Origin of the sequence: Phytohabitans kaempferiae (genome assembly GCF_042433955.1) — a bacterium.
In the GTDB taxonomy this organism is placed as follows: Bacteria; Actinomycetota; Actinomycetes; order Mycobacteriales; family Micromonosporaceae; genus Phytohabitans; species Phytohabitans kaempferiae.
In genome coordinates this window covers 1-56,901 of record NZ_JBHLUH010000050.1, presented here as the reverse complement: position 1 = coordinate 56,901, position 56,901 = coordinate 1, and the positions used below count along the sequence as shown (strand labels likewise).

Annotated in this window: 45 protein-coding genes and 2 pseudogenes (1 of these 47 only partly in view); 26 read left to right on the top strand and 21 right to left on the bottom strand. The window is 72.4% G+C overall.

Annotation, left to right across the window (positions count from 1 at the left end; genetic code table 11):
• From ACFFIA_RS24005 to ACFFIA_RS23990, 4 genes are all read left to right on the top strand, one after another.
• Positions 1–792, top strand: the 3' portion of a protein-coding gene (locus tag ACFFIA_RS24005; RefSeq protein WP_377253975.1) for a sensor histidine kinase. It extends 432 nt beyond the left edge of the window; only the last 792 of its 1,224 coding nucleotides appear in the window; its start codon lies beyond the left edge, outside the window; its stop codon occupies positions 790–792.
• Positions 789–1,457, top strand: coding sequence for a response regulator (locus ACFFIA_RS24000; protein ID WP_377253974.1), 669 nt, complete (start codon positions 789–791; stop codon positions 1,455–1,457). The genes ACFFIA_RS24005 and ACFFIA_RS24000 overlap by 4 nt, the downstream gene beginning before the upstream one ends.
• Positions 1,458–1,531: 74 nt before the next feature.
• Complete coding sequence (locus tag ACFFIA_RS23995; RefSeq protein WP_377253972.1) at positions 1,532–2,287, top strand: alpha/beta hydrolase; 756 nt, start codon at positions 1,532–1,534, stop codon at positions 2,285–2,287.
• Positions 2,284–3,423: an acyltransferase family protein gene (locus ACFFIA_RS23990; protein ID WP_377253970.1), complete on the top strand. Its 1,140-nt coding sequence runs from the start codon at positions 2,284–2,286 to the stop codon at positions 3,421–3,423. Before ACFFIA_RS23995 ends, ACFFIA_RS23990 begins: the two co-directional genes overlap by 4 nt.
• 230 nt (positions 3,424–3,653) lie before the next feature.
• Here ACFFIA_RS23990 and ACFFIA_RS23985 read toward each other — a convergent pair whose 3' ends face one another.
• The 3 genes from ACFFIA_RS23985 to ACFFIA_RS23975 are packed head-to-tail and all read right to left on the bottom strand — an operon-like array spanning position 3,654 to position 6,684.
• Positions 3,654–4,604 carry a VWA domain-containing protein gene (locus ACFFIA_RS23985; RefSeq protein ID WP_377253968.1) on the bottom strand — a complete coding sequence of 317 codons (951 nt, stop codon included), beginning with the start codon at positions 4,602–4,604 and terminating at the stop codon, positions 3,654–3,656.
• Complete coding sequence (locus tag ACFFIA_RS23980; protein WP_377253967.1) at positions 4,601–5,521, bottom strand: DUF58 domain-containing protein; 921 nt, start codon at positions 5,519–5,521, stop codon at positions 4,601–4,603. The genes ACFFIA_RS23985 and ACFFIA_RS23980 overlap by 4 nt, the downstream gene beginning before the upstream one ends.
• An 8-nt stretch (positions 5,522–5,529) precedes the next feature.
• Positions 5,530–6,684 (bottom strand): AAA family ATPase, encoded by a 1,155-nt coding sequence (locus ACFFIA_RS23975; protein ID WP_377253966.1) that lies wholly within the window; start codon positions 6,682–6,684, stop codon positions 5,530–5,532.
• Between the two features lie 461 nt (positions 6,685–7,145).
• Here ACFFIA_RS23975 and ACFFIA_RS23970 point away from each other — a divergent pair, with 461 nt between their 5' ends.
• Both ACFFIA_RS23970 and ACFFIA_RS23965 read left to right on the top strand, forming a co-directional pair.
• Positions 7,146–7,658, top strand: coding sequence for a PH domain-containing protein (locus tag ACFFIA_RS23970; protein WP_377253964.1), 513 nt, complete (start codon positions 7,146–7,148; stop codon positions 7,656–7,658).
• Positions 7,659–7,725: 67 nt separating this feature from the next.
• Positions 7,726–9,099 carry a PH domain-containing protein gene (locus ACFFIA_RS23965; protein ID WP_377253962.1) on the top strand — a complete coding sequence of 458 codons (1,374 nt, stop codon included), beginning with the start codon at positions 7,726–7,728 and terminating at the stop codon, positions 9,097–9,099.
• Here ACFFIA_RS23965 and ACFFIA_RS23960 read toward each other — a convergent pair.
• Complete coding sequence (locus tag ACFFIA_RS23960) at positions 9,023–10,069, bottom strand: phosphatase PAP2 family protein (RefSeq protein ID WP_377253960.1); 1,047 nt, start codon at positions 10,067–10,069, stop codon at positions 9,023–9,025. The two genes, ACFFIA_RS23965 and ACFFIA_RS23960, sit on opposite strands and share 77 nt — an antisense overlap.
• Positions 10,070–10,186: 117 nt before the next feature.
• Between ACFFIA_RS23960 and ACFFIA_RS23955 the strand changes: the two genes are divergently transcribed.
• Positions 10,187–10,588 (top strand): thioesterase family protein, encoded by a 402-nt coding sequence (locus tag ACFFIA_RS23955; protein ID WP_377253959.1) that lies wholly within the window; start codon positions 10,187–10,189, stop codon positions 10,586–10,588.
• Between the two features lie 30 nt (positions 10,589–10,618).
• Positions 10,619–11,449 (top strand): MBL fold metallo-hydrolase, encoded by an 831-nt coding sequence (locus ACFFIA_RS23950; protein WP_377253957.1) that lies wholly within the window; start codon positions 10,619–10,621, stop codon positions 11,447–11,449.
• 728 nt (positions 11,450–12,177) lie between these two features.
• Here ACFFIA_RS23950 and ACFFIA_RS23945 read toward each other — a convergent pair.
• On the bottom strand, positions 12,178–12,552 hold the full coding sequence (locus tag ACFFIA_RS23945) for a nuclear transport factor 2 family protein (RefSeq protein WP_377253955.1): 375 nt from the start codon (positions 12,550–12,552) through the stop codon (positions 12,178–12,180).
• A gap of 46 nt (positions 12,553–12,598) precedes the next feature.
• Between ACFFIA_RS23945 and ACFFIA_RS23940 the strand changes: the two genes are divergently transcribed.
• Together ACFFIA_RS23940 and ACFFIA_RS23935 are read left to right on the top strand one after the other, a co-directional pair.
• Positions 12,599–13,003 (top strand): DUF1801 domain-containing protein, encoded by a 405-nt coding sequence (locus tag ACFFIA_RS23940; protein WP_377253953.1) that lies wholly within the window; start codon positions 12,599–12,601, stop codon positions 13,001–13,003.
• 257 nt (positions 13,004–13,260) lie between these two features.
• Positions 13,261–14,358 carry a lytic polysaccharide monooxygenase auxiliary activity family 9 protein gene (locus ACFFIA_RS23935; protein WP_377253951.1) on the top strand — a complete coding sequence of 366 codons (1,098 nt, stop codon included), beginning with the start codon at positions 13,261–13,263 and terminating at the stop codon, positions 14,356–14,358.
• On the opposite strand, the gene ACFFIA_RS23930 is transcribed toward ACFFIA_RS23935, so the two are convergent.
• Positions 14,339–15,385 (bottom strand): FAD-dependent oxidoreductase, encoded by a 1,047-nt coding sequence (locus ACFFIA_RS23930; RefSeq protein WP_377253949.1) that lies wholly within the window; start codon positions 15,383–15,385, stop codon positions 14,339–14,341. The genes ACFFIA_RS23935 and ACFFIA_RS23930 overlap by 20 nt on opposite strands.
• Before the next feature lie 87 nt (positions 15,386–15,472).
• Here ACFFIA_RS23930 and ACFFIA_RS23925 point away from each other — a divergent pair, with 87 nt between their 5' ends.
• Positions 15,473–16,426, top strand: a complete 954-nt coding sequence (locus ACFFIA_RS23925; RefSeq protein ID WP_377253947.1) for an SCO2521 family protein — start codon at positions 15,473–15,475, stop codon at positions 16,424–16,426.
• Between the two features lie 52 nt (positions 16,427–16,478).
• Here the strand turns inward: ACFFIA_RS23925 and ACFFIA_RS23920 are convergent, their stop codons facing one another.
• The 5 genes from ACFFIA_RS23920 to asnB all read right to left on the bottom strand — a co-directional run bounded on the left by ACFFIA_RS23920 (position 16,479) and on the right by asnB (position 23,198).
• On the bottom strand, positions 16,479–17,432 hold the full coding sequence (locus ACFFIA_RS23920) for an SCO2522 family protein (RefSeq protein WP_377253945.1): 954 nt from the start codon (positions 17,430–17,432) through the stop codon (positions 16,479–16,481).
• A complete protein-coding gene (locus ACFFIA_RS23915) occupies positions 17,432–18,307 on the bottom strand; it encodes an SCO2523 family variant P-loop protein (protein WP_377253943.1) in 876 nt (291 codons plus the stop codon). The genes ACFFIA_RS23920 and ACFFIA_RS23915 overlap by 1 nt, the downstream gene beginning before the upstream one ends.
• A 45-nt stretch (positions 18,308–18,352) precedes the next feature.
• A complete protein-coding gene (locus ACFFIA_RS23910; RefSeq protein ID WP_377253941.1) occupies positions 18,353–20,206 on the bottom strand; it encodes an SCO2524 family protein in 1,854 nt (617 codons plus the stop codon).
• The gene (locus tag ACFFIA_RS23905) at positions 20,175–21,119 is read right to left on the bottom strand and encodes an SCO2525 family SAM-dependent methyltransferase (RefSeq protein ID WP_377253939.1); all 945 of its coding nucleotides are present in this window, start codon (positions 21,117–21,119) and stop codon (positions 20,175–20,177) included. Before ACFFIA_RS23905 ends, ACFFIA_RS23910 begins: the two co-directional genes overlap by 32 nt.
• A 111-nt stretch (positions 21,120–21,230) precedes the next feature.
• Complete coding sequence (gene asnB, locus ACFFIA_RS23900; protein WP_377253937.1) at positions 21,231–23,198, bottom strand: asparagine synthase (glutamine-hydrolyzing); 1,968 nt, start codon at positions 23,196–23,198, stop codon at positions 21,231–21,233.
• Positions 23,199–23,262: 64 nt separating this feature from the next.
• On the opposite strand from asnB, the gene ACFFIA_RS23895 reads away from it, so the two are divergent.
• On the top strand, positions 23,263–24,708 hold the full coding sequence (locus ACFFIA_RS23895) for an aminopeptidase P family protein (protein ID WP_377253935.1): 1,446 nt from the start codon (positions 23,263–23,265) through the stop codon (positions 24,706–24,708).
• Positions 24,709–24,748: 40 nt separating this feature from the next.
• Here the strand turns inward: ACFFIA_RS23895 and pulA are convergent.
• Positions 24,749–28,435: pseudogene (gene pulA / locus ACFFIA_RS23890) on the bottom strand (pullulanase-type alpha-1,6-glucosidase); the annotation flags it as partial.
• Positions 28,436–28,886: 451 nt separating this feature from the next.
• On the opposite strand from pulA, the gene ACFFIA_RS23885 reads away from it, so the two are divergent.
• Positions 28,887–29,873, top strand: a complete 987-nt coding sequence (locus ACFFIA_RS23885; RefSeq protein ID WP_377253933.1) for a serine/threonine dehydratase — start codon at positions 28,887–28,889, stop codon at positions 29,871–29,873.
• A 303-nt stretch (positions 29,874–30,176) separates the two neighbouring features.
• Positions 30,177–32,993 (top strand): aconitate hydratase, encoded by a 2,817-nt coding sequence (locus ACFFIA_RS23880; protein WP_377253931.1) that lies wholly within the window; start codon positions 30,177–30,179, stop codon positions 32,991–32,993.
• Between the two features lie 153 nt (positions 32,994–33,146).
• On the opposite strand, the gene ACFFIA_RS23875 is transcribed toward ACFFIA_RS23880, so the two are convergent.
• The 3 genes from ACFFIA_RS23875 to ACFFIA_RS23865 all read right to left on the bottom strand — a co-directional run bounded on the left by ACFFIA_RS23875 (position 33,147) and on the right by ACFFIA_RS23865 (position 35,072).
• Positions 33,147–33,392, bottom strand: coding sequence for a DUF2630 family protein (locus ACFFIA_RS23875; protein ID WP_377253929.1), 246 nt, complete (start codon positions 33,390–33,392; stop codon positions 33,147–33,149).
• Between the two features lie 107 nt (positions 33,393–33,499).
• Complete coding sequence (locus ACFFIA_RS23870; protein ID WP_377253927.1) at positions 33,500–34,165, bottom strand: HAD family hydrolase; 666 nt, start codon at positions 34,163–34,165, stop codon at positions 33,500–33,502.
• Positions 34,166–34,232: 67 nt separating this feature from the next.
• Positions 34,233–35,072 carry a carbon-nitrogen hydrolase family protein gene (locus ACFFIA_RS23865; protein ID WP_377253925.1) on the bottom strand — a complete coding sequence of 280 codons (840 nt, stop codon included), beginning with the start codon at positions 35,070–35,072 and terminating at the stop codon, positions 34,233–34,235.
• Positions 35,073–35,131: 59 nt separating this feature from the next.
• Here ACFFIA_RS23865 and ACFFIA_RS23860 point away from each other — a divergent pair, with 59 nt between their 5' ends.
• The 6 genes and pseudogenes from ACFFIA_RS23860 (at position 35,132) to mug (ending at position 39,329) form a co-directional block, all read left to right on the top strand.
• A complete protein-coding gene (locus ACFFIA_RS23860; protein ID WP_377253923.1) occupies positions 35,132–35,704 on the top strand; it encodes a TetR/AcrR family transcriptional regulator in 573 nt (190 codons plus the stop codon).
• Between the two features lie 23 nt (positions 35,705–35,727).
• Positions 35,728–36,648, top strand: a complete 921-nt coding sequence (locus ACFFIA_RS23855; RefSeq protein ID WP_377253921.1) for a TIGR04222 domain-containing membrane protein — start codon at positions 35,728–35,730, stop codon at positions 36,646–36,648.
• Complete coding sequence (locus tag ACFFIA_RS23850) at positions 36,648–37,466, top strand: MbnB/TglH/ChrH family RiPP precursor modification enzyme (RefSeq protein ID WP_377254058.1); 819 nt, start codon at positions 36,648–36,650, stop codon at positions 37,464–37,466. Before ACFFIA_RS23855 ends, ACFFIA_RS23850 begins: the two co-directional genes overlap by 1 nt.
• Positions 37,463–37,861, top strand: a complete 399-nt coding sequence (locus ACFFIA_RS23845; RefSeq protein WP_377253919.1) for an SCO6045 C-terminal-like domain-containing protein — start codon at positions 37,463–37,465, stop codon at positions 37,859–37,861. The genes ACFFIA_RS23850 and ACFFIA_RS23845 overlap by 4 nt, the downstream gene beginning before the upstream one ends.
• A gap of 165 nt (positions 37,862–38,026) precedes the next feature.
• The gene (locus tag ACFFIA_RS23840) at positions 38,027–38,788 is read left to right on the top strand and encodes an SDR family oxidoreductase (protein WP_377253917.1); all 762 of its coding nucleotides are present in this window, start codon (positions 38,027–38,029) and stop codon (positions 38,786–38,788) included.
• Positions 38,785–39,329 (top strand): annotated as a pseudogene (gene mug / locus ACFFIA_RS23835) (G/U mismatch-specific DNA glycosylase). Before ACFFIA_RS23840 ends, mug begins: the two are co-directional and overlap by 4 nt.
• A gap of 79 nt (positions 39,330–39,408) precedes the next feature.
• Here the strand turns inward: mug and ACFFIA_RS23830 are convergent.
• The 3 genes from ACFFIA_RS23830 to ACFFIA_RS23820 form a co-directional block, all read right to left on the bottom strand.
• A complete protein-coding gene (locus ACFFIA_RS23830) occupies positions 39,409–41,382 on the bottom strand; it encodes an ABC transporter ATP-binding protein (RefSeq protein WP_377253915.1) in 1,974 nt (657 codons plus the stop codon).
• 68 nt (positions 41,383–41,450) lie between these two features.
• Positions 41,451–42,215 (bottom strand): enoyl-CoA hydratase/isomerase family protein, encoded by a 765-nt coding sequence (locus tag ACFFIA_RS23825; protein ID WP_377253913.1) that lies wholly within the window; start codon positions 42,213–42,215, stop codon positions 41,451–41,453.
• Positions 42,216–42,261: 46 nt separating this feature from the next.
• The gene (locus ACFFIA_RS23820; RefSeq protein ID WP_377253911.1) at positions 42,262–42,489 is read right to left on the bottom strand and encodes a helix-turn-helix domain-containing protein; all 228 of its coding nucleotides are present in this window, start codon (positions 42,487–42,489) and stop codon (positions 42,262–42,264) included.
• Positions 42,490–42,631: 142 nt separating this feature from the next.
• On the opposite strand from ACFFIA_RS23820, the gene ACFFIA_RS23815 reads away from it, so the two are divergent.
• On the top strand, positions 42,632–43,807 hold the full coding sequence (locus tag ACFFIA_RS23815; RefSeq protein WP_377253909.1) for a hypothetical protein: 1,176 nt from the start codon (positions 42,632–42,634) through the stop codon (positions 43,805–43,807).
• A 521-nt stretch (positions 43,808–44,328) separates the two neighbouring features.
• Here the strand turns inward: ACFFIA_RS23815 and ACFFIA_RS23810 are convergent.
• Positions 44,329–45,927: an ABC-F family ATP-binding cassette domain-containing protein gene (locus ACFFIA_RS23810; protein ID WP_377253907.1), complete on the bottom strand. Its 1,599-nt coding sequence runs from the start codon at positions 45,925–45,927 to the stop codon at positions 44,329–44,331.
• A 181-nt stretch (positions 45,928–46,108) separates the two neighbouring features.
• Between ACFFIA_RS23810 and ypfJ (ACFFIA_RS23805) the strand changes: the two genes are divergently transcribed.
• Both ypfJ (ACFFIA_RS23805) and ypfJ (ACFFIA_RS23800) read left to right on the top strand, forming a co-directional pair.
• Positions 46,109–47,020: a KPN_02809 family neutral zinc metallopeptidase gene (gene ypfJ / locus ACFFIA_RS23805; protein WP_377253905.1), complete on the top strand. Its 912-nt coding sequence runs from the start codon at positions 46,109–46,111 to the stop codon at positions 47,018–47,020.
• A gap of 36 nt (positions 47,021–47,056) precedes the next feature.
• A complete protein-coding gene (gene ypfJ / locus ACFFIA_RS23800; RefSeq protein WP_377253903.1) occupies positions 47,057–48,076 on the top strand; it encodes a KPN_02809 family neutral zinc metallopeptidase in 1,020 nt (339 codons plus the stop codon).
• A gap of 254 nt (positions 48,077–48,330) precedes the next feature.
• Here ypfJ (ACFFIA_RS23800) and ACFFIA_RS23795 read toward each other — a convergent pair whose 3' ends face one another.
• A complete protein-coding gene (locus ACFFIA_RS23795) occupies positions 48,331–48,987 on the bottom strand; it encodes an acVLRF1 family peptidyl-tRNA hydrolase (RefSeq protein ID WP_377253901.1) in 657 nt (218 codons plus the stop codon).
• A 28-nt stretch (positions 48,988–49,015) separates the two neighbouring features.
• Here ACFFIA_RS23795 and ACFFIA_RS23790 point away from each other — a divergent pair, with 28 nt between their 5' ends.
• Together ACFFIA_RS23790 and ACFFIA_RS23785 are read left to right on the top strand one after the other, a co-directional pair.
• Entirely contained in the window at positions 49,016–49,690 is a 675-nt protein-coding gene (locus tag ACFFIA_RS23790) for a DNA alkylation repair protein (protein ID WP_377253899.1), read from the top strand.
• A gap of 163 nt (positions 49,691–49,853) precedes the next feature.
• Positions 49,854–53,030 carry a penicillin acylase family protein gene (locus ACFFIA_RS23785; protein ID WP_377253897.1) on the top strand — a complete coding sequence of 1,059 codons (3,177 nt, stop codon included), beginning with the start codon at positions 49,854–49,856 and terminating at the stop codon, positions 53,028–53,030.
• 78 nt (positions 53,031–53,108) lie between these two features.
• On the opposite strand, the gene ACFFIA_RS23780 is transcribed toward ACFFIA_RS23785, so the two are convergent.
• Positions 53,109–53,735 (bottom strand): LysE family transporter, encoded by a 627-nt coding sequence (locus tag ACFFIA_RS23780; protein WP_377253895.1) that lies wholly within the window; start codon positions 53,733–53,735, stop codon positions 53,109–53,111.
• A 210-nt stretch (positions 53,736–53,945) separates the two neighbouring features.
• Between ACFFIA_RS23780 and ACFFIA_RS23775 the strand changes: the two genes are divergently transcribed.
• Positions 53,946–56,831 (top strand): AfsR/SARP family transcriptional regulator, encoded by a 2,886-nt coding sequence (locus ACFFIA_RS23775; RefSeq protein WP_377253893.1) that lies wholly within the window; start codon positions 53,946–53,948, stop codon positions 56,829–56,831.
• Positions 56,832–56,901 lie beyond the last annotated feature (70 nt).

Below are 56,901 nucleotides of genomic sequence, written 5' to 3'. Positions count from 1 at the left end.
CCGGTCTGGATCTTCGTACCGCCGTCCAATGTCGCCGGCATCACGCTGCTCTTCGTCGGCGTGACGCTGGTCGCCGACGTCATCGGCAGGTACGCCCGCAGCCGCAGCACGCTCAGCGCCCAGCTCGCCGAGCAGTCCGAGATGAGCGAGCTGGAGAAGGCCCGGCGTACGGTGCTGGAGGAACGGACCCGGATCGCGCGGGAGATGCATGACGTGGTCGCCCACCACATGTCAATGATCGCGGTGCGGGCGGAGACCGCACCGTACCGCCTTCCCGACCTGCCCGAGCCGGCCCGGGCCGAGTTCGGCGCGATCGCCGGGGCGGCCCGCACGGCGCTCACCGACATGCGGCGGCTGCTCGGCGTGCTGCGCAGTGAGGACAGCGCGCCGCTGACCGCGCCGCAGCCGGGGCTCGCCGACGTGCCCGAGCTGGTGACCGCCGCGCGGCGGGCCGGCGTGAGCGCCACGCTCGACGTGGCCGAGGGCGAGCCGCCACCGGAGGCGGTGGGGCTGGCCGCGTACCGGATCGTGCAGGAGGCCCTGGCCAACGCGAGCCGCCACGCGCCGGGCGCGGCCGTGCGCGTGGAGATCCGCCCGTGGACCGCCGACCTGAGCGTGCGTATCCACAATGGACCCCCGACCTCCGCGCCGCCCGCGGTGGCCGGCGCGGGGCACGGCATCGCCGGCATGCGGGAGCGGGCCACGCTGCTCGGCGGCGAGCTGACCGCCGGGCCGAGCGCCGACGGGGGTTTCACCGTGGCGGCGCGGCTGCCCTACAGAGGTGCCGCGTGATCCGCGTCCTCATCGCCGACGACCAGGCGATGGTGCGGCAGGGCTTCGGCGCGCTGCTCGCCGCCCAGCCCGACCTGCTGGTGGTCGGCGACGCGGAAAACGGCGCCGACGCGGTCACCGCCGCCCGCCGGCTCGACCCGGACGTCGTACTCATGGATGTCCGCATGCCTGTGCTCGACGGCCTGGAGGCGACCCGCCGGCTGGTGGGCGACCGCCCGGCGGGGAGCGAGCGGCCGCGGATCCTGATCCTCACCACCTTCGACCTGGACGACTACGTCTACGAGGCGCTCCGCGCGGGCGCCTCCGGCTTCCTGCTCAAGGACGCGCCCGCCGCCGACCTGGTGCACGCGGTGCGCGTGGTCGCCGGCGGCGAGGCGCTGCTGGCGCCCTCGGTGACCCGGCGGCTCATCGCCGAGTTCGCCGCCCGTCCCACGCGCGACCGCCCGCGGCCCACCGCGCTCGCCGCACTCACGCCCCGGGAGACCGAGGTGCTGCGCCTCATCGCGCGCGGGCGCTCCAACGGCGAGATCGCCGGCGAGCTCGTGGTCGCCGAGCAGACCGTGAAGACCCACGTGGGGCGGATCCTCGCCAAGCTCGACCTGCGCGACCGGGCGCAGGCGGTCGTGCTGGCGTACGAGACAGGTCTGGTCGCCGCCGGCGAGTAGCACCACGGTCCTAGAGGGAAGAGCCCACCGCGGACCGACGCGGACCGCGCGGCCCTCGACCCACGCTTCCGGGCATGAAGCGGATACGGTACGCGGCCACGACCGCTCTGCTCGGTGCCCTGCTCGCCACTCCGGCCCACCACGCCGGCGCCCCGGTCCCGGTGGCCACCACCGTCGACGTGCTCGGCCAACCGTCCACAGCGGACGGCATCGCCATCCTCGTGCCCGGCGTGGGCACCACCCCGGCGAACCTCGCGACCACGACCGGCGTCATGGCCCGCTCGCTGTACGGCTCCGCTGGCCGCCTCGCCCCGCCCGGAGACGTCGCGGTCGTGGCCTGGCTGGGCTACCGGCCGCCGGGCGGGCTGGGCCCCGACGCGGCGCGCGAGGATCGGGCGCGGGCTGGCGCGGCGGCGCTGAGCGGCTACGTCTCCAGGCTGGTCGCCGGCCGCCCGCACGTACGGGTCACGCTGATCGGCCACAGCTACGGCGCGATCGTCGTCGGCCTGGCGGCGGCCACGCTGCCCGCCCAGGTGACCGACCTCGTCGCGCTGGGCGCACCGGGCATGGGCGCCGACCGCGCCGCCGACCTGGGCACCACCGCCCGGGTATGGGCGGCCGAGTCGCCGCACGACTGGATCCGCCTCGTCCCCGAGGTCCGCCTCTTCGCCCTCGGTCTGGGCACACGCCCCGCGACGGACTCCTTCGGCGCCCGCGAACTGCCCACGGCGGGAGTCTCGCGGCACGACGGCTACCTGACCGACGGCTCAGCCACGCTCCCGGCGGTGGCGGGCATCGTGGCGGACGGCGCCGGGGCGGTGGCCCGGTGAGTGGCGAGCGGGACCGCGCGATCGACGCCGTCCGCGCGGTGGCGATCGCCGGCGTGGTGCTGGGCCACTGGCTGGTGACCGGCCTCGTCCTCGGCCCGGACGGCGGGCTCGTGCAGGCCAGCCCGTTGCGCGCGCTGCCGTCGTTCGCGCCGGTCACCTGGCTGCTCCAGACGCTCGGGCTGTTCTTCTTCGCCGGCGGGTACGCGGCCGCCCGCTCGTCCCGCCCCCTCCCCCGGCGCCTGACCCGCCTCGCCCTGCCGGTCGCCGGGCTCGGTGCACTGTGGAGTGCCGCGCTGCTCCTCGCCGCGGTGGCCGGCGTACCCGGCGTGACGCTCGACACGGTCGCCACGCTCGTCGTGAGTCCACTGTGGTTCCTGCTGCCGTTCGTCGGGCTGCTCGCGCTCACCGGCCCGCTGCGCCGTACCGTCGAGCGGGCCGGACCCGCCGCGGTCGTCCTGCCCGCCCTCGCGGTGGTCGCGCTCGCCGACGCCGGGCTCGGCGCGCTGCCGCTGACGGTGGTGGCGGCGTGGCTGGTGCCGTACACGCTCGGCGTGGCGCTCGCCACCGGCCGCCTGGCCAGCCGCGGCACGGGCCTCGCCCTGCTCGCCGGTGGCGTGGCGGCGCTGGCGATCCTGGTGCTGTGGCTGGGCTATCCGGCGAGCGCGGTCGGCGTACCCGGCGACGGCCGCTCCAACCTCTCGCCCCCGTCGCTCTTCACGGTGGCGCTCGCGGCGGCGCAGATCGGCGTGGCACTGCTCGTCCGGCCGTGGCTCAACCGCCGCGCCACACCGCCCGTCGTGGCCGCGCTCAACCGGGCCGCGATGCCCGTCTACCTGTGGCACCAGAGCGCGCTCATCGCGGCGACGACGGCGGTTGCGTGGCTCAGCGGCGGCGCCCCCGTACCCGGCCTGCACACCGCGCCGGACGGCCTCGCCTGGGTCGGCGCGCGGCTGGCCTGGTTGCCGTTGTTCGCCGCGCTTCTCGCCGCCGCGTGCCGCTGGGCGGGCGGCGGGCGAACGGTGCCCACGCGGTGTACGATGTTCGACGGTTCTGAGCCCCGACGACCTGTGGAGGTGATCGCTGTGCGAGATAGCGATCCCCCCAGGCATAGCCGGGCCACACGTCAGCTGAGCTGACCGGTCTCTCCCTTTCTTCCTCGCGTCCCGGGGTAGCGCCCGGGGCGCACCGCCGCGTGTACACCGCCACCGGAGAACCGCCATGAACCGTTACGCTGCCCCGCTGGGCTTCACGCTCGCCGCCGTGTGGGTCGTCGTCCTCTTCGTCCTCGTCTGACGCTGTCCCTCGCACGCCGCGGTGCTGGCCGGCGTGCGGGCGGCACCGACCGCGGCGGGCTGGACCTGCGGCGCTACGGCAGGCGTGAGGTCCACAGCAGACTCATGCCGCCCGCCGCCAGTGCGAACAGCAGCGCGATCCCGGCGTACCACTGGGTCACCTCGCGGGGCTCGACGCGGTGGCCGATCGAGCTGCCCATGTCCTCGTACACCTGCTTGAGTTCGCTGACCGACGCCGCCTCGTAGAAGAAGCCCTGCGTCGTCTCGGCGAGTTCGGCCAGCGCCAGGCGGTCGACCGGCACCGGCTGGAGCTGGCCGCCGATGTCGACCACGCCCGCGTCGGTGCCGAAGGCGATGGTGGAGACCGGCACGTTCGCGGCGGCGGCGGCCGACGCCGCCTCCTCGACCGAGCGACCCGACGTGCGGTAGCCGTCGGAGAGGAGCACGATGCGCGCCGGCGGGATGCCGGAGGCGCCGTCGGCGGGCACCGAGCGCACCGCCTCCAGGCAGGTGAAGACCGCCTCACCGGTCGCGGTCGCCTCGGCCAGGGTGAGCCCGTCGATCGCCTGCTGCACCGCGAGCCGGTCCTTGGTCGGCGGCACGAGCACGTTGGCCGACTTAGCGAACGAGACCAGCCCCAGGTTGTACGTCTCCGGCAGCTCGGTCACGAACTGCTTCGCCGCCTCCTGGGCCGCCTCGATGCGGCTGGGCGCCACGTCGTCCGCCTCCATCGAGAGGGACACGTCGATCGCGAGCATGATGGTGGCCCGTTCGAGCGGCTCCTCGCGGTCGACCGAGGGGCGGGCCATCGCGGTGGCCAGCGCCAGCAGCGCGAGCAGGAAGGTGCCGGCCGCGACGTGGCGGCGCCAGCCGAGGCCCTTCGGCGCGAGCGTGCGCAGCAGGTCGAGGTTGGCGAAGCGGACCGCGTAGTGCTTGCGGCGGAACTGCCGCCACACGTACACGGCCGCGATCGCGACGACCGGCAGCAGCGCGAGCAGCCACCACGGTTCGAGAAAACGGATCATCGCGTCGTCCCTCGGGTGCGTGCGTGCCGCTGAGCGGCGACGAAGCGGACCATGTCCAGCATCCAGTCGGAGTCGGTGCGCAGGCGCAGGTGGGCGGCGTTGGCGGCGCGCAGTGCCTGGGCGATGGCCGCGCGCTGGTGCCCGGCCGCCTCGGCGTACCGGCGGCGCAGTTTGGGGTCTGAGGTCTGCACCTCGTGCAGCGCGCCGGTCTCCGGGTCGACGAGCGTGAGCACGCCGACGTCGGGGATCTCCAGCTCGCGGGGATCGACCACCTCGATCGCCAGTACGTCGTGGCGCACGGCCAGCTTGCGCACCGGCCGTGCCCACTGCTCGGCCGGCGCCAGGAAGTCGGAGATCACCACGGCCACACCCCGGCGGCGCGGTGGGCGGTTGAGCATGTCGATCAGGGCGCCCAGGTCGGAGCGGCCGGGCATGATCTGGGTACGGGCGATGGCGCGCAGCAGCCCCTGTGCCTCCTTGCGCCCGGGGCGGGCGGGCATCCGCTGCATGCGCGTGCCGGTGCCGACCACGGCGCCGATCCGGTTGCCGCCGCGCACGGTGAGGTACGAGAGTGCGGTGGCGGCCGCCACGACCAGGTCGCTCTTGAGGTGGTTGGCGGTGCCGAAGGCGAGGCTGGCCGAGAGGTCGACGGCCATCCAGGTCTCCAGCTCGCGGTCGGCCACGGTCTGCCGTACGTGCGGGAACGTGGTGCGCGCGGTCACCGGCCAGTCCATGCGGCGCACGTCGTCACCGGGGCGGTACTCCCGGGACTCCCCCGCCTCGGTGCCCGGCCCGGGCAGCAGCCCCACGTAGTCGCCTTGCAGCAGGCCATCGAGCTTGCGCGTGACGAGGAGTTGCAGGCGGGAGAGGACGGCGTCCGCGCGAGCCGTCCGCTGACCGTCGAGGGGGCCGGTCATGGCAGAGGTCACGGCAGGTTGGGCCACGCACCAGCGGGCTGCGGGGCACCGAGCGGCGGGCTGGAGGCGGGCGCCGGGCCGGCGTTGGCGCTCTGCCTCGGGGCCACCGTGGGCAGCGGCACGGTCGCCATCACGCGCGCGACGATGTGGTCGGCCGGCACGTCGTCGGCGAGCGCGTCGTAGCTGAGCACCAGCCGGTGGCGCAGGATGTCGGGCGCCACGTCCTGCACGTCCTGCGGCAGCGCGTAGTCGCGGCCGCGCATCAGGGCGAGCGCCCGCGTGGCCCGCACGATGCCGAGCGAGGCGCGCGGGCTGGCACCGTACTGGATCAGCGGCACGATGTCGGGGATGCCGTGCTCGGCCGGCGTGCGGGTGGCGAGCACCAGCCGCACCGCGTAGTCGACCAGCGCGTTGTGCACGAACACCTGGTCGGCTTTGCGCTGGAGCCCCATCAGCTCGGACGGCGTGAAGACCGCGGTGGGCTCGGGCGCGCTGACGCCCATCCGGTACACGATCTCGCGCTCTTCGGCGTCGGTCGGGTAGCCGACGATGATCTTCATGAGGAACCGGTCGCGCTGCGCCTCGGGCAGCGGGTAGACGCCCTCCTGCTCGATCGGGTTCTGCGTGGCCATGACCAGGAAGGGGTGGGGCACCTCGTGGGTCTCGCCGCCGATCGAGACCTGCTGCTCCGACATGACCTCCAGCAGCGCCGACTGCACCTTGGCCGGCGCCCGGTTGATCTCGTCGGCGAGCAGGAAGTTGACGAACACCGGGCCGAGCTCGACGTCGAACTTCTCGCTCGACTGCCGGTAGATCCGCGTGCCGATGATGTCGGCGGGCACCAGGTCGGGCGTGAACTGCACGCGCGCGAACGTGCCGCCGGTGACCTTGGCGAGCGTCTCCACCGCGAGCGTCTTGGCCACGCCGGGCACGCCCTCCAGCAGGCAGTGGCCGCGCGCGAGCAGCGCCACGAACATCCGCTCGACCATCCGGTCCTGGCCGACGATCACCCGCTTGACCTCGAACAACGCGCGTTCGAGCAGCGTGGCGTCCTGTGCCGGGGTGCTGCCGGAGGCGGACGCGGGAGGCGCGTCAACCGGCGCGTCGGGACGTTCGGGCGTGGTCGCGTTGGCCACCGGTCCTCCACTGCGGTGCGGCGTCATCGGCATTGTGGCGAGGTGCTGCCGCACCAAGCCTTACACGCCCAGCTAACCAGCCGGGTATGGAGCGCCGGAAATCCGGTACGCGTCGCGCTGCGCGGCGCTCGGCGTTCACCGAACGTCCCGCCGGCGGTACGGCTTACGGGCAGACGCCCAAAGAGGCACGACCAACGGGTAGACATGAGGGGGTTTTTCGTGTGTACGATTTCAGCCGTCGCCGGGCGGCTTCCCCCGTGGCCGCCCGGCGCTTAATCTACCCATGCTCGTAGACTTCGCCTCGTGCAGAAGTGCTCGGCGCGGGGTTGTCCGGAGCCGTCCGCGTGGGCCCTCCGGTGGAATAATCCTAAGATCCACACGCCGGAGCGGCGCAAAGTCTGGCTGGCCTGCGACGCCCATCGCGAGCACCTGAGCGACTTCCTCGCGGCGCGTGGGTTCCTGCGCGAAGTTGACCGTAGCCTGGATCCGTGACCGAGCCTGCGTCCTCCCCCACCAGCGCGCTGGAGCCATGGCCGGAGACGGTCGAGTGGCGCCCTGTCTCCCGAGACCTGATCTGGGTCGAGCTGATCCACCTCGCATCGTTGATGATCTTCGTTCTGGTCGGCCTCGGCGTCTTCTGGGCGCTCACCAGCCACTGGCTCTTCGGTCTCGGCCTGGCCGCCGCCGTGGTCCTGGCCGTCTGGCGGGTCATCGTGATCTTCCGAGCGGTCCGAGCCTGGGGGTACGCCGAGCGCGACAACGACCTGCTCGTCCGCCACGGGCTGCTCGTGCGCCGGCTGTCGATCGTGCCGTACGCCCGGATGCAGTTCGTCGACGTGACCGCCGGGCCGCTGGAGCGGGCGTTCGGGCTGGCCACCGTGCAACTGCACACCGCCGCGGCGGCGACCGACGCGCGTGTGCCGGGGCTGCGGCCGGAGGAGGCCTCCCGCCTGCGTGACCGGCTGACCGCGCTCGGCGAAGACCGCGCGGAGGGCCTGTGAGCGCGCTTCGACCGCGCCGCGCACGCCCGCACGCGCACCCCGCGGTCGCGGACGAAGGGCAGGCACCGTGAGTGAGCGTCCGGCCGCCGAGACGGCGGTGGGAGGGCCGGTGGGAGGGCCGGGCGGCGCCGAGCCGAAGCAGCGGCTGCACCCCCTCACCCCGCTGCTCAAGGGCGCCCGCGCACTCGTGGTGATCATCGCGGCGCTCTCCTGGCAGACGCTCGGCAGCCTGGGGCTGGGCTGGTTCGCCGCCATCGTGGTGGCCGCCCTGATCGGCTACGTGGTCCTCTCGGCGGTCAGCTGGTACTTCACCGGCTACCAGGTGGTGGGGCGCGAGCTGCGGATACACGAAGGGCTGGTGTTCCGCCGCACGCGCGCGATCCCGCTGGAGCGGCTCCAGGCCGTCGAGGTCGTACGACCGCTGCTGGCCCAGCTCACCGGCCTCGCCGAGCTGCGCCTGGAGGTGGTCGGCGGGGGCAAGACCGAGGCGCCGCTGGCGTTCCTGACGGTCGCCGAGTCACGGGCGCTGCGCGAACGGCTGCTGGTACTGGCCGGCAAGGCGAGCGCCGCGGCGCACACCGAGCCGGTCGCGGGCGAGGCGCCGGCCCCGCACGTGCCGCACGAGCGGCCGATCCACGCGGTCACCAACCGCGACCTGCTGATCAGCCAGCTGCTCACACCGCAGACGCTGCTGCTCCCGTTCGGCGTGGCGTTCGTGGTGGTCCAGTTCGCGTTCGAGGCGACCTGGTCCTTCATCGCCATCGCGAGCACGCTGACCGCGATGGCCGGCGTGGTGCTCCAGCCCGTACGCCGGATCCTCGCCGACTGGAACTTCCGCCTCGCCCACCAGGACGACGCGCTGCGCCTGCGCGGCGGCCTGCTGGAGACCCGCAGCCAGACCGTCCCGCTCAACCGGCTCCAGGCGGTGGGCGCCACCTGGCCGCTGCTGTGGCGGGGCAAGCGGTGGCTGCGGCTGCGCGCGCACGTGGCCGGGATCGCCGCGCCCAACGCCGGTGACGACGCCGGCGGCGGGCGGCTGCTGCCGGTCGGCGACCCCGAGACCGCGCGGCGCGTGCTCGCCGAGGCGCTGCCCGGGGTGACGCTGGACGGGATCGAGTTCACCCCTACGCCACGCCGGGCGCGGTGGCTCCATCCGATCGAGTGGCGCGTGCTCGGCGCCGGGATGACCGATCAGGTGGTCGCGCACCGCCAGGGCGTGCTGACCCGCCAGGTGCTGGTCGTGCCGTTCGCGCGGATCCAGAGCGTGCGCGTGCACCGCGGCCCGCTCCAGCGGCGGCTCGGCCTCGCCACGGTCTACGCGGACACGGCCGGCGGCCCGAGCGTCGCCGCGCGCGATCGCGACCTCAACGAGGCGTGGGCGCTCGCGGCGACCCTGGCGGAGCGTTCGCGGGCGGCGCGTTCGGTCCCGGCGGCGCACTGACCGCCTCCCCCTCGCCCTCGGCGGCGGCCGCCCGCCGGCGTGCCCACCACCGCTCGCCCAGCCCCACGACAACGAACGTGAGCCCCACGTACGCCCAGCCGACCAGCACGTCGATCACGTAGTGCTCGCCGGAGTACACCAGGGTGAAGGTCATCGCCAGCGGGTACACGAGCAGCACGGGCCACCACCGCCTGCGCACGGTGTTGAAGAAGAACACCACCACGAACAGCGCGAACGCGGTGTGCAGCGAAGGCATCGCGGCGACCGGGTTGGCGGCGATCTGGCCCACGTTGAGCATGTTGCCGGCGCCGTGCATGCCCATCGCCTTCCACCCCCGCGTGGAGATGCGGGCGACCTCTTCCAGCAGGCCGTAGCGGGCGGCCCACCACGGCGGCGCGGCCGGGTAGAGGAAGTAGGTGGCGAGGCCGGCGAGGGAGAGGAAGACCCACCGCCGCATGAACGCCGCCCACCTCGGCCGGCTGCGCAGCCACAGCACCACGGCGGCGGCGAGCGCGGCGACGAAGTGGGAAAAGTAGACCCAGCTGACGACCACGTCGTACCAGCGCACGCGGTCGGGGTCGTACAGGTGCTGCTGCAACCACACCGTCGGCACCTCGCCGCCGGTCCCCCAGCCGAACATCCACCGGTCGGCCGCGATCAGCTCCAGCACGTGGGGGACGGCGTTGTTGTCGGCGAAGCCGCGGGACAGGTTGTAGATGACCAGCACCAGCACGATCGGCAGCCAGTCGCGGACGAAGCCCAGGTGGGAGCGCCACGGCCGCTCGATCCGCCAGGCGATCGTCGCGGTCCAGAGCCAGCCGAAGGCGTACAGCGGATCGGTGGGCAGCCCGATGATCAGCCAGCCGGCCGCGAAGAGCGCCGCCCAGACGCCCATCGCGACGATCTGGCGCCGCCGGTCACGCATCGGAGGCGGGGAGTCAGCGGGCGCGGGAGAGATCGTCACGGCCATCGGGGTCCAGGTTAGCTGTGGCGGGTACGCCGATCGGCCGAGGGCACCCGGGCGTGGGCGTGGCTGGTGCGCCGGATACGTGGTCTGTCCGGTTCTGGAGCGCCTACGCTGGTCGGCATGGAGCAGCAGCCGGATCCTGCGTTCGCGCCAGGGTTGACCGCCCGAGTGGAGCTGACGGTCACCGACTCCGACACCGCCCAGGCGCTGGGCTCGGGCGACGTGCCCGTGCTCGGTACGCCGCGGGTTCTCGCGCTGGTGGAGGCGGCCACGGTGGTGGCGACCACGACCCGGATGCCGGCCGGCATGACCACGGTCGGCACGCGCGTGGAGCTCGACCACCGGGCGCCCACCCCGATCGGCCGTACCGTCGTCGCCCAGGCCCAGCTCGCCAAGGTCGACGGCCGGCGCCTGCTCTTCGAGGTATCGGTGACCGAGGGCTCGGTCACGGTCGCCGAGGGGCGCGTCGAGCGCGTGCTGGTCGACCGGCACAAGTTCGTGGAGAGGGCGTTCGGCGAGTGAGCCGGACGCGAGCGACCCAGGGCGGCCCCGGTGGCTGACTTCGCCGAGGTCGCCGATGACGTCTTCGTGCTCCGGTATCCGGTGCTCGACGTCAACACCACGCTCGTGCTCGGCGACGGCGTGGCCTTGATCGTCGACACGCTCGCCACGCCGGCGCAGGCCGCCGACCTGGTCGCCGCCGCCCGCCGGGTGACCCGCATGCCCTGGGCGCTGGTCAACACGCACCACCACTTCGACCACACATTCGGCAACGCGGCGCTCGCCGGCGACCCGCCCTGCGACATCTGGGCGCACGAGCAGACGGTGTCGCTGCTGCGCGCGCGGCCCGAGGCGGTGCGCCGGGAGGCGTACGAGGAGGCGCTCCGGCTCGCCCCGGAGCTCGCCCCCGACATCGCCAGGGCGCCGATCCTGGCGCCCAACCGCGCGGTGCAGCGCGAGTCCACCGTAGACGTCGGCGGCCGTGCGGTCGTGCTGCGCCACCTCGGTCGCGGCCACACCGCCGGCGACCTGGTCGTGCAGGTGCCCGACGCCGACGTGATCGTCGCCGGCGACCTGGTCGAGGAGGGCGCGCCCCCGTCGTTCGGCGACGCGTACCCCCTGGAGTGGCCGGAGGCCGTGGCCGAGCTGCTGCGGCACACCACGCCCGCGACGGTGGTCGTGCCCGGCCACGGCGCGGTGGTCGGTCACAACTTCGTGAAGGGCCAGCACGAGGAGCTGGCCGCGCTCGACTGGCTGATCCGCGACGGCCACGCCGACGGCGCCCCGGTGGCCACGGTGGCGGCGCGGGCGCCCTTCGGACCCGACGCCGCCCGCGTGGCGGTGCGCCGCGGCTACGCCGAGCTGTCCGGGCGCACGCAGTAGCGACCGACGGCGCTCGCGGGTCATAAAGATCCAGGTCGTGCGTGGCGAAGAATTCACCCTCTGGAGCCTGTTGCAAAATTGCTCGATCACAGTGAGTGTCGAGAAGAACACGGCTGTATCGGTCGCTGGCCGTCGAACGGCGGCCAGCGAGGGTTAGCGCGACCCTCAGTTCGCGCGAATCTGACGATTTTGCAACAGGCTCTCTGGGAGCAATTAGTCGCCACGGACGGACCGCGCTCACCCATCCGCGCTCAGCACGCTCGCGCGTGCCTGTGTTGCCGCGCCGCCCCGGGCCTGGTCGCTTCGAACGCGGCTATGTCAGGGACCAAGCCCCTCGCGGCCGGTCTGAAAGGGCTATGTCCCCGACATAGCCCACGCCCCGGCCGCGTCGGGCGCGGCTGGCCCAGCGGACCCGGCACACACGCCACGCAGCCACGCATCCAGCGCCCGTCCCGGTGCTGGGCGCACCGGTGCGCCCAGCTCGACAGCTTCTCCAACACACGACGCCAGGTCCGAACGCGGCCCAGCCCACGCGACCACCTCGACACCGAAATCTCTGTAAAGCCTTCGTGGTCAGGGCTTACGATCGCGGGCACTTTGGTCGTGGACCGCGCGGGGTGAGGCTGCGGGAGCAGCGGCCCCGAGCACGACGGGCATCGCGGCAGCTCCCCTCAGTCACACCAGAATCGAACCGCGACGGAAACGCGGACCTCGCGACCGCGAAATCTCTAGTAGCGCTCGACGAGGTGCTCGCGGCCGGCGGGCGGCTCGTAGGGCTCGGGCCAGAAGTCAGTGATCTTCGTGATCAGGCCGGCCTCGTCGAACTCGAAGAAGCAGAGCCCCGCCTGCTCCTCCCCGCCCACCGCGAACCGGGTCCACGTGGCCGCGTGCCGCTCCTCGCCGACCGCCATCTCCACGGTGATGTGCCAATCGCCGGGATATTCCACATTGAACTGGACGTAACGCTCCTTGCCGAGGATCCGCTCCCGGGTCTGCGGCAGGTCGTAGAGCACGTCGTCGGCGAGCAGCGCGGCGAAGGCGGGCCAGTCGCGCGCCTCGGCCGCCGCCCAGTACGCCATCACCGCATCGTGTGACCTCGTCATGGCCGAATGGTCGCACCGAGGTCTGACAGAATGGGGCCGGAGCGCCATGGACGCCGAGGTCAGGACCCCCGAGGAGTACATCGCCGCGTTGCCCGAGCCACGCCGGGGCGAGGTGCGGGTCCTGCACGACCTGATCCGTCGCGAGGCGCCCGAGCTCGAGCCGCACCTCCAGTCGGGCATGCTCGGCTACGGCAGCTACCACTACCGCTACGACAGTGGCCGTGAGGGCGACTGGTTCGTGGTGGGGCTGGCCAGCCGCCGGGCGTACGTCTCGCTCTACGTCAGCGCCTCCGAGGGCGACCGCTACCTCGCCGAGACCTTCCGCGACCGCCTGCCCAAAGCCGACGTCGGCCGCGGCTGCGTGCGGATCAAGCGGCTCACCGACGTCGACCTGGCGACGGTGGCCGAGCTCGTCCGGGCCGCCTCGGCCGCCCGGCCAGCCGAGGCCTGATCCGGCAATCAGTTCGACATAGACGTGTAACTATTGCCCTGGATATCGATTCATGGTGCAATATCGATGCCAGGCGGCGCAGGGCTGACACGCGCCGGGTTGGCTGCCGGGCAAGGGGCCATGTGAGAGGCGCGCGTGCGTCCGAGATCGGACGGATGCGTCGTGCCTTCCTGCCGCGCGATCCGTCTGCATCTCCCCCGAATTCCGGTGCGCGCCACCACGCGTCACCGGGCCTCGTACCGAAAGGGAGAACCAAGGTGAAACTTCTACGCAGGGCAGCGGCTGCCGCCGCGGTCGCTGTGGTGGCCGCCGGCCTCATCACGGTGATCACGCCCAGCGCGGCCCAGGCGCACGGCGCCGCGATGGTGCCCGGCAGCCGCACCTTCCTGTGCTGGCGGGACGGGCTCTCGTCCACGGGCCAGATCATCCCCAACAACCCGGCCTGCCAGGCCGCGGTCGCCCAGGGCGGCGCCAACCCGCTGTACAACTGGTTCAGCGTCCTGCGCTCCGACGCGGCCGGCCGCACGACCGGCTTCGTGCCGGACGGGCAACTGTGCAGCGGCGGCAACAGCACCTTCTCGGCGTACAACCTGGCCCGCAACGACTGGCCGCTCACCCACCTGACGGCGGGCGCCAACATCGAGTTCCGGTACAGCAACTGGGCTCACCACCCGGGCACGTTCTACTTCTACGTGACCAACAACAGCTGGAGCCCGACCCGGCCGCTGGCCTGGAGCGACCTCGAGTCCACGCCGTTCCTGACGGTCACCAACCCGCCCCAGCGCGGTGCGGTGGGCACCAACGACGGCCACTACTACTTCAGCGGCAACCTGCCGTCGGGTAAGAGCGGCCGGCACATCATCTACTCGCGTTGGGTCCGCTCCGACAGCGCCGAGAACTTCTTCGGCTGCTCGGACGTCGTCTTCGACGGCGGCAACGGCCAGGTCACCGGCATCGGCCCCGGCCAGGGTACGCAGACGCCGGGTCCGAACCCGACGACCAACAACCCGAACCCCAACCCGACCACGAGCAACCCGGGCCCCGGCCCGGGCACCGGCGCCTGCACGGCGACCTACCGCTCGGTCGGCTCGTGGAACGGCGGCTTCCAGGGTGAGGTCACCGTCCGCAACAGCGGCACCGCCAACATCGCCGGCTGGTCCGTTGGTCTGACGCTGCCCAGCGGCGCGACCATCAACAGCCTGTGGAACGGCCAGCAGTCCGGTACGGCGCCCAACCTCACCGTGCGGAACGCCGGCCACAACGGCGCGCTGAACGCGGGCGCGTCGACGTCGTTCGGCTTCGTGGCGGGCGGCAGCAGCACAAGCGCACCGACGGTCACCTGTTCGGTCGCGTAACCACCGCACCACCATCCGGGCCCGGCGCCGCATTCGGCACCGGGCCCGGTTCGGTTGCGATCTCGCGTACCAGACGCAGCACTTCGGCGGCGCACCCCCAGGAGAGCGTCACGCCGGAGCCACCGTGCCCGTAGTTGTGGATGAGGTACGCGCGCTCCACCTCGACCCGCTCGACCCGTACGCGTGGGCGGCTGGGGCGGATGCCCGCGCGGCCGGCCCGGATCCGCGCCCCCGCCAGCGCCGGCTCGACCGCCGCGCAGCGCCGCAAAATGCCCGCCGCCGCAGTCGGGTCGTCGGTCACGTCGTGCCGCCCGGTCACCGCCGTGCCGCCGAGCACGACATGGTCACCTTGCGGAAAGATGTAGGTCAGCTCGGTGGGATCGGCGCCTTCGATCTCCACCTCGGCTTCGGCGAAAAACCGCTCGATGCCCGGGTTGTCGACGACGAGGAGTTGACCACGGACTGGCGTGACCTCAGGGTCCGGTACGAGGTGGCGGGCGCCGTACCCGGTGCAGTTGACGGCGATCCCCGACCAGGCGGCGGCCTCCGCGAGCGACTCGACCTGGCCAACCTCCACCGTGCCGCGCCCGGTCTCCAGCAGGCGCCGGGTCAGATAGTCCAGATAGGCCGGCATGTCCACGACCGGCGCCGTGTACCGCCACCCGGTCACGTAGCCGTCGGGCAGCTCGTCCGGTCCGCAGATCGCGAAGCCGTCGAGCAGGTGCGCCCACGCGGGCGGGTCCACTGTGGTCTTCGCCGCCTCGATGCCGGCGGTGATGCGGATGCCGGTCTCCTCCCCCGCCAGCCCTTCCATCACCCGGCGGGTCTCCTGGCACCACGACAGGACCCGCTCGTCGGCCACCAGGTAGGGCCCCCAGAGCGCCCCCGCCGAGCACGACGTCGTCTCCGGCGGCAGCCGGGTCGCGCGTACCCGGACCGAATAGCCGGCATCGGCAAGACACACGGCGGTCGTCAGGCCGGACACGCCGGCGCCGATAACGATGACGTCTGCCTGGCGTGGGGTCACCGTTCGACATTAACTGCCATCTCTCGATCGAGGAATACGCAGAGTGCCCACTAGGTTGCGCAAACCACACATCGTGCGGTCCAATCGATGCATCGTCCCCCGGCCGGTGGAGGCGCGATGCTGACGCTCGGCGAGGTCCACACCGGATTCTTGCGAAACTCCACATCGGTGTCCCCGGTCCGGTCGGCGCGCGTGCTCGCGATAGTGGAGGGCGAGCGGGTCCGCCACTCCGCCCGCCCACTGCCCTACGCGGTCTCGCCCGACATCCTCCGCGGCGTCGACTGCCGGCTGGTGGCCGCCTCCGGCGCGCGCCACCGCACGATCGGCACGGTGGTCACCCGGGCCGCGATCACCGGCGGCCACGTGTTGCAGGGGTCGGCGTTCACCCGTGTGGTGAGCAGCGGCACCGACCGGCGGCTCTCCTGGCCGCACTACCTCACCCGTCCCGGCGTGGTCGAGACGCTGGGCAAAGTGGACTGGGGCGACCTGGCCGACGGCTTCCTCTCCGAGGCGTACCCGCCGGAGAGCCTCGACCTGAGCGCGATCTGCACCGAGGTGATGCACCAGGTGCAGGCATCGTCCGATCTGGACCAGAAGGCGCCGCTGCGCACCGGCCGCACGCACCTGCGCTGGGCCGCGCTCGACGGCGACGAGCCGATCCTGTTCGCCATCGAGGAGCGCGGGCTGCGCACGCTGCGCCTGCCGGCCGGCACGCGCGACGCCTCGGCGATCGCCGAGGTCTGCGCCGACCTCGCGCTGCACGACTGGCTGCTCTCCTGCCTCCAATCGCTGATCGAGGCGAGCGACATCGGCGCGGTCGAGCGGGCCCAGGTGGTCCGCCGCTTCGGCCCCGCGATCGACCACCTGCTGCACCTCTGGATGCCGGCCGCCCGGGTCGACCGCGCCGTCTGGGAGGCGCTGGAGCGGCGCCCGGGGATGACCCGGCAGTGGGTCGCCTCGGTCAACCGCATCCGCGACCAGGTGGCGGCCGGCACGATGGCGATGCTGAGCGAGTCAGTGGCAGGCACGCGCCACTCGTGACCAGGCCCGGCGTCCGGGCGCGTCCTCGGGGCGTGGTCGGCCGCCGAGCCGGTCAGGTGAAGGCGTAGCTGAGGCGGTCGACCAGCTCGGTGGGGAGCTGCACGCCGTCGCGCTCGGCCGCCTCGCGCAGCTGCCGGCTCACATCCTGGTCGGGCCAGACCTGGCTGAGGATGGTACGCACCCCGATCTCGATCGGCAGGAAGCGGTTGGGCAGGACCGACATCGTCGCGTACGCGCTGAACGGTGCCGCGTTGGGGTTGATCTTGACTACGGCCGGCAGCTCGTCCCAGTCGCCCGGCCAGTCGTCGGTCCACGGCTGCGGCACCGCCACCGGCTCGCCCTCGTTGCGCAGCATGCCGAGCCGCAGCAGCTGCCACACCGCGGCGAGGAACGGGCACGACCAGGTGCGGCCGCCACGCCCCTCGTCCCACAGCTCGATGTCGATGAAGATGGAGTGCCGGTTGGCCGCGTTTTGCGACGGCGGGCGCCACTTGACGACGCTCCCCATGGCCTCCGGCGAGCCGCTCACCGGCGACCGCTGCCCGTTGGAGAGCCAGCCCGACTCGGTCACCGGCGGTCGCGCGCCGTTGGTCTCCGGTGGCGGGTCGGGCACGATGCGCCCCTCGACCAGGCGGGCGAGTGGCACGCCGTCGGCCTTGGCGCAGCCCGACTCGCGGGCCAGATAGTCGATCTCCAGCCCGTTTTCCCGGGCCAGATTCAGCACGTCGGGCACGACCTCGGCCGGCGACTTGAACCGGGTGAAGTAGTCGTCGATGAGGAAGCAGGTGCTGATCCGCGGCCGCTTGCCGGACAGGCGGTCGGCGCAGGTCTGGCGGGCGGCGGCGGCCCACGGCACGACCCGGCGGAACAGCTCGCGCAGCCGCTCCGGCCCCTGCACGAAGTCTTCCATGTAGAGGTGGCCCAGCTCGATCGAGAGGTGCGAGAGCGGCACTCGCTTGACCCGCCGCTCCGCCGCTGCCTCCCGGAAGATGGCATCGGCAGACATCAGAGTGTCACCCACGCGGCTTCTTCGGTCAGTCGCTTGGCGAGCGTCTCGAACGCGTCGATGGTCTCCCGGTTGGCGATCTGCCGGGCGTACACGTCGTTGTCGGAGATCAGCTGCTCGCGCCACTGGAGCACCGGGTCGAGCGGGATCGCGCCGAGCATGGTGGTGCGCCCGACCTTGCGCGAGCTGGCCAGCTCCTGGAGGTCGCGATTGCAGTCGCGGAGCCAGGCGATCTGGGAGGAACGGAGGCCGGCGAGCTCCTCGGAGTTGGGGTCGACCACCGCGGTGCGGACGAAGCGGATCGCATCGCCGAGCGCCTGCGGGTCGTGCCCCCGGTCGCGGCCCACCTCGATGATCCCGCGCTGCCCGAAGACGAGCCCGTTGGCCGCGATGATGTGCTGCCGGGTCCAGCGGTGGAAGACCAGCCAGCGGGCGGTCACCGAACGCATCTCCGGCGCCGCCGTCGCGGCGAGCACCATCTCCGTCGCGTACGACCGGCCGGCGCTCAGGTCGAGCAGGCAGAGGTCGAACTCCTCGTCGAGCCGGCGCAGCAGCCGGATGCAGCGCTTGATCACGTCGTCGTCGATGAAGAACTCGCTGCCCCCGGCGTCACCGGGGTAGAGCACGAGGCGGCCGGCGCCGGGCGGGCGGTGCCGGAGGCTGGGCCGGTCGGACTCGGTCCAGATGTCGAGCGCCACCGGATCCGAGACCCGGCCCTGCATGTACGAGTGGAGCCCGTTGCCCGAGCGGATGCCGCGCGCCGCGGCGTCGACGTTGAAGATCGTGCCGGCGGTGGGCGAGCCGAAGTCGAAGTCGAGGTAGCAGACGTCACTGCCCTGCAGCGAGCGCCGGTAGACGACGTTGCTGCTGGTCACCGATCGCCCGGTGCCGCCCTTGTCAGAAGTCGCGAAGACGAGCACTCAGTCCGCCTCGAACACGTTTTGCCGGGCCGCGGCCAGCCGGTCCAGCTCGCGCAGCACGTCGCTGGCGAGCACGTACGCCGTGCCGGGCCGGTCGCTGAGGAGCTGGCGGGCACGGCGGAGGCTGGCCCGCGCGTTTTGCAGGGCGTGCCGCAGCGCGGGGCCGGCGTCGCTACCGCCGTCGAGCAGCTCGCGGTCGAAGAGGTGGTCGGCCTCGTTGAGCAGCTCGCCGGCGAGGGCCGTGAGCTGGTCGCTGCGGAGCGGGGAACGCCTGACCAGGTTGGCCGCGGCGACAAGGCACTCCACCACGCGCTCGGTGTAGTACCACGACGGGGCGTCGTCGGAGGCGGGTATCTGGCTGAACGCCCCGGACGGCCGATCCCACAGGTCACGGGCGGAGCCGTCGATGAGCCGCCGCTTGACCAGGTGATCCCAGACCAGGTCGGCCTGGCTCAGCAGCCGGCCGCGCAGCTCTGGGTCGCGGACCAGGCCGGCGACCTGGAGCGTGCGCTTGAGCAGCAGCGGCGAGTAGTCGGAGGCGACCCAGGTCAGCTGCGGCCCGCCCAGCTCCTCGCTCCCCTCCAGTTGGAAGGCGAAGCCCGGTGAGTGCAGGGCCAGCGCCAGGTCGTGCTCGATCGGCCGGCGGGTCACCCGGCCGCGGTTGCCCAGCTCTTCGAGGATCCGGCCGACCCGCTCGAGGTCCACGTCGGACCCGCGCCGGCTCTCCAGCTCCTGGACGGTCACCGCGCTCACCAGGAGACTGAGGTAGTCGCCCTCGCGCTCGTCGGTGGTGCGCCACGGGATGTCCTCCAGCGGCCACCGCACCGGGTCGAAGGACGCGATCGTCGCCCAGTACTGCTGGGTGAGGTCCCACCGGATCTGCAACGCTCGCGCCAGCCGCTGCTGCTCCTCGTTGAGCAGGCCGAGGATACGTGTGCGCTCGGAGAAGAGGGCCGCGATGCCGTCGAGGGCCACCACCGTGAAGTACAGGTAGGGGGCGGCCTGTGCCACGCCCTCGCGCTGCACGCCGATGTCGATCCGCTCGTCTTCGAGCGCGATCTCCGGCGCGTTTTTGACGATGCCCCAGGACCAGCCGCACTCGAAGAGGCGGTTGGGGTTGTCGAGGTCGAGCACCTGCTGGGCACCGGAACCGATGGTGACCTCGCGCAGTGTCGCACTGACCTGCCGGAGGGCGCGGCGCAGCGAGTCGACCACCTGCCGGGCCGGCAGCTCGCCCTGGTTGGCCGTGCGCACCAGCGCCTTGCCGAATCCGGCGTCGGCGTCGAAGACCGAGACCGTGAAGCTGCGCAGCAGACCGATCATGGCCGCGGTCAGTCTGGTGCTGGCCAGCCGCTCCAGCGCGTCGACCTCGGAACGGATGTCGTCGCGGCTCAGCTCGGACCGGAAGACCCGCAGGAAACCGATCGTGGCCAGCGTCAGCGTGACCGACATGGCGAAAGAGTCGACCACGTCGAGCGCGGTCTGCGCGTGGGTCGGCTCGCGGTCGCTCTCGGCGCTGCGGAAGTAGCTGTCACCGGAGAAGATCGGCGTGCCGGTCTCGTCGGTGTAGCGCTCCATGTAGTCGGTCAGGACCCGGACCATCCGCCGCGGGATCTCGACCGGGTCGCCGAGCAGGCGCAACGCCGCCGCGACGTCTTCGTCAGTCGCGTTGGGCTGGTCGATCGCGAACGACTCCACCGTGGTCGCCGGAGTCATCAGGCACAGCAACTGCTCCGCGTCGCTGATGGAATTGGCCCGATCTCGACCGCCCCACGTCCACTTGCCGTCCTGGAGGGACGAACGGGCGGTCGCCCGCCAAACCTCAAGTAGCTGCTGCCGCGGCTGCATCCTCATGTGTCGCGACCACCGTCCCGGGGGGCGTCTCCAACGGCTTTCCCGACGCCCTACCCAGAGCAAGAATCATCGTGCCGTGATAGCCCTCGCGCAGAGGCTTCTCACTGAAGACCTGATGCAGCTCAAGGTCAGGAGTCAGGCCGGTCAAGAACTCCTTGACCTGTCCGATGGTAACGGGAACCGCCGGAAAATGACATGCACCAACCTGGTAGCCGACAGAGCCTTCCATGAACGCGGCGGCGAACGGCGCACCGGGTCTGAGGCTTTCCACAAATGCCCGCGTGGCCCGCTCGAACTCGCTCCGGTCGCTGGTCAGGGACTCGGCGACGAAGAACATCGTGCCCACGTCGAAGCGGCTCTTGGGAAGATCGAAAATGCTCGCCTGCCGCACGTCGACCCGCCTGGCCAGCGCCGGTCGCGGGTCGAGGCCGCGCGTGTCGCCGCCGGACGAACGCCGGATGCCGGTCGCCTGCCCCCAGAAGACGTCCCATGTGGAGCGGAACGACCGCAGCTCGTTGCGGAGCCACCGCACGTTGGTCGCGGAGTACTCCCAGAGGGTGATGCGGCGGCAGTACGGCAGCATCGCCAGCGCGGGGTAGAGGTTGGTGCCGGGTCCGACGTCGAGCCCGAGCGCGGTGGGCGGAGCCGCCCGCCGGGTCAGCCGGCGCCAGAGCCTGGTGTGCAGGCCGGGGCGCTCGCCGGCGGGAGGATTCGCCGCGAAATAGGCGGTGATGCGCCTGAGGATCTCCTCGTCGTCGTCACGGAGAGTGCTGTAGTTCTTCTCCCAGTAGGCGTCCGCATCGAACTCGTCCCACGGCGCGTCGCTGTTGCTGACATGTGTCTGGTCGTCCGTGGGGGGCACGGAACCGCTCAGGGCTCCGTCCTCGGCACGGCGAACCGCCGCTGCCTCCATGCTTGACTCTCCTCGATGAGCACCTAAGGGAAACTTTCACCGTACTCCCTACAGATGAAACCTCAGAACCACCAATTTGGGTCTAGGCCAAACGGAGCGAAGCACGGATCTCTATACCGCAGCTCTAACGGCTGGCTTCGTGAGCAGGGCGGACGGGTTTCGCTCGATCCCCGGGTCGATCGTGTGATCAACGAAGACGCCGTACCAGACACAGAAGACCAGTACTGTCCACACCTTGCGGGAATGATCAGCGTCACCCCGCCGGTGCTCTTCGAGCAGGTTCCGCGCGTAGTCGAGGTCGAGCAGGTCGCCGGCGCCCGAGGTGGCCAGGATGTCCCGGGCCCACTCGTACATCTCGTCGCGCAGCCAGACCCGCGTCGGCGTGGGGAAGCCCAGCTTGCGCCGGTTGACGATGGGCGGCGGCACCACGCCGTCGAGGGCGCGGCGCAACGCGTGCTTGGTGGCTGTGGAGCGTGGCGGCAGCTTCAGCTCGACCGGCAGCATCGACGCGACGTCGAAGACCTCCTTGTCCAGGAACGGCACGCGCACCTCCAGCGAGTGCGCCATGGAGATCCGGTCCGCCTTGACCAGGATGTCGCCGCGCAGCCAGGTGTGCAGGTCGACATACTGCATCTTGGTCACGTCGTCGAGCTCGGTGCACTCGGCGTAGATCGGCGCGGTGACGTCGGTGTACCGGACCGAGCCGTCGTTGCGGCGCATGAGGTCGCGCTTCTCCGCCTCGGCGAACATCCGGGCGTTGCCGTAGTACCGGTCCTCGATCCGGGTCGTGCCGCGTTCCAGGAAGCTCTTGCCCTTGACCCCCTGCGGGAGCACCCTCGACACCGCCCGCAGCCCTCGCTGCATCGGGTCGGGCAGGCGCTGCACCGCGTTGAGCGACAGCGGCTCGCGGTAGATCGTGTACCCGCCGAAGAACTCGTCCGAGCCCTCGCCGGAGAGCACCACCGTGACGTGCTCGGACGCCTTCTTCGCCACGAAGTAGAGAGGTACCAGCGACGGGTCGGCGACCGGGTCGTCGAGGTGCCAGACGATCTTCGGCAGCGCATCCATCATGTCCTGCGGCCCGATCACCGTCGGGATCGTGGTGACCCCGAGGTGGCGGGCCGAGTCCTGGGCCACGCTGATCTCGGAGTACCCGTCGACGTCGAAGCCGACCGTGAAGGTCAGGATGCGCGGGTTGAACTCGCGGGCGAGCGCCACGATCGCGGTCGAGTCGATGCCGCTGGAGAGGAAGGCGCCCACCGGTACGTCCGCCCGCATGTGCACGCGCACGCTGTCCCGGAGCGTGTCCCGGATCCGGTCGAACACCTTCTGCTCGTCGTCCACCGGCGCGGGGCGGAAGACCGGGCGGTACCACCGCTCCAGCTCGACGCCGCCGCCGGGCGTCCAGCGGAAGAGCTCGCCCGAGCCGATCCGCTTGATCCCGACGTGCAGGGTCCGCGGCTCCGGCACGTACTGGAGCGTGAGGTAGTGGGAGAGGCTGGCCGCGTCCACCGGGCGCGGGCCGGCGAGCGCGAGCAACGCCTTCTTCTCGGAGGCGAAGTAGACCCCGTCGGCACTGTCCATGTAGTACATCGGCTTGATGCCGAAGTAGTCGCGGGCGCCGAACGCGACCCGCTCCCGCCGGTCCCAGATCACGAAGGCGAACATGCCGCGCAGCCGGTTCAGCACCTGCTCACCCCAGTGGTGGTAGCCAGCCACGACCACCTCTGCGTCGCCCTGGGTCGCGAAGACCGCGCCGCACTCACGGACCAGTTCCTCGCGCAGCTCCAGGTAGTTGTAGATCTCGCCGTTGAAGGTCAGCAGGTAGCGGCCGTCGGCGTACGCCAGCGGCTCGTGGCTCGACTCGACGTCGATGATCGACAGCCGCTTGTGCGCGAAGACCGCGTCGGTGGGCCCCTCGACTGTCTCGTCCGCGCCGGGCGCCCGCGGCGCGGAAACCACCTCTACACCGGTCTCGTCGGGACCGCGATGATGCAGACACTCCAGCGCGCCCGCGACGGCGTCCCGCTGGGTCGCGGCGTCACCGCGCGCAGAGAAGAAGGCCAGAATTCCACACATATATCCCATTCTGGCACCGGGTAACGTCGGATGCTGGGAATCCGGGATTAACGGGAGAGTCAACATGTTCAACGAGGAACCGCGGACCGAGTCACACGACCCCGACTACCCGGACCAGTTGCTGGAATTCATGCGCACCGGCTGGCGCGACGACCCGGTGCCCCTGCCGGAGCGGCCGGAAGCGGTCCTGCACGCCGGCCGCCGCGCCGCGGTCTCCGCCGCCTTCCCCGGCGAGATCGTCGTCGTACCGAGCGGTCCCGAACGGACCCGGGCCAACGACACGGCCTACCTGTTCCGCCCGGGCAGCGACTTCGTCTACCTGACCGGTGACCACGAGCCCGGCAGCGTCCTGATCCTGCATCCCAGCGGCGACGCGGTCCTCTACTCCAAGGCGCGCGCCCCGAGGGAGAGCGACGAGTTCTTCCGCAGCCGCGACGGCGAGCTGTGGGTCGGGCGCCGGCAGACCCTCGACGAGAAGGCCGACGAACTGGCCCTGCGCACCGCGCCGCTGGCCGACCTGGCCGCCGCGCTCGCCGACTGCCCGCCCGGGCGCACTCGCGTGCTGCGCGGCATCGACCCGGCGGTCGACCGGGCGATCCTGCCGTACGACACGGAGGAGGCCGGCGCCCGCGACCGCGCGCTGGCGACGGTGATCGCCGAGCTCAAGCTGGTCAAGGACGAGTGGGAGATCGCCCAACTGCGCGCCGCGATCGACGCGACCGTCCGCGGTTTCGAAGACGTCGCCCGGATCCTTCCCGCCGACCGGGGCGTCTCGGAGCGGCTCGTCGAGGGCGTCTTCGGGCTCCGCGCCCGGCACGACGGCAACGGGGTCGGCTACAGCTCGATCGTCGGCGCCGGCGCGCACGCCACGATCCTGCACTGGGTCCACAACCACGGCACGACCGTCCCGGGCGAGCTGCTGCTGATGGACATGGGCGTGGAGGGGCACCACCTCTACACCGCCGACATCACGCGCACGGTCCCGGTCTCCGGCACGTTCACCCCGCTCCAGCGGCAGGTCTACGACATCGTGTACGCGTCGCAGCAGGCCGGCATCGAGGTGATCAAGCCGGGCGTCAACTTCCGCGACGTACACCTCACCTGCATGCGTGTGCTCGCCGAGGGCCTCGACAGCCTGGGCATCCTGCCGGTGACCGTCGACGAGGCGATGAAGCCCGACTCCACGGTCTACCGCCGGTGGTCGCTGCACGGCTTCGGGCACATGCTCGGCATCGACGTGCACGACTGCGCGCGGGCGGCCAAGGACAAGTACCGGGAGGGCGACCTCGCCGAGGGGTACGTGCTGACCGTCGAGCCGGGCCTGTACTTCCAGCCCGAGGACGACCTGGTCCCGGCCGAGCTGCGCGGCATCGGCGTGCGGATCGAAGACGACGTGCTGGTCACCGCCGACGGCGCGGTCAACCTCTCGGCCGGCCTCCCGCGCCGCTCCGACGAGGTGGAGGCGTGGCTGGCCGCGCAGCGCGAGGCGGGCTTCCGCCTCCCCGGCTGACCAGGCGGGCCCGCCGCCCGGTGGCGGCGGGCCCCAGCGGTCAACCCGGCGTGAAGACCGCGACGCTGCGCGCCGGCACCGTGAACGTGCCGGTGCCGCGGTCGAAGCTCGCCGTCCGAAGCAGCGGGTCGGCGGAATGGCGCAGGATCGGATGCAACGCGGCGGTGGCCCCGCGCATGGCGGGCACGGTCTGCGTCACGGTCGCCTTCGTGGCGTTGAAAACCACCGTCACCGCGCCGCCGCCGAGCTGCATCGTGATCACGCCGGGCGTCTCCCCCGGCCCGGAGAGCGGAAACGTCAGCCGCTTCCGCACCTCCGCGGCCGTACCGAGGGAGAAGAGCGGTGAGGAGGCGCGGATCCGCAGCAGCTCGGCGTACCGCGCCTCGGCCAGCCCGACCGCCGCGCAGTCCGGTACGAGCGCCGGGTCGGCCAGCAGCGGCCGGGCGTACGGCCACTTGTCCTGGTTGTCCGCCGCCGGCGGGAGTCCGGCGCCGAAGCCGTTGCCGTCCGCGCAGTCCCAGCGGATCTGGTTGAACCAGTCCCCCGAGTTGTACGAGTTGCGGTCCAGCGACTTCGAACGCAGCCGCTCCGAGCCGGCGGTCACGAAGCCAACGCCCTGGCCGAGTACGACCGTGGCGAGCGCCAGCACCTGCATGCGTGCCCGGTCGGTCGGGCCGGTCGCCTGCGGCAGCTTGTACGCGAGCGCGTCGTACAGGATCTCGTTGTCGTGCGCGTCGACGTACGTGACCGCCTCGCCGGGCGCCGCGGTGTAGCCGGCCGGCGAGCCGTTGTAGTCGACCTCCGCGCCGGTCACCACCTCGCCGGAGGAGGCGGTGAAGCGGTAGCCGGCCAGGTTGCCGGTGAGCCCGACCTTGATCTGGTCCTGCTGGTGCAGCAGGCGGGCCCGCTGCTCCTCCGGCGAGCCGTTGACCGGGTCGCCGTTGGGGTCGGTGAAGAGCCCGGAGGCGAAGCCCTGCTGGCGCGGATTGGCGTCGAACGGGCCACCGCCGCGGACCGCGTCGCGCAGCCGGTCGTTGAACGTGGCGACGCCGGTGCCGGCCATGTTGGCCTGGGTCGCCTGGACGAACCGCGCTCCCCCGGCCACCTCGCCGAAGTCCCAGCCCTCGCCGTAGAGCAGGATCGCCTTGCCGTCCACGCCGTCGCGCCGCTGCGTGAGCCGGTCCAGCGCCTCTCGGACCGCGAGGATGTTGGCGCGAGGATGGTGGCCCATCAGGTCGAAGCGGAAACCATCCACTTTGTACTGGCGGGCCCAGGTGACCACCGAGTCGACCACGAGCTTGCCCATCATCGCGTGCTCGGGCGCGGTGTTGGCGCAGCAGGTGGAGTTGGCGACCGCGCCGTCCGGCAGGAGCCGGTGGTAGTAGCCGGGCACGATCTGGTCGAGCACCGAGCGATCGTCCACACCGGACGCCGACGTGTGGTTGTAGACAACGTCCAGCACCACGCGCAGCCCGCTGGCGTTGAGCGCGCCGACCATCTCCCGAAACTCCCGGGTCCGCGCGGCCCCCTCCGGGTCGACCGCGTACCCGCCCTCGGGCACCGTGTAGTGCAGCGGGTCGTAGCCCCAGTTGTAGCCGTCCCGGTCGGCGACCTCGGCGACACACGCCTGCTGCTTGTCCGAGTCGGGCGGGAGCGCCGGCAGGTCGCACGGGGGCGCCGCCTGGTCGGCCCGGCGCTCCGGGATCGTGGCGAAGTCGAACGCGGGCAGCAGGTGCACGTGGGTCACCCCGGCGTCCGCGAGCTTCCTCAGGTGCGCCGCGCCCGCTCCCGCACCGGAGAAGGCGGCATAGGTCCCACGCCGCGAAACCGGTACGGACGCGTCGGCGATGGAGAAGTCGCGCACCGAGAGTTCGGTGATGTGGGTACGCGTCGCGGGCACCGCCGCCGGCTTGCGCAGCCGATCCCAGCCCGGCGGGGCGAGCGCCGGGTCGGCCAGGTCGGCGACGAGGCTGTGCGTCGAGTCGGCGGCGAGCGCGACCGAGTACGGGTCGGTGACCGAGGCGGTGACGATCCGCTGGGCGGCCGGCTGCCACGCCTCGACCCGGAACTTGTAGTACTTCCCCCGCCAGGGGCCGGTGGCCGACCAGACCCCCGACCGGTCGTCGCGGCGCATCGGGGCGAGCCGCGGGCTGCCCGAGGGCGTGTCGTAGACCTCCAGCACCACCGACCGGGCGGTCGGCGCCCACACGGCGAGCGTGGCCCGGTCGCCCTTCACGGTCGGGCCGAGGGTCGCCTTGGTGGCCGCGCCGGCGTACACGTCGTCGATCACGCCCGGGATCTGCACGCCGGTCGCGGCGATCAGCCTGCCCTCGTGGTCGCGCTCGGTCACGACGAGCTGCCCGCGCAGGGCGTCGGCGGCCCTGGCCTGGTCCTTCTTGGACAGTGTCAGGACCTGGTACTGCCACAGGTGCGGGAACCGCTCCCGCTGCGCCTCGGTCAGCCCGCCCCGCCGGGCGGTGAGCGGGATGCGCGTGTACTCCCCGGCCAGCTCGCCGTCCACGATTGAGAGGCCGCCGGCCGGCGCGACCGCCAGTTCGTACCGCTTGCCGTCGGTCGAGGCGATCTGCCAGGCGACGCTGCCCCGGTCGATCCAGTGCGCCCGCGACCTGGCGAGGTCCTTGTCCCCGCCCTCCGTCACCGGTACGGGCAGCAGCCGCTTCGGCGTCGCGGCGAGCAGCCACGCCTCCCGGCCGGCACTGGCGAAGTCGAGCCGCTGGTCGTCCGGGAGGTCCTTCGTGTCTCCCTTGTGGATGATGTAGCTGAGCCCGGAAGCACCGCTGGCGAGCGGCACGCGAAACGTCACGCCGAACTCGTCCCGCGCCGCCGGCGGCAGCGGGCTGGCCCAGTCGGTCGGGCTGGCCGCGCCGTCCCACACGTGCAGCCCCCAGCCGTCATACGGATCTCCGGCCGTAGGGCACAGGGCGGAAAGGCAGTCGCCGGCTGGCCGCCGGTAGTGCAGGATCGCCACGCCCTCCTCCACCGGCGGCGGGTCGTGGCTGGTCGCCACCGCCGGGTCGCCCTGCCGGATCCAGACCTCGCCGTGCTGGGTCACGTCGACGAAGCGGTCCGCCTCGACGTCCTTCACGCCGTCCTTGTCCACCACGAGGAAGCCGACGCTCTTCGCGCCCGGCTTGAGCCTGACCCAGGCGAAGCGGCCGTACGCGTCCTCGCCGGCGAACGGCTGCCCGGCCGGCCACTGGGTCTGCCAGGCCGGATCGATGTCGCCCCACGCGTAGAGGCCCCAGTCGGCGTAGTCGCCGGCGGGGCGGTCGTAGTGCACGACCAGCCAGTCCCGGCTGCCGCCCCGCGGCGGCGTGGCCACGCTCGACCGGGATCGCACCGACGCCGTCCTCCCCTCGCTGTCCCGGACGACCGCACGGTATTCCAGCTCCGCGCCACCGGGCAGGCCGCCCAGGTCGTGGTGGACGCGGTAGGGCGCGCGCCGGGCCGTGCCGAGCTCCGTCCACTCACCATCGTCCACGCGTGCGGAGAACGTCACCGTGCCCAGCGGGTCACCGGTGACCTCGGCCACCACCTCGGCGCGGGTCGCCACCGGCGCGGTGGGTGAGGTGAGGGTGACCGCCGGAGCCGCCCCGGCCGGGATCGGCGCGGCAGCGCGGAACGCCGTGGCCGACAGCGGGGGCACCGTGATCGTCAACCGGCCGCCGCCCGTCGCGCTCCCCTGCCCGTACACCTTCGTGAAGGAGCGGGCCACGTACCCGCGGGCCGCCTCCTGGAACGGGAAGTCGAGGGTCGCCGGCAGCTCACCCTGGCGTACATAGGCGGAGGTGACCTCGGCACCTTGACCCGCGCGTCGGCCTCGTTCTGGGACACCGGCGCGTAGGGGAAGCTCGTCTTCGCGTCCACCTCGGGGAACGACCGCGTCCCGGCGGCGTGGTCGTTGTGCCGGTCACCGTTGGCGAAGCGGTCCGGAAGCATGAAGTAGAACTGCTCCGCTTTCGCGGTGATCTCGTGCTTCGCTGGTAGCGATGCTCTTTCCGGCCCGGCGCTCACCGGGGCGGCGCTGACGAGAAGTGCGGACACGGCGACGAAGGACAGCAGGACGGTTCGTTTCATCGACGGCCTTCCTGGTTCGCGGGGTGCCCGCACGCTAGCTCTTGCAGAAAGCTTCTGCAAGATTTTGCAAGGAGAGTCGGATGGTCGAAATGGTGCTGCCCGTCGCCGGGGACATCGCGTCCGCCGCCGGCCGGATCGCGCCGTACGCGCGGCGCACGCCCGTCTTCCCCGCGGTCGTAGACGGGCGGCCGGTGACGTTCAAGCTGGAACACCTGCAGCTCACAGGGACGTTCAAGGTGCGCGGCGCACTCAACGCCCTCCTCGCGGGCAACGGCTCCGGCGGTGGCGGGTCGGCCGCCTCCGCGCCGGGCGGCGGTCGCGCGCCCGCGGCGTCCACATCGGGCGGCGGCGCGCCCGTGGTCTCCGCCTCCGGCGGGAACCACGGCCTCGGCGTGGCGACCGCCGCCGCCCGGCTCGGCGTCCCCGCCACCATCTACGTGCCGGAGAACGCGCCGCCGGACAAGACCGCGCGCATCGCCTCCTCCGGCGCCACGGTGGTCCATCATGGCCAGCGGTACGCCGAGGCCGACGCCGCCGCCCGCGCCCACGCCGACCGCGACGGCCTGCGCTACCTGCCCGCGTACGACCACGCCGACGTGGTCGCCGGCCAGGGCACGGTCGGCCGCGAGATCGCCATGCAGGCGCCCGAGTGCGACACGGTGGCGGTGGCGGTGGGCGGCGGCGGGCTCATCGCCGGCCTGGCACTCGCCTCCGCGCCGGGCACCACCGTCGTCGGCGTCGAACCGGAGGGGTGCGCCTGCCTCCACGCCGCCATGGCCGCCGGCGAGCCGGTCGACAGCCCCGTCGACTCGGTCGCCTCCTCCGCCCTGGGCGCCACGCGCGTGGGCCGCATTCCGTACGCCATCCTCCGCGACGCGGACCTGCACCTGGCCCTTGTCGACGACGCCCAGATCCTCGCCGCCCGCGACCGCCTGTGGGACGAGTTCCGCCTGGCCGTCGAGCCCGCGGCCGCCGCGCCCTTCGCCGCCTGGCAGGCCGGCCTCGTTCCCGGTGACCATCCGTGCATCGTCCTTTGTGGAGCGAATGCGCCCTGGTCGACGGCGTAGGCGTCCGCCCGCCCTGGCCGGCCGCGGGCCTTCGCCGTCCCCCTTTGCGCGGCCCTGGCGGGGCTCCGGAACGCGGGACGCGCCCGCACATCCGGCGAGACGGGGCAAACCCCCAGAACCATCGGCGAGACCACGATCACGCCATGGGCAGGCGGGCACCGGGGGACCAGCCGGGCCCGGGGCAGGGTAAGCTTGCTCACGGCAGCAAGACGGACGTACGGTTTCTTAGGGCTGCCTTACCTCGGTGGATCGAAACCGGGTGCGAAAGACTGGCATGGACGAAACGGCAGGAGGGAGTACGACGTGGCGAGTCTCGACAGTTTCGGTGCCAAGAGCCGGCTCGACGTCGGTGACGCGAGCTACGAGATCTTCACGGTCGACAAGGTTGAGGGGCACGAGCGCCTTCCGTACAGCCTGAAGATCCTGCTCGAAAACCTCCTCCGCACCGAAGACGGCGCCAATATCACCGCCGACCACATCCGCGCCCTCGGGAGTTGGGACCCGGCGGCGGAGCCGAGCGTCGAGATCCAGTTCACGCCCAGCCGGGTCCTGATGCAGGACTTCACCGGCGTGCCCTGCGTCGTCGACCTCGCCACCATGCGCGAGGCCGTGCGCGAGCTGGGCGGCGACCCCACCAAGGTCAACCCGCTGGCGCCGGCCGAGCTGGTCATCGACCACTCCGTCATCGCCGACCTGTTCGGGCGCGAAGACGCCTTCGTCCGCAACGTCGAGCTGGAGTACCAGCGCAACCGCGAGCGCTACCAGTTCCTGCGGTGGGGGCAGACGGCCTTCAACGAGTTCAAGGTGGTCCCGCCCGGCACCGGCATCGTCCACCAGGTCAACATCGAATACCTCGCGCGCACCGTCATGGAACGCAACGGCATCAGTTCTCCGGGCGTAACTCATAGCCCGGAAAGGACGGCCTACCCGGACACGGTCGTCGGCACGGACTCGCACACGACGATGGTCAACGGTCTCGGCGTGCTCGGCTGGGGCGTCGGTGGCATCGAGGCCGAGGCCGCGATGCTGGGCCAGCCCGTGTCGATGCTGATCCCCCGCGTGGTCGGCTTCAAGCTGCACGGCGAGGCGCCGGCCGGCACCACCGCCACCGACCTGGTGCTCACGATCACCGAGATGCTGCGCAAGCACGGCGTGGTGGGCAAGTTCGTGGAGTTCTACGGGCCGGGCGTGGCCGCGGTGCCGCTGGCCAACCGGGCGACGATCGGCAACATGTCCCCGGAGTACGGCTCGACCGTCGCCATCTTCCCGATCGACGACGAGACGATCCGCTACCTCCAGCTGACCGGACGCGGCGAGCAGCAGGTGGCGCTCGTCGAGGCATACGCCAAGCGGCAGGGCATGTGGCACGACCCCGACGCCGAGCCCGCCTACTCGGAGCGCCTGGAGCTCGACCTCTCCACGATCGAGCCGTCGCTGGCCGGCCCCAAGCGCCCGCAGGACCGCGTGCCGCTGGGCAGCGCGAAGACGCTCTTCCGGGGAGCCCTGACAAACTACGTGACCCACGAGGAGGGCGCCGCCGACGAGGCGTCCGCCGAGTCGTTCCCGGCCAGCGACCCGCCGGCGCCGGGCCACGCCGACGACCCGGCCGACCGCCCGCGCGACCTCATCTCGGCCGCCGCCGGCGCCAACGGGCGCTCCTCCAACCCCATCCGGGTCACCAGCGAAGACGGCAACGTGTTCGAGCTCGACCACGGCGCGGTGGTGATCGCGGCCATCACCTCGTGCACCAACACCTCCAACCCGCAGGTGATGATCGGGGCCGCGCTGCTCGCCCGCAACGCCGTCGACAAGGGACTGTCCCGCAAGCCGTGGGTGAAGACCACGCTCGCGCCGGGGTCCAAAGTGGTCATGGACTACTACGAGCGGGCCGGCCTCACGCCCTACCTGGAGAAGCTCGGCTTCCACCTGGTCGGCTACGGCTGCACCACCTGCATCGGCAACTCCGGCCCGCTGCCCGAGGAGATCTCGGCGGCGGTCAACGAGGCCGACCTCAGCGTGGTCTCGGTGCTCTCCGGCAACCGCAACTTCGAGGGGCGCATCAACCCCGACGTGAAGATGAACTACCTCGCGTCGCCGCCGCTCGTGGTCGCGTACGCGCTGGCCGGCACGATGGACATCGACCTCGCCAACGAGCCGATCGGCACCGGGTCGGACGGGCAGCCGGTCTACCTCAACGACATCTGGCCCAGCCCCGCCGAGATCGAAGACGTCATCGCCAAGGCGATCGCCAGCGACATGTTCACCCGCGACTACGCCGACGTCTTCGCCGGCGACGAGCGGTGGCAGTCGCTGCCCACGCCGACCGGTGACACGTTCGCGTGGGACAGCGAGTCGACGTACGTGCGCAAGCCCCCCTACTTCGAGGGCATGGCGCCGCAGCCGGCACCGGTCTCCGACATCTCCGGCGCGCGCGTGCTCGCCCGCCTCGGCGACTCGGTGACCACCGACCACATCTCGCCCGCCGGCTCGATCAAGCCGGACTCGCCCGCCGGCAAGTACCTCGCCTCGCACGGGGTCGCCCGGCACGAGTTCAACTCGTACGGCTCGCGGCGCGGCAACCACGAGGTGATGATCCGCGGCACCTTCGCCAACATCCGGCTCCGCAACCAGCTCGTGCCCGGCGTCGAGGGCGGCTTCACGGTCAACCACCTCACCGGCGAGGAGGCCACGATCTACGACGCCTCCGTCGCCTACCAGGAGGCCGGCATCCCGCTGGTCATCCTGGCCGGCAAGGAGTACGGTTCCGGCTCGTCCCGCGACTGGGCGGCCAAGGGCACCATGCTCCTCGGCGTGCGGGCGGTGATCGCCGAGTCGTACGAGCGCATCCACCGCTCCAACCTCATCGGCATGGGCGTGCTGCCGCTCCAGTACCCGACCGGGGAGACCGCCGAGTCGCTGGGGCTGGAGGGCACCGAGACGTACACGATCACCGGTGTCGAGCAGCTCAACGAGGGCACCACGCCGCGCACGGTCAAGGTGACCACCGACGCGGGCGTGGAGTTCGACGCGGTGGTGCGGATCGACACGCCCGGCGAGGCCGACTACTACCGGCACGGCGGCATCCTCCAGTACGTACTCCGGAAGATGCTCGCCAGCTGAGCCACCGATCAGCGTGGGGCCCGGTCGCGACGGCGACCGGGCCCTTCTGTTTCCGGCACGGCGAATCTCAGGCACTGCGAAGCCGCCGCGGCGCAGTCCTTGTGCCTGACGGCGCACGGCCTTCGCCGTCGCGTGGCGGCGTGGGCCCGGCACCTACTGGAGGTAACCCTCCACTTCGGACTTCGGGCGGGTCCGCACGGCCTCCGGGTCCTGACCCGCGTCGCGCGCTGCCCGGCGCTGGCGCAGCAGGTCCCAGCACTGGTCGAGCGACTCCTCCAGCTCACGCAGCCGCGCCCGCTCGTCGTCGGACGAGATCTCGCCGTGCTGCGCCTGCGAGCGGAGCCGGTGCTCCTCCTCGACCAGCTTGTGGATCTCGGACAGGATCGTCTTGTCTTCCATGGCCATGAGCCTACGAGAGTTCGCGCCCCGAACCGGCCGGAGGCGCGCTCTTGGTCCGCCGCCCCTTCCCCGGTCTAGCGGCGGTCCGCCGAGCCGCCTCGACGGCACTACGCGTACCGGGCGACCCCGGCCGCCGCCAGCACCGTGGCCACCGCGGGGATGATGCCCTCGGCCGTGCGCGTCGGGCGGAAGCGGGACTCCATCCAGGTGCGCCCGCGGTGCAGCCACACGCTCGGCAGGCCCATCGCGGCCGCGCCGCCGATGTCGGCTTCCGGGCTGTCGCCGACGACCCAGGCGCCCTGGAGCCGCATGCGCACGCGTTGGGCGGCCATCGCGAAGATGCGCGGGTTGGGCTTGCTCACGCCGGCGTCTTCGGAGATGACCCAGTCGGCGACGTAGCGGTCGAGGCCGGTGCGCCGGATCTTGATGTCCTGCTGCCGCGTGGTCCCGTTTGTCACCACGACCGGCACCCAGCCCGAATCGTCGGCGATCCGCAGCGCGCACGCCACCAGCGGGTCGAGCGTGAGCCGCTCGGCCAGGCCCTCGGTGAGCTCGTCGACCAGATCGATGGAGGAGATGCGCAGCCGGTAACGGTCGCGGATCGCGTCGGCCACGTCCCACCGGTCGGTCAAGCCGTCGGCGTCGATGGAGAGCAGCCACTGCAGGTCTTCCGGCGGGGCCCCGATCTCGGCCAGAAAGTCTTCTGCCCACGCGCGAAACGTCCCCGCCCGATCGAGCAGGGTGTTGTCGAGATCGAGGAGCAGGAGGGGCACTCGCGCACCCTACGTGAACCTGTACACCTCGGAACAGACCCGTTTCGTAAACAGCCCGTATAACTGATCAGGCGGTCAGCAGGGCCCGGTCGGCGCTCAGGTCGGTGCGGTGCTCGGCGAGCATCTCGTGCGCGGCGCGGACGCGCGCCACCTCGCTCACATCGAGGGTCGCCAACACGACCTCCTCGCCCTCGTCGGCGCCGCGGGCGACCGGCCGCCCCTCGGGGTCGTAGACGGTCGCGCCGCCGTTGAAGACCCAGGGATCGACGCCGCCCACTGGGTTCGCGAACACCACGTACATCGTGTTGTCCAGCGCCCGCGCCGCGTAGTAGACGTCGCGCCGGTGCGCCGAGCCGACCACGTAGGCGCTGGGACAGAGGTAGCCGTGCGCGCCCGCCACCGCCGCCGCCCGCGCGTGCTCGGGGAAGCAGCCGTCGTAGCAGACGCCGAGCGCGAGCCGCCATCCGTCGATGTCGAGCGTCGCGCCACGCGTACCAGGGATGAAAAGCTCCTTCTCCTCTGGCCCGCAGAGATGTTGCTTGTCGTAGGCCGCGGCCACGCGGCCGGTGCGGTCGACCACCAGCGCGGCGCAGGTGCGGCGACCGTCGGGGCGGCGGACGGCGGCACCGACCACGACGGCGGTCGCGCATCCGGCGGCGGCCGCGCGGAGGGGGTCGAGGCGCGCGTCGGCCACCAGCCCTCCGCCGTCGGCCGCCACGTCCGTCGTGGCCGGGCTCGCCCGCAGCGCCGGCGGGTCGTAGGCCGGCAGGAAGAGCTCCGGGAGTACGACCAGCGTGGCCCCCCGGTCGGCGGCGATCCGTGCCAAGCGGGCGGCGCGCACGACGTTGCCCGCCACGTCGCCAGGGGTCGCCTCGGCCTGCACGGCGGCCACGGTCAGGGGGCGCATGTCACCAAGCCGTACGTACGGATTGCCGCACCACCGCCCACCGTGACACGATCGGTCCCGTGCCCAGAGTGAGTCAGGACCAGCTCGACGCGCGGCGTCAGGAGATCCTCGCCGCCGCTCGCGCCTGTTTCGCCCGGCACGGATACGAGGGTGCCACGGTCCGCCGGCTGGAGGAAGAGACCGGCCTCTCGCGTGGCGCGATCTTCCACCACTTCCGTGACAAGGAGTCGCTCTTTCTCGCGGTGGCCGAGGACGACGCGGCCGCGATGGTGGAGACGGTCGCGCGCAACGGCCTCGTCCAGGTCATGCGCGACCTCCTCGCCCGCGCCGACTCCACCGAGACGGCCGGCTGGCTGGGCAGCCAGCTCGAGGTGTCGCGGCGGCTGCGCACCGACCCCGCGTTCGCCAAGCGGTGGGCGCAGCGGTCGCAGGCCATCACCGACGCCACGCACGAGCGCCTCCACCGCCAGCGCGAGGCCGGCGTGCTCCGTGACGACGTGCCGCTCGACCTGCTCACGCAGTTCCTCGAGCTGGCCTACGACGGGCTGGTCCTCCACCTCGCCACCGGGCGCCCGCCGGGCGACCTCGGACGCGTGCTCGACCTGGTCGAAGAGGCCGTCCGGAAGGCGTGACAGCTTGGTCCACACTGGTCCGCATGACGACGGATCTCACCGCCCAGGGTGACACCTGGGGGATCCCCGGGCCGGCCTTCCTGGTGCTCTTCGCCGGCGCCGCGACCGCGCTGATGATCGCCGCGCTGATCCACCGAGCCGCGCTCTTCGCCGGCCGCCACACGCCGATCGACCGGCTCGGACCTCAGCAGGTCGCCTACCTCAACGGCGGGGAGAAGCTCGCGCTGTACGCCTCCCTCGCCGGCCTCCGCGGCGCGGGCGCGATCGAGGTGGCGCCCGGCCAACGCACGCTCCACGCCGCCGGCCCGATGCCGATGGGCGCGACCCCGCTCGACCAGGCCGTCTACAACGCGGCCAGCGGGCGCGCACGGGCCCGCGACCTCGCGTACGACCAGTGGGTCGTGACCGCCCTCGCCACGCTCCGCGAGGGCCTCGAGCGCGACGGCCTCGCCCCGAGCGGTGGCGCGCGGCGGGCGGCGCGCGCCGTGCCGTTCCTGATGCTGGCGCTGCTCGCCCTCGGCGTGGTCCGGCTTGCGGCGGGCGCCTCCGCCGGCAAGCCGGTCGGCTTCCTGGTGGCGCTGCTGGTCGTCTGGACGTTCGTCACGCTGGGCTTCCTCGTCAAGGTGCCCACGCGCACCCGGGCCGCCCGCCGCGCGCTCACCGACCTGCGCCGCCAGCACGCGTACCTCGCACCGTCGATGTCGCCCGCCTGGGCCACGTACGGCGCCGCCGGCCTCGCGCTCGGCGTCGGCCTGTACGGCGCGGCCTCCCTCTGGCAGGCGGACGCGGCCTTCGCCGAGGAGGCCGAGATCCAGCGGCAGTACGCCTCGACCGCCGGCACCGGCGGCTACTACGGCGGCTCCGGGGGCGACTCGGGCAGCTCCGACTCCGGCTCCTCCGGTGGTGGCGGCGGCTGCGGCGGCGGTGGAGGCTGCGGCGGATGATCCCCGGGGCGTTCGGGGTCGGGATCGGCTGGCGGCCGGAGATCGCCGGCTTCGTCGCCGGCCTGCCCGGGCTCCGCTTCACCGAGGTGATCGCCGAGTCGGTGCCCGCCTCCGGGCCGGTGCCGGCTCCCCTCGCCGCCCTCCGCGAGGCCGGCACCGCGGTCGTCCCGCACGGCATCCGGCTCTCGCTGGGCGGCGCCGAGCCCGTCGACCCGGCCCGCGTCGCCCACCTCGCCGCCGCCGCGCGGCAACTCGGCGCGCCGCTGGTGAGCGAGCACATCGCGTTCGTCCGGGCGGGCGGCCTCGAAGCCGGCCACCTGCTGCCCCTCCCCCGCAGCCGCGAGGCGGTCGACGCCGTGGTCGCCAACGTCGCGCGTACCCAGGCCGAGCTGCCCGTCCCCATCGCGCTCGAACCGATCGCCGCCATCTTCGACTGGCCCGACGACGAGCTGGACGAGGCGGCGTTCCTCACCGAGATCCTCGACCGCACCGGCGCGCTGCTGCTGCTCGACATCGCCAACGTCTACGCCAACGCCCGCAACCGCGGTGCCGAGCCCACCGACCTGCTCGACCGCCTGCCGCTGGAGCGCGTCGCGTACGTGCACGTGGCCGGCGGCGCCGAGCACGACGGCATCTACCACGACACGCACACCGACGCGGTGCCGCGCGAGGTGCTCGACCTGGTCGGCGAGCTGTGCGCCCGCCACCGCCCGCCGGCGCTGATGCTGGAGCGCGACGGCCACTACCCGCCGGCGCAGACGCTGCGCACCGAGCTGGACGCGATCTCCGCCGCCTCCGGTTATCCGGTGGTGACATGAGCGGGGATCGAGCGGCCACGGACCTCGGCGGTCGGCGCACGCTCGCCGAGCGGCAGGCCGCCCTGGTCGCGGCGCTGGTCGCGGGCGCCCCGGTCCCGCCGGGCTTCGACCCGCGGCTGATCGACGCGGCCCGCCGGGCGCTGCTGCGCAAGCGGGCCGGTGAGGTGGCCCGGCACTGGCCGCTGCTGGCCGCCTCGTTCGGTGCCCGCTGGACCGTGACCTTCGCCGGCTGGGCCGACGGCCGCCCGACCCAGGGCTCCTTCGCGGACGGTCTGGCACTGGCCCGCTCGCTCCCGCTGACCGGCGCCGCCGCCGAAGAGCTGGCCGAGCGCGAGGCCGCACTCCGCCCGCGCGGCGGTGTGCTGCACCGCCTCTCCCGCGCCCTCCGCCGCTGATCCCGGCGGCCTGACGCTCGGCCCGCCGGGCGACCGGTGCCGGCCCAGCCCGTGGCGCGGCGGTCCGCGAGGCCGCCGGCGGTCGAGCCCTCACGCGACCGGCGGTTGGCCCGGGCCGGCGGGCGTGGCGAGCCGCCGCCCGCCGGTGGTGGCAGGATCGGCGCCATGGATCTCGGACTTGCCGGACGCGTCTATGTCCTCACCGGAGCCTCGCGCGGCCTCGGGTACGCCACCGCCGAGTGCCTGGTCGCCGACGGCGCCAGCGTCGTCGTCTCCTCCCGCTCCCCGGAGAGCGTGACCGCCGCCGCTGAGCGGCTCGGCACACCGGAACGGGTCATCGGCGTCGCCGCCGACCTCGGCGACCCGCTGGCGGCCGAGCGGGTCGTGGCGGCGGCGCGGGAGCGGTTCGGGCGGGTCGACGGGGCGCTGATCTCGGTGGGCGGGCCGCCCCGGGGCTCCGCCGCGGTGGTCGAGGACGAGCAGTGGCGCCAGTCGTTCGAGACGGTCTTCCTCGGCACCGTACGGCTGGCGCGTACCGTCGCCGCCGCGATCGAGGGCGACGGCGCGATCGGGATGGTCCTCTCCACCTCGGTCCGCAGCCCCATCGAGGGACTCGGCCTCTCCAACGGGCTGCGCCCCGGGCTCGCCGGCGTGGCGAAGGACATGGCCGACGAGTACGCCGCCCGGGGCATCCGCGTCTTCGGCCTCCTGCCCGGCCGCATCCTCACCGACCGCAACCAGGAGCTCTTCGAGGCGACCGGCGACCCGCGGCGGGCCCGCGCCGAGGCGGAGGCGGCGATCCCGATGGGACGGCTGGGCGAGCCGGCCGAGTTCGGGCGCGTGGCGGCGTTTCTGCTCTCGCCGGCGGCCAGCTACCTGACCGGGCTCACGGTGCCGGTCGACGGCGGGGCCGTACGCGCGCTGTGAAGCCCACCAGGGAGCAGCTCGCCGCCGCGGCCGACCGGACCATCCCGGACGTGATCGCGCCGGGGCTGGCGGTGCTGTTCAGCGGCATCAACCCGGGCCTGTACTCCGCCGCGACCGGCCGCCACTTCGCCCGCCCGGCAACCGCTTCTGGCCGGCGCTGCACCGGTCCGGCTTCACGCCCCGGCAGCTGCGCCCGGATGAGCAGGAGGAGCTGCTGGCGTACGAGCTGGGCATCACCAACATCGCCGACCGCGCCACCGCCCGCGCCGACGAGCTGAGCCCCGCCGAGCTGGTGGCCGGCGCGGCTCAGCTCACCGCCAAGGTGCGCCGCTTCCGGCCACGGTGGCTGGCGGTGGTGGGCGTGACCGCGTACCGCACCGCGTTTGGCCGGCCGAAGGCGGTCTTCGGCCCGCAGGCGGAGACGATCGGCGCCACGCGGGTCTGGGTGCTGCCCAACCCCAGCGGCCTCAACGCCCATTACACGCCGGTCTCGCTGGCGGCCGAGTTTGCCCTGCTCCGCGCCGCCGCGACCGACCGCTAGCGGGCTCTCGGGTCGCTCCGCGCACCGGTGCTCGACCAGCGCGCTCGTCTGGTCGCGGCTCAGGCGCTCCAAAGGCGGCTCAGTTGTCGGCGGCGAAGTCGCGGGGCGGGACGGTGACCGGCTCGGGATGGTCGGTCTCGACGTACGGCGTGGGCGAGTCGGCGACCGCGAACTGGGTGCGGTAGAGCTCGGCGTAGAGCCCGCCGACCGCGACCAGCTCGTCGTGGCGGCCGCGCTCGACGATCTTGCCCTCGTCGAGCACCAGGATCTGGTCGGCTTCGCGGACCGTGGAGAGGCGGTGGGCGATCACCAGCGCGGTGCGGCCGGCCAGGGCCACCGACAGCGCGCGCTGCACCGCCGCCTCGGACTCGGAGTCGAGGTGGGCGGTGGCCTCGTCGAGGATCACGATCGAGGGCGCCTTGAGCAGCAGCCGGGCGATCGCGATGCGCTGCTTCTCACCGCCGGAGAAGCGGTAGCCCCGCTCGCCGACCACCGTCTCCAGGCCGTCGGGCAGCGCGCGCACGAGGTCTTCGACCTGGGCGCCACGCAGCGCGGACCACAGCTCCTCGTCGGTGGCGTCGGCCTTGGCGTAGCGCAGGTTTTCCGCGATGGTCTCGTGGAACAGGTGCGAATCCTGAGTGACCACGCCGATCGTGTCGCGCAGCGAGTCGAGTGTGGCGTCGCGCACGTCGACGCCCCCGACCAGCACCTGGCCGTCGGTCACGTCGTAGACCCGGGAGACCAGCATCGAGGTGGTGCTCTTGCCGGCGCCGGAGGGGCCGACGAGCGCGACCATCTGCCCGGGCCGCACGGCGAACGACACGCCTCTCAGCACCGGCTCGGAGACCGTGCGGTCGAGCGTCACGACGTCTTCCAGCGAGGCGAGCGAGACCTCGGCGGCGGACGGGTAGCGGAAGCGCACGTCGCGGAACTCCAGCTGCCCCGCCCCGGCCGGGATGGCGACCGCGTCGGGCTTTTCCTCGATCGACGGGCGGAGGTCGAGCACCTCGAAGACCCGGTCGAACGAGACCAGCGCGCTCATCACGTCGACCCGCACGTTGGAGAGCGCGGTGAGCGGGCCGTAGAGGCGGGTGAGCAGCAGCGCCAGCGTCACCACCGTGCCCGCGCTGACCGTGCCGTTGACCGCGAGCCAGCCGCCCAGCCCGTAGGTGAGGGCCTGGGCCAGCGAGGCGACCAGCAGCATGGCGACGAAGAACGTGCGCGAGTACATCGCGGACAGGATGCCGATGTCGCGCACCCGCTCGGCCCGCTCGCCGAACCGCTTCGCCTCGGTGTCCGGCTGCCCGAAGAGCTTGACCAGCAGCGCGCCCGCCACGCCGAAGCGCTCGGTCATCGTGGCGTTCATCTTCGCGTCGAGGTCGTAGCTCTCCTTGGTGATCTCGGCGAGCCGCTTGCCGACCCGCCGCGCCGGGATGATGAACAGCGGCAGCATCACCAGCGAGAGCGCGGTGATCTGCCACGAGAGGGTGAACATGACGGCGGCGGTGAGCACGAGCTGGATCACATTGCTCACCACGCCGGAGAGCGTCGACGTGAACGCCCGCTGCGCCCCCATCACGTCGTTGTTGAGGCGGCTGACCAGCGCGCCGGTCTGCGTGCGGGTGAAGAACTGCAACGGCATCCGCTGCACGTGGTCGTAGACCCTGGTGCGCAGGTCGAGGATGATGCCCTCGCCGATGCGTGCCGAGTACCACCGCTGGGCGAGCGAGAGCAGCGCGTCGACGACCGCCAGGCCGGCGATGAAGATGGCCAGCCGCACCACCGTGCCGCCGGCGTCGGCGCCGCCCCCGGTGATCGCGTTGATCACGTCGCCGGCGAGCACCGGGGTGGCCACGCCGATGCCGGCCGAGATCACGACCGTGATCAGGAACACCACGATGTCGGAGCGGTAGGGACGGGCGAACGCAACGATGCGCCGTGCCGTGCCGCGCGCGAGCCGGTGGCCGGCCACCTTGTCGCGGGCACGCATCGCCCGCAAGGTCTCCCAACCCCCTATGCCGCCATACGACACGCGCGTCACCTCCGGGTCCATCCTGGGACAAGTCTGCGCCCCCGGTATGACAGAACCCGCCAGGTAAGCGCGTTCTTCCCGATGACCCCTTACTCGCCCAGGCCCGCCAGGTCGCGGAAGCGGCGCACCTGTGCCTCGCGCTCGGCCAGGTCCTGCGCCTCGTACGTGCGGTCGGCCGCCCCCGCGAGCAGCGCCTTGACCTCCACCACCGCGTCCCGGGGCGAGGCCAGCACGGCCGCCGCGAGGTCGTTGGCCGCGCCGTCGATCTCGGCCCGGGGCACCACGAGGTTGGCGATGCCATTGCGCTCAGCCTCCGCCGCGCCCAACCGCCGCCCGGTGACGCATATTTCCAGAGCCCGGCCGTACCCGACCAACTCCACGAGACGTTTGGTGCCCCCCAGATCGGGTACAAGGCCGAGCGTCACCTCTGCCATGGAAAGCTGCGCGTCGTCGGCGAGTACGCGCAGATCACACGCCAAGGCGAGCTGGAATCCGGCGCCGATCGCGTGGCCCTGCACGGCCGCGATGCTAACGATGTCGGGTCGCCTCAACCACGTGAATCCCATTTGAAAACCGTGAATGCGATCCACGCTTTCCTCGGGGGTGAGGCGGGCCATCTCCGTGAAAGAATTCGTCCCTTCACCGCTCACTAGTGAAAGGTCCAACCCGGCGGAGAAGGCCCGACCCTCGGCCCTCACGATTACGACCCGCACATCGCCGGGCAGGTCGCGCGAGAAGTGGCACATCGCCGTCCACATAGCCGGCGTTTGCGCGTTGAGCACGTCGGGCCGGCACAACGTAACAGTTGCAACCGGCCCGGCGCATTCCAGCCGTACACCGCTGTCGAGGTTCATCGGGGGGTTTCCGGCAGCGGTAGGGTGCCGTACAGGCGAAAAGCCCTCACGCCTTCTTGCGGCGACGAGCACCGCCGCGCTGGCGGAGCTGCACGCCCGACTCGGTCAGTACGCGGTGCACGAACCCGTACGAACGGCCGGTCGAGGCCGCCAGAGCACGAATGCTCTCGCCGGACGTATACCGCTTGACCAGGTCTTTGGCGAGCGTCTGGCGCTCGGCCCCCACGATCCGGCGACCCTTCTCAGTGCTGGTGGCTGTGCCGGTGGTTGCCATGTTGATTCCTCACGTCCCAGACTGTGCGGTTTCTTTGCGGTCCTGTCTATTAGACCGCCTCGAACGATCATGCGCTAGATATCAACCCTTCGCCAAGCGACACGCACACCTTGTCGCCTACCCGATACCGTGGTCGGCCGTGATGAGCGAAGCACGGGTGACACGGTGGGACCTGTTCGTGTGGCTGGCACTCGCCGGCGCCGGACTCGCGTTCACCTGGCTGGCCGTACGGTTCGCGTCCCCACTCGGCACCGATGCCGCGCCTTTCCTGGGCACGTACCAGTGGAACGCCGGTCCGGCCACCGTACTCGCGCCGGTGGTGGCGGCCGTAGTGATCAGCGTGGCGGCCCGCGGCTGGTGGGACCGCGTCTCGTGGCCAATTGTGCTGCTCACCGGCTATCTGGCGGGCCTAATGTGGACCCTCGCATTGGCCGTTGTCAACGGTGCGGAAGGCTTGTACGGCCCCGCCAACCACACCGGTGAGCCGCCCGGTCCGGCTCTCGTACTCCGTTGGATCCACCGCGCGGGGCTCACCGGCCCGCTCGCCGTGGGGCTGCTGCTGACCGCCGTCGGCGCGCTCCTGGTGCCGCTGGTGCTCGTGGCGGTACGCAACGGCTGCGGCGACGTGGAGGCCCGCCGCTACCTGCCGGTGGTGGCCCTCGCGCCGTACGCCATATGGGTGGCGGCCAGCCTCGACGGCCTGGTCGCGGTGCTCGTCGCGGCGATGGTGGCGGCCGGGGCGTGGGCCAGCGACCACCGGCGCACCGGACCGAAGGCGGGCGCGGGCGCGATCACCGCCGGGCTGCTGCTCGGCATGGCGGCGATGTTCTCGTTCGCCGTACCATGGATGGGCTTTTCTCTGGTTTGTCTTTATTTTGCGCGGCGGCGGGCGGCGCTCAACATCCTCACCGGCCTCGGCGCGCTCGTCCCGGTGGCCGTGGCGCAGGTGCTCGGGTTCCGCTGGGTCGACGGGCTGCTGGCGGCCCAGCGCGAGCGGCCGGTGCTGTGGTGGGGCGCGATCAGCCTGGCCGTGCTGCTGCTGGCCGCCGGGCCGGCACTGGTCGCCAGCCTGCGCAAGATGCGCAACACGCCGGGCTGGCCGTTTCTGGTCGGTGCCGGCGCGGCCGTACTGTCCACTGTGCTTGCCGGCCTGGCCCGGGGCGGGGTCGAGCACGCCTGGCTGACGTTCTTCCCGTGGCTGACCGTCGCCGCCACCGCCCCGGAGCGGCAGGCCGGTCCCCCGGTGCCCAGCCCGCTGCTGCTGGTCGGGGCGGGAGCGGCGGCCGCCGTCGTGCTCCGGGCGGCCCTGGCCCCGTGATCCACGACTGGCGCAAATAGGAACATTTGGGTTACCGGCGACATCCGCGTCGATCCGGACCCAATGCGGCTCAACTTAGGTCGATCATGACATCGGGCCTATCCTGGGCCGCCTCGCGTGAGCAGGGAAAATCCATGCGCCCCGCCCTCTTCGCGCGATGATCATGGGATGTGCGACGACAATTCGGGCAAAACCTGCCGCAGACGCCATGGTCACCGCCGCAGGACCCATGATCACCGGATCTAGACAATCTGTGGCGTCAATAGCAGCCGTAACTCGTCTTGATCCAAGGGCTGCCCTGCCTGGTGGGCGCACCGGGCCGCCCGGTCCAACGAACTATCCCGACCGATCACGCAACTGAGGAAGTGTGCCGGCGATGGGCGCGTTGGTGCGCCCGGCTCGACAGCTTTCTTGAACACAGACCCGACCTGCCGCCCGGGGCAACCCAGGGCCGGTCGCGAACAACATCTTGTCGTGAGCCTGAGTCTCGCGAGAGACGACGCCAGGGGCGCGGTCGCGCGCTACGCGAGCTCGACGAGCTCCAGCAGGTCGTCGCTCCAGGCGTCTTCGTCGCCGTCGGGCAGCAGGATCGCCCGGTCGGGCTTGAGCGCCTGCACCGCGCCCGGGTCGTGTGTGACCAGCACGATCGCGCCCGGATAGCGGGCGATCGCGTCGAGCACCTGCTCGCGGCTGACCGGGTCGAGGTTGTTGGTCGGCTCGTCGAGCAGCAGCACGTTGGCGCCCGAGCAAACCAGCGTGGCCAGCGCCAGCCGGGTCTTCTCGCCGCCGGAGAGCACGCCCGCCGGCTTGTCGACGTCGTCACCGGAGAAGAGGAACGCGCCGAGGATCTTGCGTAGATCGGTGTCGGACTGCTCGAACGCGGCGCTGCGCATGTGGTCGAGGACCGAGCGCTCCACGTCGAGCGTCTCGTGCTCCTGCGCGTAGTAGCCGACCCGCAGCCCGTGCCCCGCCGCCACCTCGCCGGTGTCGGGCTCGAGCAGCCCGCCCAGCATGCGCAGCAGCGTGGTCTTGCCGGCGCCGTTGAGCCCCAGGATCGCCACGCGCGAGCCCCGGTCGACGGCCACGTCGACGTCGGTGAAGATCTCCAGTGAACCGTACGATTTGGACAGTCCACGCGCGGTCAACGGCGTGCGCCCGCACGGTGCCGGGGTCGGGAAGCGCACCTTGGCGACCTTGTCCGCGACCCGCTCGTCTTCCAGCCCGCTGAGCAGCTTTTCGGCGCGGCGGGCCATGTTTTGCGCGGCGACGGTCTTGGTGGCCTTGGCCCGCATCTTGTCGGCCTGCGCCATGAGCGCGCCGGCCTTCTTCTCCGCGTTGGCCCGCTCGCGCTTGCGCCGCCGCTCGTCGGTCTCCCGCTGCTCCAGGTACTTCTTCCAGCCCACGTTGTAGATGTCGACGACCGCGCGGTTGGCGTCGAGGTACCACACCTTGTTGACCACCGCGTCGAGCAGCGACACGTCGTGGCTGATCACCACCAGACCGCCCTTGTGCTGTGCCATGTAGCCGCGCAGCCAGGTGATCGAGTCGGCGTCGAGGTGGTTGGTGGGCTCGTCGAGCAGCAGGATGCCGGCCCCCTCCTCGCCCGCGTCGCGGAAGAGGATGCGGGCCAGCTCGATCCGCCGCCGCTGCCCGCCGGAGAGCGTGCCGATCGTCTGGGCGAGCACGCGGTCGGGCAGCCCCAGGTTGGCGCAGATGCGGGCCGCCTCGGCCTCCGCCGCGTATCCGCCGAGGGAGGCGAACTGGTCCTCCAGCGCACCGTATCGACGGAGCATGCGCTCGCCGTCGGCCAGCCTGCCCTCCATGGCCTTCATCTCGGACAGAAGTGTGTCCAGTCCGCGGGCGGAGAGGACCCGGTCGCGGGCGGTGACCTCCAGGTCGCCGGTGCGCGGGTCCTGCGGCAGGTAGCCGACCGCGCTGCGGCGGTCGACGGCGCCGCTGTAGGGCTGGCCCTCGCCGGCCAGCACCTTCAGGGTGGTGGTCTTGCCGGCGCCGTTGCGGCCGACCAGGCCGATCCGGTCGCCCGGCTGCACGCGCAGTGTGGCCTCGGACAGCAGGATCCGGGAGCCGGCGCGGAGCTCCAGGCCGGTGGCGGTGATCATGGCGGCTAACTCACTCTCGTGGTCGAAGGCTGACTCAGGGAACGCGAAAGAGCCGGCCGGTCATCGACCCGGTCGGCTCGGAGAGGCTCAGCCTTCGCAGAGCAGCACGGCAGTGATTCTACCTGGCGCCAGGTGGGGCCCCAACCGAGTAAGAACCAAGATCACTGGGTACGGACCCGGCGTGGAACTCAACGAAGGTGCCCGTATCGATACGAGCCAGGTCGACGACCGGCGCGGATCCCGCGGCGGAGGCGGACTCGGTGGCATTCCGCTGCCGAGCGGCAAGGGTGGCTGGATCGGCCTCGTCGTGGCGCTTCTCGTGGCGCTGGCCGGCGGCGGCGCCGGCCTGACCCAGATCACCGGCGGTGGCGGCGGGGAGCAGGGCGACAACACCGCGATCGAGCAGCGGTGCGCGGCCGACAACGCCCTCGACCAGCTCGACTGCCGCAACACGCTCTACGTGAACTCGATCCAGGCGTACTGGCAGGCGGCGCTCCCGGAGCACTTCGGCAAGCCGTACCAGGCCTCCGACACGGTGTTCTTCAGCCAGGCGGTGAACACCGGATGCGGGCCGGCCGACTCGGGCGTGGGCCCGTTCTACTGCCCCGCCGACGACCACGTGTACATCGACCTGACCTTCTACGAACAGCTGGCGACCCAGCTCGGGGCGGCCGGCGAGTTCGCGCAGCCGTACGTGCTGGCCCACGAGTACGGCCACCGCGTGCAGGACCTGCTCGGCACCGAGGCCCAGATGCGCCGCCAGCAGCAGCGCGATCCGGGCAACGCCAACCAGCTCTCGGTGATGCTGGAGCTGCAGGCGGACTGCTACGCGGGCGTGTGGGCGAAGAACGCCACCGGTACGACCGACGCGGGCGGCCAGAGGATCTTCAAGAGCATCAGCCAGCAGGACATCCAGGAAGGGCTGGACACCGCGGCGGCGATCGGCGACGACACGATCCAGCGCGAGTCCGGCGGGCGGATCGACGAGTCGCAGTTCACGCACGGCACCTCGGCGCAGCGGCAGGAGTGGTTCGGCCGGGGGCACGAGACCGGAGATCCGAAATCGTGCGATACGTTCGGTAACGCACTCTGACCAGTTTTGCCCCATTTGCGGATCTAGCATGAGGGCGTGGAGTTCAACAAAGACGCGAACCTCGATCCGAGCCAGGTCGAGGACATGCGTGGCTCGGGCGGGGGCGGCGGCCGCTTCCGGCTGCCCGGCGGGCTCGGCGGACGCGGGGGACGCGGCGGCGGGGGCCCCGGCGGCGGCGGTGGGCCGGGCATCAAGCTCCCCACCGGCAAGGCGGGCATCGCGGTGGTGCTCGTCGTGCTGCTGTGCCTCTGCGGTTTCCTCTGCGTCGGGCAGGGCGGGCTCGGGAGCTTCGGCAGCCTCGGGAGTCTCGGCGGCCTCACCGGCGACGAGGCGGACACCACCAGCAGCGCCCCGCTCGACCAGACCTGCTCCCGCGAGAACCCCAACCGCTTCGACGACCCGGCCTGCGTCAACCTCGCGTTCATCAACTCCATCCAGGCGTACTGGCAGCGCGGGCTCCCGGAGAACTTCGGCCGCCCGTACCAGATGGCCACCACGAGGTACTTCTCCGGCGCGGTGACCACCGGCTGCGGCGCCGCCGACTCGGGCGTGGGGCCGTTCTACTGCCCGGCGGACAGGCACGTCTACATCGACCTGACCTTCTACGACGAACTGGCCAGCAGGTTCGGGGCGCCAGGGCAGTTCGCGCAGGCGTACGTGATGGCCCACGAGTACGGCCACCATGTGCAGACGCTCCTCGGCACCGAGGCCCAGATGCGCCGCCAGCAGCAGCGCGACCCGGGCAACGCCAACGCGCTCTCGGTCCTGCTCGAACTCCAGGCCGACTGCTACGCGGGCGTGTGGGCGCAGAAGGCGTCACAGACCACCGACGCGGGCGGGCAGCCGCTCTTCAGCCGCCTCACCGAGCAGGACATCCAGCAGGCGCTCACCGCGGCCGCCGCGGTCGGCGACGACACGATCCAGAAGCGGGCCGGTGGGCAGGTCAACGAGCAGGCTTTCACGCACGGCAGCGCGCGGCAGCGGCAGCAGTGGTTCGACCAGGGGTACCGGACCGGGGACCCGAAACGGTGTGACACGTTCGGCAACGCGATCTGAACCGCGCCGATTGACAGCCCCACGTTCCTGCCCGCCGCGGTGGGCGCGGCCGGGGGCGGCACGGCGATCGGCGGTGGTGTCACGGCGGCGTACGGCGTCGCGGTGCTCGTCTGCGCCACGCTCGTCGGCCGCCTCCAGCACCGCGTACCGGCCGCCGCCCTCATCGCCGCGGGCGCCACCTGCGCGGCGGTCGGCAGCGCGCTCGCCACGGTGGCCGGCGGCGATGGCGCGCTCTCCTCATGGTGGACGGCGCCCTATGCGCTGATGTCGGCGGGCGGGAGGTGGATCGACACCGCGCGGGCGGCCCGGGCCGCGTCGACCAGCACGGCGTGCCGCGGGTCGGGCACCTGGAGATGGCGCTCGGCGCGGACGGCGGCGAGCGGGGCGAGGCGGCGGTCGGCGAGGATCGTGTCGACGGTGCGGCGGTCGCCGCCGCAGACCAGGGCGGCCAGCGTCGCCGCCTCCGGGAGCAGCACGCGCGCCGCCAGGTCGGCCGCGTCGCCGGCCGCCGCCTTGGCCTGGTTTTCCCGCCGGCGGGCGAAGCGCTGCTGCGACCAGCCGCCGGCGGCGGTGCGGCTCTGCACGTACGAAATGTCCACCTTGGACGCCGCGAGCCGGTCGCCCACCGCGATCCCCAGCGCCACCGCGCCCTTGCGGGCCAGCAGCAGCCCTAGCCGGCGCGGCACGAGCGCCGCCGCGACGAACCCGTCGAGGTCGGTGTGGCCGCCTGCGCCCGGTGGCGTGTGCAGCTCGGCCGCGGCTCCGTCGGGGGCGAGCAGCTCCACACCGTACCCCGTCATGGTGGACCGCGGCGGGCCGTGCCGGGCCGCGAAGCCCTCCATCCACCTGGCCAGGCGCTCGGGGGCGACCTCGACCCAGCGCCCGCCGCCCGCGGCCGGTCGACTGCCCATGCGCCCGACGGTACGGCATGATCGGCCTGTGACGCCGCTCGCCACCGAGATCATGGGCCGCCTGGCCAGCGTGTACGAGGCCGCGCGCGACCCCGGGCGGGCGGCGGCGATGGCGGCGTACATGCGGGACCAGTTTCCGTTTCTCGGCCTCCCGTCACCGGCCCAGCGGGCGCTCGCGCGGCAGGTGCTGGCCGGGCTCCCCCGCCCCGCCGAGGAGGATCTGCGGGCGGTGGCCGAGGCGTGCTGGGCGCTGCCCGAGCGGGAGTACCAGTACTTCGCCTGCGACTGGCTGCGGCGGCACGCGCGGGCCTGCTCGGCGGGCTTCGTGGCCACCGCGCGCCTGCTCGTCGTCACCAAGCCGTGGTGGGACACAGTGGACGCGCTCGCGGCGCACCTGGTCGGGCCGCTGGCCTCCGCGCATCCGGCGCTGCTGTCCACGATGGATGCCTGGGTCGAAGACGAGGACATGTGGCTGGTGCGCACGGCGATCCTGCACCAGCTCCGTTACCGGGAGAGGACCGACGCGGCGCGCCTGTTCCGGTACTGCACGCGGCAGGCCGGCCACCGCGACTTCTTCGTGCGCAAGGCGATCGGATGGGCGCTGCGCGAGTACGCCAAGACAGATCCGGCGGCGGTCCGCACGTACCTCGCGGAGCACGAGCTGGCGCCGCTCTCCCGCCGCGAGGCATCGAAGAACCTGTAACCGGGGGTACCGAATAACCGGGGGTACCGAATAACCGGGGGTACCGAATAAACCGGGGGTACCGAATGACCAGGCATCGACGGGGCTCTAGGCACGGCGGCCATAGACGGTTACCATCCGGTACACGAATGTTCCTCACATATTAACGACCATGAGGATCGCCATGCGCAGACCCGCCACCCTCCCGGTCCTCGCCGCGGCGCTGCTCACCGCGACGACCAGCCTCGTCCTCCCCCCACCGCCCGCGGGCGCCGCCGCCGAGCGGGCCGCCGCCGCGGCCGCCCAGGCCGCCGTCCTCGCGGCCAACGACTACTGCCTGGAGCAGTGCTCCGACATCATGCCGCCCGGCCAGAACGGCAACGCCACGCTCGTCGAGATCCTCGCCCACCAGGCGCTCGGCACGCGTCCCACGCACTCGGCGGACCAGATCGACGACTACGCCAACCTGGTCTACAACTACGCCGGGCTCACCGACGACCAGATCAACACCTACTTCAACAACGCCTCGTTCGGGGTACCGGCGGGGCAGGCCGAGCGGACCTACCAGCCGCGGTCGGACGTGACGATCGTGCGCGACCGGGCCACCGGCACGCCGCACATCACCGGCACCACGCGCTCCGGCACGATGTTCGGGGCGGGGTACGCCGGCGCCGAGGACCGCCTCTTCACGATGGACCTGCTGCGGCACGTCGGGCGGGGCAAACTCACCCCGTTCGCCGGCGGCGCGCCGGGCAACCGGGCGCTGGAGCAGAGCGTCTGGCGCAACTCGCCGTACACCGAGGCCGACCTCCAGGCCCAGGTCAACGCGCTGCGCCAGCAGGGGCCGCGGGGCGAGCAGCTCTACACCGACGTGGAGGCGTACATCGCCGGCGTCAACGCGTACATCGACGCGTGCATGCGCGGCCGCAACTGCCCCGGCGAGTACGTCCTCACCGGCCACCTCGACGCGATCACCAACGCGGGCGGGCCGGAGCGCTTCACGATGACCGACCTCATCGCGATCGCCGGTGTCGTGGGCGGCCTCTTCGGCGGGGGCGGCGGCAACGAGATGCAGTCCGCGCTGGTCCGCATCGCCGCGCGCGCCAAGTACGGCCCGACCGAGGGCGACGCGGTGTGGCGGGCGTTCCGCTCGCAGAACGACCCGGAGACGGTGCTGACGCTGCACGACGGGCAGAGCTTCCCGTACGGCTCCGCGCCCGACGACGCGCCGAGCGTGGTCATGCCGGACGCCGGCTCGGCCCGCCCTGAGCCGATCGTCAGGGACGCGACCGGCTCGGCCACCGACGGCGCCGTCGCGCTCGCCGAGCTGAGCATCGGCGGGCCGCACCGGGGCATGTCCAACGCGGTCGTCGTCTCCGGCCGCCACTCGACCAGTGGCCACCCCATCGCGGTCTTCGGGCCGCAGACCGGCTACTTCTCGCCCCAACTGCTGCTCATGCAGGAGTTGCAGGGGCCGGGCATCAGCGCCCGCGGCGTCGCGTTCGCCGGGGTGAGCCTCTACGTGCTGCTCGGGCGCGGGCAGGACTACGCGTGGAGTGCCACGTCGGCCGTCCAGGACATCACCGACACGTACGCGCTGCCGCTCTGCACCACCGACGGCTCGGCGCCGACGCTCGCCAGCAACCGCTACCTCCACCAGGGACAGTGCAAGGCGATGGAGGAGCTGTCGCACGTCAACTCCTGGACCCCGACGGTCGCGGACGGTACGCCGGCCGGCTCGTACCGGATCGTCGCGTGGCGTACGGCACTCGGGCTGGTCGCCTGGCGGGCCACGGTCGGCGGGCAGCCGTACGCCTTCGCGCAGCGCCGCTCCACGTACGGGCGGGAGGCGCACTCGGCGATCGGCTTCCAGCTCTTCAACGACCCGGCCGCGATGGGCAGCGCGAGCGCCTTCCTCACCGCGGGGGCCAATGTGGAGTACGCGTTCAACTGGTTCTACGTCAACTCGACCCAGTCGGCGTACTTCAACTCGGGGCGCAACCCGGTGCGCGCGGCCGGCTCCAATCCCAACCTGCCGATGGCCGCGCAGTACGAGTGGACCGGCTTCGCGCCGGCCTCCGCCCATCCGCAGTCGGTCGACCAGGACTACTACGTCTCCTGGAACAACAAACAGGCCCGCGACTTCGGGGCGGCGGACGGCAACTTCAGCTTCGGCTCCGTGCACCGGGGCGAGCTGCTGGACGGGCCGGTGAAGGCGGCGCTCAGCGCCGGGCAGAAGCTCGACCGGGCCGGCGTCGTGCGGCTCGTCGAGCACGCGGCCACAGTGGACCTGCGGGGCAAGGAGGTGCTCGACGACCTGATCCGGGTCATCGAGAGCCAGCCGGTGACCGACGCGGGGCTCGCCACGACCGTCAGCCAGCTCAAGGCGTGGCAGCAGGCCGGCGCGACCCGCAAGGAGACGGCGGCCGGCTCGAAGCAATACCAGCACGCCACCGCGATCCGGGTCTTCGACGCGTGGTGGCCGGTGCTCGTCAATGGACAGTTCAAGCCTGGGCTCGGGCCTGACCTGTACCAGGCCCTGGTGAACGCGATGCAGGTCAACGAATCACCCTCCGGCCGCCAGGTGGGCGACACGTCCAGCTTCCCCTCCTCGGCCAACTCGGCGCAGTCGCACAAGGGCTCCGCGTTCCAGTACGGCTGGTGGGGCTATGTGGACAAAGACATCCGCACGGTGCTCGGCGACCCGGTGCAGAGCGGGCTCGGGCGCGCGTACTGCGGTGGGGGCGTCCTGGCCGCCTGCCGCACCGTGCTCCTGGACACGCTGCGCGCGGCGGCGGCCCAGCCGGCGTCCACAGTGTATCCGGGCGACGAGTACTGCTCGGCGGGCGACCAGTGGTGTGCCGACGCGATCGTCCACTCCCCGCTCGGCGGCATCACCTCGCCCATCATCGCCTGGCAGAACCGGCCGACGTACCAGCAGGCCGTGTCGTTCCCGGCGGGGCGCGGCCAGGACGTGAGCAACCTGGCCGCCGGTCGCCCGGCCACCGCGACCGGCACGCAGTCGCCGCACTCGCCCAGCCGGGCGGTCGACGGCGATCCGGGCAGCCGGTGGGCCAGCTCCTGGAACGACAACCAGTCGCTCACCGTCGACCTGGGACAGAACCGCACGGTCGGCCGCGTGATCCTGCGGTGGGAGTCGGCGTACGCGTCCTCGTACCGCATCGAGACCTCGACCAACGGCAGCACCTGGACCACGGCGTATTCGACCACCGCGGGCAACGGCGGCACCGACAACGCCGCCTTCACGCCGGCCACCGCGCGGTACGTGCGGATGGTCGGCGTGCGCCGCGCGACCTCCTACGGCTACTCGCTGTACGAGATGGAGGTCTACTCGCACTGACCGGTGTACGCGAGCGCTGGGGCCTGTTTCGTAGGGGTCGGTCTAGCCGAGGCACGCCCTTGTGAAACAGCCCCAGGCTCAGCCCAGGGCGGTGCCCGCCGCCAGTACGACGATCAGCGCGCTCGACACGAGAGCGGTAGCCAGCCGGCCGCGCGCCCCGGTGAGCAGCCGCCCGACGAGCGTGCCGCCGCCGGCGATGACCAGTTGCCAGCTCGCCGACGCGAGGAACGCACCGGCCACGAAGAGCGCCTCTCCCCCGGCGTCCAGCTCGTCGGACGCCTGCCGGCCGAGCACCAGCGCTCCGAAGTAGACGATCGTCATCGGGTTGAGGAGGGTGAGCGCGAGCAGCCCCGCGTACGCCCTCGGCGGCGTGGCGAGCCCGGCGTCGGAGCGGGCCGCGCGGGCCGGGTCGCGGTGGTGGCGGACGGCGACGTACGCCGTGCGCGCCGCCAGGCCCAGCAGCACGGCGACGGCGATCCAGCGCATGGGCGTCGCGGCCGGCTCGATCACGCCGGCGAGCGCGGCACCGCCCACCACGGCGACGACCGCGTAGAGCCCGTCGGCGGTGGCCACGCCCAGGGCCGCGGCGGCACCGACCGTGAACGAGGTGCGGGCGGCGAGCCCCATGATCAGGATCGCGATCGCACCGACCGGGATGGCGACCCCGTAGCCCGCGATCACGCCGTCGAGAAACGCCCCGATCATGATCGTCGGACACGGATCGCAGCCGGCAGCCCGTCACGCTGCTGTCGCGTGCCGGCGAGGACGGCAGCGGCAGGGACGCGGAGGGCCTTCGGCTCGATCACGCCGCCAGTCTGCGCCAGGTGTACGGCGGGAGCCACCGAATATTTGGTTGATCGCTGAACCATCTGGCGCCAGGCGCGTGCATCTGGTCGAGGAGGTGGCCGGATGGTCATGTTCCGCATTCTCGGTCCGCTCGAGGTGGAGGGGGCGGAGGGCCAGCCCCTGCCGCTCACCGCGACCAAGCCCCGCACGCTGCTCGGTCTCCTGCTGCTGCACGCCAACCGGCCGGTGGGGGTGAGCACGCTGACCGACGCGCTGTGGCCGATCAAGCCGCCCCGCACCGCCGCCGGCGCGATCCGCACGCACGTCTCCAGCCTGCGTACCACGCTACGGCTGACCGGGCTGACCGCGCGCCCGCCCGGCTACCAGATCCAGGTCGACCCGTACGAGCTGGACATGCTCGTCTTCGACCGGCTCGCCGAGGAAGGGCACCGCGCGGCGGCCCGGGGCGAGCTGCGCACCGCCGCCGACCGGTGGGAACGCGCGCTCGCCCTCTGGCGCGGCCGCCCGCTCGACGGGCTGGAACTCGGCGCCGCCGGCGAGTCCACACTGGCCGATCTGGCCGAGCGGCGACTGACCACATTGGAGCACTGGGCGCGGGCGCGGCTGGCCCTCGGCGAGCACGCCGACGCGCTGCCCGCGCTCGCCGCGGCCACCACCGAGCAGCCCTTGCGCGAACGGCTGCACGAGCTGGCGATGCTCGCGCTGTACCGCTCGGGGCGGCAGGCGGACGCGCTGGAGGCGTTCCGCCACCTGCGCCGGCGGCTCGTGGCCGAGCTGGGCGTGGAGCCCGGACAGGCACTCCAGCGACTCCAGCGGCAGATCCTCTCCGCCGATCCCGCGCTCGACCCGCCCGGCCCGTCCACGGCCGTGGACGAGGGCGGACCGAAGCCCCGGCAACTGCCGCCGGACATCGCCGCGTTCACCGGACGGTACCGCGAGGTCACCGCCGCCCGCTCCCGGCTCGCCCCCTCCCCGCTGCGCCCCGCGCCGCTGGTCGCGATCGACGGGCCGGGCGGCGTCGGCAAGTCGGCCCTCGCCGTGTACCTGGCCCACCGGCTCGCCCACCACTTCCCGGATGGCCAGCTCTACGTCGACCTCCAGGGCGCCACCGCCGGGCTGCGACCGCTGCCGCCGCTGGAGGTGCTCGGCCGGTTCCTGCGCGCGCTCGGCGTACGGGAGACCGACATGACCACAGTGGACGAGGCGAGCGCGGCCTTCCGGGCGGCCGCGGCGACCCGGCGGCTGCTCGTGGTGCTGGACAACGCGCACGACACCGCGCAGGTCCGCCCGCTGCTGCCCGCCGGCCCGCACACCGCGGTCCTGGTCACCAGCCGGCGCGTACTGTCCACCTTGGATAACGCTGCCCACGTCCACCTCGACGTGCTGCCGCCCACCGAGGCGATGCTGCTGCTCAGCCGGCTCGCCGGGGCGGACCGGGTCGCCGCCGACCAGGGCGGCGCGCAGCGCCTCGCCACCTGGTGCGGCTGCCTCCCCCTCGCGCTGCGGATCGCCGGCGCGCGGCTGGCCGCCCGCCCGTCGTGGCCGGTACGCGAACTGGCCGACCGCCTCTCCGACACGCGGCGCCGCCTCGACGAGCTGCGCTTCGGCGAGCTGGGCGTACGGTCCAGCTTCCAGGTCAGCTACGAACTGCTGCGCGACGGCACCGAGCCGGACGACCGGGCGGCGGCGCGGGCGTTTCCGCTGCTCGCCCTCCCGGACGCGGCCGACCTTAGCCTGCCGGCCGCCGCCGCTCTGCTCGACCTGCCGGTCGCCGAGGCCGAGCGGATCCTGGAGCGGCTGGTCGACTGCCAGCTCCTCGCCGAGCCCGCGCCCGGCCGCTTCCGGCTGCACGACCTGCTCCGCCTCTTCGGCCGGTCGCTCGCGCCGCCGCCGTCGAGCGCCGCCCTGGTCCGCCTCCTGCGCTGGTACTCGGCCGCCGCCTGGCAGGCGTTCCGGCTGCTCCGCCCCGCCGACGGCCGACCGGCGAGCGCGGGCGAGTGGGCCGAGGGCGGTGACGCGTTCCCCGGCGTGGAGAGCGCGCTCGACTGGCTGGAGGCGGAGCGTGCCAACCTGCTCGCCGCCGTACACCAGATCGCGGAGACCCCGGCGCTGCCCGCCGCCTCCGCGACCAGCCTGGCCCGCGCGCTGTTCGCGTTCTTCCACGTACGCGGTTACCTCAATGACTGGGTCGAGGTCAACGAGGTGGCCCGCGCCGTCGCCCGCCGGACCGGTGACCCGATCGCCGAGGCGCACGCGAGCCGCGACCTCGGGGCCGCGTTCGAGGTGCGCGGCGAGTACCCGAAGGCGCTCGACTGCCTGCGCGCGGCGCTCGACCGGTACGCCGCCGCGGACGACCAGCGGGGCGAGGCGGCCTGCCTCAACGGGCTCGGCACGGTGTACGACAGCCTCGGCCAGCTCGCCGAGGCGGCCGAGTGCCTGGAGCGGAGCCTCGCCATCAGCCGCGCGCTGGACGACCGCCACAGCCAGGCGATCAGCCTCAACAACCTGGGCGAGGTCTACTGTGGACTCGGCCAGGCCGACCGGGCGGTGGAAAGCCTGCGCGAGGCGCTCGACATCTTCGGCGGCAACGGCAACCGGCGCAGCCATGCCGCGGTGCTGAGCAACCTGGCGCAGGTGTACGAGCGGCAGGGCGCGTACGCCGAGGCGCAGGCGTGCTACGAGGAGAGCTACGCGGGATTCGTCGCCCTTGGCATCTCGGTGGGGCAGGCGACGGTGCTCGCCCAGCTCGGCCGCGTGCACCGCCTCCAGGGCCGCCACGCCGAGGCACTCGACCGGCTCGACGCCGCGCTGGAGCTGGCGGAGAAGCTCGACGAACGGCGCAGCGCGGCGGTGAGCCTCCACGAGCTGGGCATCACCCACGACGAGCTCGGCGAGCGGGCGGCGGCGCGGGAGGCGTGGCGGCGGGCGCTGGTGCTCTTCGAGGCGCTCGGTGTGCCCGAGGCCGACGAGGTACGCCGGCGGCTGGCCGCTTGAGGTGGGTCGCCCACTAGACGAGTGATGCGGGGAGGGGGCTGCGGAAACAGGCAAGGGCCTCCATGATCGA

Bases quoted from the DNA above. Each gene is read 5' to 3' on its own strand.
- ACFFIA_RS23995 (WP_377253972.1), top strand. From the start codon at position 1,532: ATGAAGCGGATACGGTACGCGGCCACGACCGCTCTGCTCGGTGCCCTG.
- ACFFIA_RS23985 (WP_377253968.1), bottom strand. From the start codon at position 4,604: ATGATCCGTTTTCTCGAACCGTGGTGGCTGCTCGCGCTGCTGCCGGTC.
- ACFFIA_RS23980 (WP_377253967.1), bottom strand. From the start codon at position 5,521: ATGACCGGCCCCCTCGACGGTCAGCGGACGGCTCGCGCGGACGCCGTC.
- ACFFIA_RS23975 (WP_377253966.1), bottom strand. From the start codon at position 6,684: ATGACGCCGCACCGCAGTGGAGGACCGGTGGCCAACGCGACCACGCCC.
- ACFFIA_RS23960 (WP_377253960.1), bottom strand. From the start codon at position 10,069: ATGGCCGTGACGATCTCTCCCGCGCCCGCTGACTCCCCGCCTCCGATG.
- ACFFIA_RS23955 (WP_377253959.1), top strand. From the start codon at position 10,187: ATGGAGCAGCAGCCGGATCCTGCGTTCGCGCCAGGGTTGACCGCCCGA.
- ACFFIA_RS23945 (WP_377253955.1), bottom strand. From the start codon at position 12,552: ATGACGAGGTCACACGATGCGGTGATGGCGTACTGGGCGGCGGCCGAG.
- ACFFIA_RS23940 (WP_377253953.1), top strand. From the start codon at position 12,599: ATGGACGCCGAGGTCAGGACCCCCGAGGAGTACATCGCCGCGTTGCCC.
- ACFFIA_RS23925 (WP_377253947.1), top strand. From the start codon at position 15,473: ATGCATCGTCCCCCGGCCGGTGGAGGCGCGATGCTGACGCTCGGCGAG.
- ACFFIA_RS23920 (WP_377253945.1), bottom strand. From the start codon at position 17,432: ATGTCTGCCGATGCCATCTTCCGGGAGGCAGCGGCGGAGCGGCGGGTC.
- ACFFIA_RS23910 (WP_377253941.1), bottom strand. From the start codon at position 20,206: ATGAGGATGCAGCCGCGGCAGCAGCTACTTGAGGTTTGGCGGGCGACC.
- ACFFIA_RS23905 (WP_377253939.1), bottom strand. From the start codon at position 21,119: ATGGAGGCAGCGGCGGTTCGCCGTGCCGAGGACGGAGCCCTGAGCGGT.
- asnB (WP_377253937.1), bottom strand. From the start codon at position 23,198: ATGTGTGGAATTCTGGCCTTCTTCTCTGCGCGCGGTGACGCCGCGACC.
- ACFFIA_RS23895 (WP_377253935.1), top strand. From the start codon at position 23,263: ATGTTCAACGAGGAACCGCGGACCGAGTCACACGACCCCGACTACCCG.
- ACFFIA_RS23885 (WP_377253933.1), top strand. From the start codon at position 28,887: ATGGTCGAAATGGTGCTGCCCGTCGCCGGGGACATCGCGTCCGCCGCC.
- ACFFIA_RS23875 (WP_377253929.1), bottom strand. From the start codon at position 33,392: ATGGAAGACAAGACGATCCTGTCCGAGATCCACAAGCTGGTCGAGGAG.
- ACFFIA_RS23865 (WP_377253925.1), bottom strand. From the start codon at position 35,072: ATGCGCCCCCTGACCGTGGCCGCCGTGCAGGCCGAGGCGACCCCTGGC.
- ACFFIA_RS23855 (WP_377253921.1), top strand. From the start codon at position 35,728: ATGACGACGGATCTCACCGCCCAGGGTGACACCTGGGGGATCCCCGGG.
- ACFFIA_RS23845 (WP_377253919.1), top strand. From the start codon at position 37,463: ATGAGCGGGGATCGAGCGGCCACGGACCTCGGCGGTCGGCGCACGCTC.
- ACFFIA_RS23840 (WP_377253917.1), top strand. From the start codon at position 38,027: ATGGATCTCGGACTTGCCGGACGCGTCTATGTCCTCACCGGAGCCTCG.
- ACFFIA_RS23830 (WP_377253915.1), bottom strand. From the start codon at position 41,382: ATGGACCCGGAGGTGACGCGCGTGTCGTATGGCGGCATAGGGGGTTGG.
- ACFFIA_RS23825 (WP_377253913.1), bottom strand. From the start codon at position 42,215: ATGAACCTCGACAGCGGTGTACGGCTGGAATGCGCCGGGCCGGTTGCA.
- ACFFIA_RS23820 (WP_377253911.1), bottom strand. From the start codon at position 42,489: ATGGCAACCACCGGCACAGCCACCAGCACTGAGAAGGGTCGCCGGATC.
- ACFFIA_RS23815 (WP_377253909.1), top strand. From the start codon at position 42,632: ATGAGCGAAGCACGGGTGACACGGTGGGACCTGTTCGTGTGGCTGGCA.
- ACFFIA_RS23810 (WP_377253907.1), bottom strand. From the start codon at position 45,927: ATGATCACCGCCACCGGCCTGGAGCTCCGCGCCGGCTCCCGGATCCTG.
- ACFFIA_RS23795 (WP_377253901.1), bottom strand. From the start codon at position 48,987: ATGGGCAGTCGACCGGCCGCGGGCGGCGGGCGCTGGGTCGAGGTCGCC.
- ACFFIA_RS23785 (WP_377253897.1), top strand. From the start codon at position 49,854: ATGCGCAGACCCGCCACCCTCCCGGTCCTCGCCGCGGCGCTGCTCACC.
- ACFFIA_RS23780 (WP_377253895.1), bottom strand. From the start codon at position 53,735: ATGATCGGGGCGTTTCTCGACGGCGTGATCGCGGGCTACGGGGTCGCC.
- ACFFIA_RS23775 (WP_377253893.1), top strand. From the start codon at position 53,946: ATGTTCCGCATTCTCGGTCCGCTCGAGGTGGAGGGGGCGGAGGGCCAG.